Genomic DNA, 57,671 nt, shown 5'->3' with positions numbered 1-57,671 from the left:
GGTGGCCGGCAGCCACTCGCCCCGCGTGTATTCCTCGGCTGTTCCCCGGCCCGTATCTCCCAGCTCTCCCGGATCAGGCCTGGATGCTGTCCTTGCTGTCCGAGCCGTCGGCCCCGGCCTGCGCCTCGCGCTCCGCCTCCGCCTCGCGCTCCGCCTGCTTCTTGGAGGCGATCAGGCTGGTGATCGTGGTGACGATCAGAACACCGCAGATGACCGCCAGCGAGACCGGAATGGAGATCTCGGGGACATGCACCCCGGTCTCGTGCAGCGCGTGCAGCACCAGCTTCACCCCGATGAAGCCCAGGATGACCGAGAGACCGTAGCTGAGGTGCACCAGCTTCTTGAGCAGTCCGCCGATGAGGAAGTAGAGCTGCCGCAGCCCCATCAGGGCGAAGGCGTTGGCGGTGAAGACGATGTACGGGTCCTGGGTCAGACCGAAGATCGCGGGGATGGAGTCCAGCGCGAACAGCACATCGGTGGTGCCGATGGCCAGCATGACGACCATCAGCGGGGTCAGCACCCGCTTGCCGTTGTTCCTGATGAAGAGCTTCGTGCCGTGGTACCTGTCGGCGACCCCGAACCGCTTCTCGATCGACTTGAGCAGGCGGTTCTCCTCGAACTCCTCTTCCTCCTCGTCGGAGCGCGCCTCCTGGACGAGCTTCCACGCGGTGTAGATCAGGAACGCGCCGAAGATGAAGAAGACCCACGAGAAGCTCGCGATGATCGCGGCGCCGGCCGCGATGAAGACCGCGCGCAGGACCAGGGCGATCAGCACACCGATCAGCAGCACCCGCTGCTGGAGATGTGTCGGCACCGAGAACTTCGCCATGATCAGGACGAAGACGAAGAGATTGTCGACACTGAGCGACTTCTCGGTGATGAAGCCCGCGAAGAACTCGCCGGACGCCTGGCCCGTGCCGAAGACCATCAGGCCGAGGCCGAAGAGCGCGGCGAGGGCGATCCAGACGACCGTCCAGATACCGGCTTCCTTGATCGACACGTCATGGGGCTTGCGCCCGATGAGGAAGTCCACCGCGATCAGGGCTGACAGACCGAGAATGGTCAGCACCCACAGGTTGACTGAAACGTCCACTACGCCTCCGGCTTCGTACGGCAACTGATCAGCGTCGTCGCTGCCGGAGGTCTCCTCCACCCGGGCGGCACCCGCCGGTCCCGGGCCGACGCCCCGGGACCGATTGCGGTCCGTATTGACGGGAACGTCGCGAGGTGGGAGTACTCCCCTCCGTTCCAAAGAACAGTACAGGAAAGCCCAAGGAAAGGTAAAGAAAGAGGTAAAGGCGCCGAATGTGTGCTGGTCAGCGGCGCCAGGAGCGACGGGCCGCGGCCACCTGTTCCAGCACCTGGAACAGCACCCGGCTGCCCGGCGGCACCAGGGGCGGCTGGTACGTCCACGCGTGGCCGACCCAGGGATCGGCGAGATGGTCGTCGGGGACCGGCGTGATCCGGAGCAGGGACCGCCAGAGGGGGTCCAGCACCGGTCCGTACGCGCCGGCGTCCTCGCGGTCCGCGACCATCAGCAGATGCACACCGACCGCCGGGCCCTCGTCGGCGAGATAGCGGAGCTGGGTCACCCCGCGGTCGTCGAAGCCGTGCGGGAAGTCATTGACGATCAGAAGCTGCTCGGCGGTGTCCAGACCGGGCGGCAGCGACTCGGCGGCGCCGCCGCGCACCGCCATCTGCACCAGATCCACCCGCTCGGTGAGCTTCGCGAGGACCGCGGCCACCCCCGCGGCACCGGCGGCGGGCGGGCCGTCGAGCACCCCGGAGGCGGTCAGCGGGGCCAGCGAACGGGCCGCGGAACCGGCCGGGTCGATGACATGCACCGTGAACTCGCCGGGCGGATAGACGGCGAGCAGCCGCCCGGCGAGCGCGACGGCGGTGTCCATGGCGAGACCGCGGAGCTGCGCCTCGTCCATCATCAGGGCGGCCTCGGAGCCCGACCGGCCGCTGTCGACCCACAGCCCGCGCTCCAGCGGCAGCCTCACCAGCATCGGGATCCGCAGCTCGGGGCGCTCCGGCAGATGCACATCGCCCAGGCGCAGCGCCATCGGGATCTCCATCGGTACGCGGTAGGCGTGCCAGACGGGGTTGTCCCAGCGGGCGTAGGGGGCGGGCAGGGCCGGTTCGACGACCTCGCACTCGGCGACGAGCTGGGCGAGATCGCGGTCGAGGACCTCACGGGCCTGGGCGGCGAGCTGGTCGTGCTTGGCACGGGCGGCCTCCCGGGCGGCGTCGCCCGCCCCGCCGATGCGGTGGCGTGGATCGGACAGGACGCGGTCCAGCTCCTGGTCCATCCGGGACTCGGCGAAGTCCATCGCGCTGCGGTACGCGGCGACCGTGCGGGCCAGGTCCTCGAACATGCCCCAGACCTGGTTGTAGAGCCGCTCGTCCATGGACCAGCCCGTGGCGTCGCCCGCGACGGGGCGGGGCGGCTCACCCGGCCGGGCGGGCGGCGCGGCCGGGGGCGGTGTCGGGGGCGCGGAGGTGCGGCGGCCGGGATGCGTGTAGTTGACCGCGCCCGCGGTGGCTCCCGCACCGCCCGCAGCGCCGGAGGCCGCGCCACCGGGACCTGCCGTGCCGCCCGTGCCGGGCTGCGGGACGGTGGCGCCGCCCTGGGCGGCCGGTCCGGGCTGAGTCGCGGGTCCGGGCTGGGCGGCCGCTCCCTGCGTGGTGGACGCGGCCGCTCCCGGTGTGGTGGGCGACGGCAGACCGTCGGGCCTGACCCGTACACCGTCCTGCGCGCCGGGCAGCGGGACCTGGACGGTACTGGCGAGATGGCGGGCGACCGTCTCCTGGACACCCGTGGCGAAGGCGTGGGCCTGCGGCACGCCGTGGTCGCCGAACAGCTCGGCCAGCCCTCCCGCGTACCCCTGGCCGACGGCTCGGACCTTCCAGGCGCCCTGGCGCCGGTACAGCTCCAGGGCCACGACGGCGGACTCGGCGTCCAGACCGGTCAGGGTGAAGCTGGCGACCTCGGTGCCGTCGGTGGAGGTGACGGCGGCGAAGGGGGCCACGGTGGCGCCGAAGCGGTCCGGTCCGCCGACCCCCTCGGGCAGGGCGAGCAGCACACGCACGAGATGCGCCCGCTCGGGCACGGCCTCCAGATCGATGTGGAAGCGCAGCCCCGCGGCGGCCTGGCGGGACACCTCGATGCCCGGGAGTGTGGGCGAGCCGGGATGGGCGATCCAGTCGGTGCCGGGCACCGTGCCCTGTGCGTCACCGAGCGTGGCGCAGGCCATGACCGGCGCGCCGGCCGTCACCCGGATCTCCAGGCGGGTGTGGGGCAAGGGGTGGTTCTGCCCCCGGACCAGCTCGGCCGTCATCGCCTCTGTCCCCTCGTCGGTCACGCGTCGTCGTTCGGCTGTGGATGGTCGGGTGGTGCTCACGGAGCTTGTGCGGGCTGTACGGAGCTTGTGCGGAGCCGTACGGATGGTCCCGCGCGGACGGGTCCGTACGGGTGTCCGGCAGCCGCGCAGCTCCCGGCGACCTGACGTCCGGGAGCTGCGCGTGCCGGCGAGGCGCCGGGTCGTACGGGTGCGTGCCTGGTGGTGCTGGAGTGCCGCCGAGGTGACGCCGGGCCGGTGCCGGACCAGGCGTCCTGGGCGGCCTCCTTGCCGGCGTCCTGGGCGGCGTTCTAGAGGTGCGGCAGGATCGCCGGCATCAGGTCCTGGAACGTACGGCCGTTGGCCGGGTTGCCCAGGGCCGTCATCTGCCAGCCCGCACCCGCGCGGCTCACCTTCGCCATGATCTGCGCGGTGTACTGGCCACCGCCGTCCAGCGTGTAGCGCGCCAGCTCCTCGCCGTTGGTCTCGTCGACGATGCGGCAGAAGGCGTTCTGCACCTCCTGGAACGTCTGGCCGGTGAACGAGTTCACCGTGAAGACGATCTGGTCGATATGGACCGGGATCCGCTGAAGGTCGACCAGGATCGCCTCGTCGTCACCGCCCTGGCCCGCGCCGCCGACCAGATTGTCACCGGTGTGCCGCACCGAGCCGTCGTCGCTGACGAGATGGCGGAAGAAGACCACGTCGACCGGCTGCTTGTCGGCGAACAGCACCGCCGACGCGTCCAGGTCGATCTCACGGGTGCGGGAGCCGAACAGGCCCCGGCGCGGCGCGGCCTGCCAGCCGAGCCCCATCCGCACCGCGGTCAGCGTGCCGCCGCCCTTCTTCTCCAGGCTGATGGCCTGTCCCTTGGTCAGATTGACGCCAGGGCCCCCGGGCGCACTGCCCTTGGATACGTCCACCACGCGCTGTCCCCTCTCGAATGGTTCCCCCGCAACCGTCCGTATGCGGTTGCGCAGCACCCTACGCAGTCGCGCGTGCGGTGCAGGAGGCTTGGACCGTTTTTGTGTCGGTCTTGCAACACACCTGGTGTTCCGGGGTGTCAGGCAAGCCCCGCCTCCCTCATCTGGCGCAATTCCTTCTTCAGTTCACTCACTTCGTCACGCAGCCGCGCGGCCACCTCGAACTGGAGCTCGGCCGCGGCGGCCCGCATACGGTCGGTCATCTCCTCGATGATTCCGGCCAGTTCCGCGGCGGGCCGGTCGCTGAGCACCGCGGTCTTCGCGCGCCCGGCGCCCTTGGCGGCCTTCACGCCGAGCGTGGGCACCGGGGCCTTGGCCGGCCTGCCGTCCTTCGTCTGCCGGTAGCCCGTGCCGAGCAGCGCCTCGGTGTCGATCTCCTCGCGGGCGATGGTCGCGACGATGTCGTTGATCTTCTTGCGGAGCGGCTGGGGGTCGATACCGCGCTCGGTGTTGTACGCGATCTGCTTCTCCCGGCGGCGGTTGGTCTCGTCGATGGCCTTCTCCATCGCCGGGGTGATCTTGTCCGCGTACATATGGACCTGGCCGGAGACATTGCGCGCGGCCCGGCCGATGGTCTGGATCAGCGAGGTGCCCGAGCGCAGGAAGCCTTCCTTGTCGGCGTCGAGGATCGCCACCAGCGAGACCTCGGGGAGGTCGAGGCCCTCCCGGAGCAGGTTGATGCCGACGAGGACGTCGTACTCCCCCGAGCGCAGCTCACGCAGCAGCTCGACCCGGCGCAGGGTGTCCACGTCGCTGTGCAGATAACGCACCTGGATGCCCAGCTCCAGGAAGTAGTCCGTGAGGTCCTCGGCCATCTTCTTGGTGAGGGTGGTCACCAGGACCCGCTCGTCCTTCGCGGTCCGCTCGCGGATCTCGTGGACCAGGTCGTCGATCTGGCCCTCGGTGGGCTTGACGACGACCTCCGGGTCGATCAGGCCGGTCGGGCGGATGATCTGCTCCACGGCCCCGTCGGAGCGGGACAGCTCGTAGGTGCCGGGGGTGGCGGAGAGATAGACGGTCTGGCCGATCCGCTGCTGGAACTCCTCCCACTTCAGCGGACGGTTGTCGAGCGCGGACGGCAGCCGGAAACCGTGGTCGACCAGGGTCCGCTTGCGGGACGCGTCGCCCTCGTACATCGCGCCGATCTGCGGCACGGTGACATGCGACTCGTCGATGACCAGCAGGAAGTCCTCGGGGAAGTAGTCGAGGAGGGTGTTGGGCGCGGTGCCGGGCAGGCGGTCGTCGAAGTGCATCGAGTAGTTCTCGATCCCGGAGCAGGAACCGATCTGGCGCATCATCTCGATGTCGTACGTCGTGCGCATCCGCAGCCGCTGGGACTCCAGGAGCTTGCCCTGCTTGTCCAGCTCGGCCAGGCGCTCCTCCAGCTCCCGTTCGATGCCGTTGACCGCCTTCTCCATGCGCTCGGGGCCGGCGACATAGTGGCTCGCGGGGAAGATGTACAGCTCGCGGTCGTCGCTGATCACCTCACCGGTGAGCGGGTGCAGCGTGGAGAGTGCCTCGATCTCGTCGCCGAACATCTCGATACGGACGGCCAGCTCCTCGTAGACCGGGAAGATCTCGATGGTGTCGCCCCGGACCCGGAACGTGCCGCGCGCGAACGCCATGTCGTTGCGTGCGTACTGGATGTCCACGAAGCGGCGCAGGAGCTGGTCGCGGTCGATCTCGGCGCCGACCTTCAGCGGCACCATCCGGTCCACGTACTCCTGGGGCGTGCCGAGACCGTAGATGCAGGAGACCGAGGCGACCACGATCACATCACGGCGGGTCAGCAGGGAGTTCGTCGCGGAGTGGCGCAGCCGCTCGACCTCCTCGTTGATGGAGGAGTCCTTCTCGATATAGGTGTCCGACTGCGGGACGTACGCCTCGGGCTGGTAGTAGTCGTAGTACGAGACGAAGTACTCGACGGCGTTGTTGGGCAGCAGCTCCCGGAACTCGTTCGCGAGCTGGGCCGCGAGCGTCTTGTTCGGTGCCATCACCAGGGTGGGGCGCTGGAGCTTCTCGATCATCCAGGCGGTCGTCGCCGACTTTCCCGTGCCGGTCGCGCCGAGCAGGACGACATCCTTCTCACCCGCGCGGACACGCCGCTCGAGGTCGGCGATGGCCGTCGGCTGGTCACCGCTGGGCTGGTAGGGACTGACGACCTCGAAAGGCGCCACCGTACGTTCGATGTGGGAAACGGGCCGCATGCAACCACGGTACGACCACCCACTGACAGTCGGGGGCAGCCGGACGGCGGGCGACACCGGATCACCGGGCGGCCACCGCGCGTCACCGTCCGCCCGGCGGTCCGGCAGGCGGTCCGGCAGGCGGTCCGGCAGCCCGGCGTCCGGTGCCCCCGGCGGCCCGTCCGGCGGCCGGACGCCGTCCTGGTGACCGGCCGGTCACCAGCCGGCCGGTCACCAGTCGTGCAGATCCTGGGGTCCGCTGCGCGGCGCCCTGGCGGCCGTACGTTCGGCGGCCGCACGACGGGCCGCACGCGGCCGTGTCCGCTGCGCCGGCACCCCGCCCGGCCTCCTGGACGCGCACAGCCCGCGCGTGGGCCCCGCGGACGGGCCGGGGCGGGAACGAGGCCCGCCGGGGTCCCGGTCACGGTCCTCGCGCCCCCGGCCGCGTCCGCCCGCGACCAGCAGCGGGTCGAAGAACAGCGCGCCCCCGGCCAGCAGCAGGAAGACCGCGGGGCCGACCAGCATCGGCACGAGCAGCTCGGCGGCCGGGGCGCCGCCGGGGTCGGTGGCGGCCACCCTGTCGAGATGGACCCGGACCCCCGCCATCGCGGTGAAGTGCATCCCGGTCGACGCGACGCCCAGCACCAGACTGGCGGCGAGACTGGCCGGAAAGCCCCGGTACGTGACGATCACCCAGAGCCCGGCCGTGGACGCGGCGACAGCGATCAGGACGGAGAGCGCGACCGACCCGGTGTGGTACGCGACCTGTCCGTGCAGCCGGAGGCCCGCCATGCCGAGATAGTGCATGGTGGCGATGCCGAGACCGGTGACGGTACCGCCGGTGACCAGGGCCATCGGGGTCGAGGCGCGGTGTCCCACGATGAAGATCCCGATCCCGGCCATCACGATCCCGACGACGAGACTGGCGAACGTCGTGAGCGCGTCGTAGCCGATGGGCACCTCGGTCACGGCGAAGCCCATCATGCCGATGAAGTGCATCGTCCAGACGCCGGAGCCGATCGAGGCCGCGCCGAGCGCCAGGCCGCCGGGCCTCCAGCGGCCCCGGCTGCGCAGGGATCTCGCGGTGCAGCGCAGGCCGAGCGCCGCCCCGAGACAGGCCATGAGAAAGGCCGCCACGGGCGTGACGAGGCCGTAGCTGAATCCTTCGGTGGTGCCCTGCATAGCGGTGTGCCCTTCGCCCCCCGGCTCCGTGTACGGAAGCGCCGGTCCGGGGCGAGAGTAGGACGGCCGGGCCGGTAATCAAACAGGCACCGGATGATTTGTCGATATGAAGCCAATATGAAGCCGACATGCGGCGACACGGAGCGCCACACCCCCACGGTCCGGTATGCGTGTCTCGTGGTGTGGCTTCATGTGATGGCCGGCCTCCGCCCGTTCCCCGTTGGCCGGAGACTGCCACCCTCGGGGCCGACCGTCATCCCACGACGCGAGGAGTCCACCGTGTACACGTGCACCTCGGCGACAACGGCCGGCGCCCTGCTGGGAGTCGCCGCGTTCATGATGCCGGGCGCCGCCGCTGCGCCCGCCGGTCAGGCCGGAGCCGTCGCCCCCACCACGGCCACCGCGACCGCCACCGCGACCGCCGCGGCCCCCGGGGACGGTGGTCCGCTGGTCATCGCGCACCGCGGCGCCTCGGCGTACGCGCCGGAGAACACCCTCGCCGCCGTCGACCGGGCCGGTGAACTGGGCATCGAGTGGGTGGAGAACGACGTACAGCGCACCAAGGACGGCGCGCTGGTGGTGCTGCACGACGACACCCTCGCGCGGACCACCGATGTGGAGCGGCTCTTCCCGGACCGGTCGCCGTGGAAGGTGAAGGACTTCACCGCCGCCGAGATCGCCCGGCTCGACGCGGGAAGCTGGTTCGGCGAGCGGTGGGCGGGCGAGCGCGTGCCGACGCTGAAGCAGTTCCTGAACACCGTCGACGCCCATGACCAGAAGCTGCTCCTGGAGATCAAGAACCCCGAGCAGTACCCGGGCATCGAGAGCGACATCCTGCGGGTGCTCCGCCAGGAGGGCTGGCTGGACCGCGCCCATGTCGGGGGGAAGCTGGTCATCCAGAGCTTCGGCGCGGACAGCGTCCGCACGGTGCACCAGCGGGGGCCCGGGATCACGACGGGCTTCCTCGGGGCGCCGGCGGTGGCCGACCTGCCCGCGTACGCGGCCTTCACGGACCAGATCAATCCCTCGTACACCTCGCTGACCGCCGGCTATGTGGCCGCGGTGCACCGGCTGAAGGGCCCGCACGGCAAGCCGCTCACGGTCAGCACATGGACGGTGAACGACGCGGCGGGCGCGGTCCGGGTCAGGGACCTCGGCGTGGACGGGATCATCACCAACAACCCGGACCTGGTGCGCGACGCGGTGAGCCGGCCGCCCGGCGCGTGACCCGGTGGGCCGGGAGCCGTTGTCAGTGGCGGCCCCTACCGTGGTCCCCATGAACACGTACGGACAGTCGTCGCCGGAGTGGGCGGTCATGGGCACCGGCATCGGGCCGCTGCTCCTGGCGGCGACGCGTCAGGGGCTGGTGAGCGTGGCCTTCCATGCCCACGGGCCGGTGCGGGAGAAGGCGCTCCAGCAGCTCAGGGACCGGCTCGGCGCCGAGCCGGTCGAATCCGCGTCGGGTCTGCTGGCCGAGCCGATACGTGAGCTGTCGGCGTACTTCGCGGGCGAGCTGCGGGAGTTCGGGCTGCCGCTGGACTGGTCGCTCTCCGGGGGCTTCAACCGGCAGGTGCTGCGCGAGCTGGCGACGGGTGTGCCCTACGGGACGGTGGTGGGGTACGGCGAGCTGGCGCGCCGCGCGGGCCGGCCGGGCGCCGCGCAGGCGGTCGGCGCGGCGATGGGCTCCAATCCACTGCCGGTGGTGGTGCCGTGCCACCGGGTGGTGGAGAGCGACGGAGGGCTCGGCGGTTTCGGCGGCGGGCTGGAGACGAAGCGACGGCTGCTGGCCCTGGAGGGCGTGCTCCCGGCGCCGCTGTTCTGACATCCGCGGACACCCTCTGACATCCGCAGACACCCTCCGAAATCCGCTGACACCCGCTGACACCCGGGCGATTACCCCGTGGCACTGGCTCTCACAGCAGCGCATTGCCCTTTTTACCGTCACTTGTCCGCTTTCAATGCCGGGCTTAGGCTGATTTGTGGAGAACCACCGCGCGTACAGCCCGGCGGAAACCGTGCGAGGCGCAGAAGAACCGGCCCCGCCGACCGGGCGGCTTTCCGTGTCCGCACCCCTGGGGTGGGCGGACCGCCCGAGCGGAACCGGACTCCATGACCCGCGCACAGGCCGAGTCATCCGCTGGACGAGCAGAACCGAAGGGACGGCGAGTCAGCATGAGCGGAGGAAACAAGGCGGTTGCCTACATCAAGCCGGGTGAGGTGGAAGTCAGGGAGACCGAGTACCCCGTGCTCGAACTTCGCGACGGGCCGGGCGTGGCCCCCGCCAATGTCGGTCGCAAGTGCCGGCACGGGGTCATCCTCAAGGTCCTCGCCACCAACATATGCGGCAGCGACCAGCACATGGTACGTGGGCGTACGACAGCCCCCGAAGGTCTGGTCCTCGGCCATGAGATCACGGGCGAGGTCATCGAGAAGGGGCCCGACGTCGAGTTCCTCGACGTCGGCGATGTCGTGTCGGTGCCGTTCAACATCGCCTGCGGGCGCTGCCGCAACTGCAAGGAGCGCAAGACCGGCATCTGTCTGAACGTCAATCCGGCCCGTCCCGGCGGGGCGTACGGCTATGTCGACATGGGCGGCTGGGTCGGTGGCCAGGCGGAGTACGTCATGGTGCCGTACGCGGACTTCAATCTGCTCAAGTTCCCCGACCGGGACGCGGCGATGGAGAAGCTCCTCGATCTGACGATGCTCTCGGACATCTTCCCGACCGGTTTCCACGGCGCCGTGACGGCTGGTACGGAGGTCGGCTCCACGGTGTACATCGCCGGTGCGGGTCCCGTCGGCCTCGCGGCGGCGGCAGCGGCGCAGCTCCTCGGCGCGTCGGTCGTCATCGTCGGCGACCTCAACAGCCAGCGGCTGGACCAGGCTCGCAGCTTCGGCTGTGAGACCGTCGATCTGACGCTGGGTTCGCTGGAGGACCACATAGCCCAGATCCTGGGTGTGCCTGAGGTGGACGCGGCGGTCGACGCGGTCGGCTTCGAGGCGCGCGCCTATGGCAAGGACACCGACGAGGCACCGGCGACCGTCCTCAACTCCCTGATGAACGTGGTCAGGGCGGGCGGCAAGCTCGGTATCCCGGGGCTGTATGTCACCGACGACCCGCGCGGTGTCGACCGGGACGCCAAGTCCGGCACGCTGAAGGTCCGGCTGGGCCTCGGCTGGGCGAAGAGCCATGAGTTCACCACGGGACAGTGCCCGGTGATGAAGTACCACCGGGGCCTCTCGGAGGCGATCCTGCACGACAAGGTGCAGATCGCGAAGGCGGTGAACGCCACGGTGATCTCGCTGGACGAGGCGCCGCGCGGCTACGCGGAGTTCGACCAGGGAGCGAGCCGGAAGTATGTGCTCAACCCGCACGGAGCGCTGGACGGAGCGAAGGCCGCCTGATCCAGGCCGGATCCGGCCGACCCACGCGGATCCGTCCCGCCGACCGGCGTTCCCCGCCGGTCGGCGGTTCCGTGCCTAGGGCAGGTGATTCCGTGTCCACACGGGCGGTCCCTGCCCACGGCGCAGGCGGTTCCCTGCCCACGGCACGCGGTTCGGCGCCCGGCCGACCTGGCGGATTTACGCCGGGACGGGCGTTCCGCACGGGGCCGGGCGCCGTGCGCGGCGCGCACACCCGCGCGTGCGCGGGCCGGGCGACGTTTGCGCGGGGCCAGGTTGTGCCATGGATGGGGACATGCCAGACATCACATCGCAGCAGTCCCCCGAGGTGCGGGAGGCGCTCGCCACGGGCCGTCCCGTGGTCGCCCTGGAGTCGACGATCATCGCGCACGGACTGCCGCGTCCGCGCAATCTGGCGGTCGCCGAGGAACTGGAGGAGTTGGTGCGGGCCGGCGGCGCCGTGCCCGCGACCGTGGCCGTACTGGACGGCCGGCCCCATGTGGGCCTGGTCAAGGACCAGTTGGAGCGGATCGCCCAGGACGACTCCGTACGGAAACTGGGCCACCGCGATCTCGCGCCCGCCGTCGCGGCGGGCGCGAGCGGTGCGACGACCGTGTCCGCCACGGCGTTCCTGGCCGCGAGGGCCGGGATCCGGGTCTTCGCGACCGGCGGGCTGGGCGGGGTCCACCGCGGCTGGACCGAGACCCAGGACGAGTCCGCCGATCTGGCTCTGCTGGCCAGGACGCGGATCACGGTCGTCTGCGCGGGGGTCAAATCGATCCTGGACGTCCCGGCGACGCTCCAGCGCCTCGAAACGCTGGGCGTGGGCATCCTGGGATACGGGACGGAACGTTTCCCCGGCTTCTATCTGGCCTCCTCAGGAGAGCCGGTCGACTGGACGGTCCGTACGCCCGAGGAGGTCGCGGCCGTGATGCGCGCACAGGACGCGCTGGGCGGTCCCGAATCGGCGCTCCTCGTCGCCCACCCCGTACCGGAGGCGGAACAGCTCGATCCCGCGCTGCACGACCGGGTGCTCGCGGAGGCCCTCACCGAGTGCCAGGAGCGCGGGATCGTCGGCCAGGCCGTCACCCCGTTCCTGCTGGACCATCTCATGCGGCGGACGGGGGGCGCCTCGCTGGAGGCCAATCTGGCGGCGGTACGCGGCAATGTACGGCTCGCGGCGCGGATCGCCGCGGCCCGCGCCGCCGCGGCCCGGTGACCCGAGGCGGCGCACGCGGCGGCGAGACTCCGGGTGGCGCGGCTCCGGGCGGCGAGGAGGCAGGCGGCAAGGAGGCAGGCGGCAGGGCGTCGGGGGGCGAGGCGTCGGGGGGCGAGTCTCCAGGGGGCGAGTCTTCGGGCAGGGGGGCGCTGCTGGTGGTCGGTGATGTGGTGACCGATGTGGTGGCGCGGTACCGCACGTCCCTCGCACACGGCACGGACACGGCCGCCGAGATCCGTACGCTGCCCGGCGGCGCCGGGGCCAACGCCGCCTGCTGGGCCGCCCACAGCGGATGCGCCGATGTACGGCTGCTGGCCCGGGTGGGCGCGGACGCCCACGACTGGCACGCGGAGCGGCTGCGGCGGGCAGGGGTACGCGCACGTCTGGTGATCGACGACAAGGTGCCGACCGCCACGGTGATATGCCTGGTCGACGCCTCCGCCGAACGCACGCTGCTCACGGACAGCGGCGCGACGCTCCGGCTGTCCGCCGCCGACTGGTCGCCGTCCCTGCTCGACGGGGTGGAGCGGCTGCATCTCTCCGGCTATCTCTTCTTCACCGAGGTGAGCCGGGAACTGGCCGCCGTGGCGATGGGGTCGGCGCTGGAGCGGGGTGTCCCGGTGAGCGTGGATCCCGCCTCGGCGGGCTTCATCGGGGAGCTGGGCGCGGACCGTTTCCTGACGGCGGTGGAGGGCGTGGAGACACTCCTCCCCAACGTCGACGAGGCCAGGCTCCTCACCGGGCTGACGGATCCGGCCGAGGCCGCCGCCGAGCTGAGCCGGCGGGTGCCGGTGGCGGTGGTCACCCTCGGCGGGGACGGCGCCCTGGTGGCGGAGGCGGGCGCCGTGAGCGCCCGCGTGGCGCCGGTGCCCGCCCGCGCCCTGGACTCGACGGGGGCGGGCGACGCCTTCACCGGCGCGTTCCTGGCGGCGCGGCTGACGGGCGCGGACCCCGTGCGGGCCGCCGCCGCGGGCAGCCGGGCGGGAGCGCGCGCGGTGGTGACGGTGGGCGGGCGGCCACCGGAGGAGACAGGCCCGCCGTAGCAGAGATGCGCGCCCGCTCAGCCCCGGTCCAGCCCGCCCCAGGCCGGATGCCGGGGATCGTCGGCCCGTACGACCACATCGGCGACCGCCACCGGGTCCACCTCGTCCTCGTACCGCTCGAAGGCGGGCAGCGTCCAGAGTTCGGCGGGGTCGGTACGGCGCCGGAGCGCGCCCGGCGACAGCCGCAGATGCACCGTGAGGTCGAACGGGAACCAGTGGCCCAGCAGCAGCGGTCCGTGGAGCACCAGCACACCGCCGGGCGCGAGCCGACGGTGCGGGCTGCGGGTCGCCCGGTCGGTGGCCGGATCCCAGAGGTCGGGCAGGACCAGTCCGTTGCCGTCCGGTTCCAGGGGGCCGAACACCTCACGCCAGAGGGCGCCGGTGTCGAACCAGCCGCTGTAGTACGTATCGGGGTCCTCGCGCCCGTACTCGTACCGCAGCGAGGCCGGGCGCAGGAAACCGCCGGTGCCGACGACCAGCACCGACCGGCCCCGTACGCGCAGGGCCTCGGCGAGCGCCTCGGCCCGCTCGGCCGTTCCGGCGGCAGGCGCCCCGTCGAACGCGACGCGCGGCCAGGGCCCGCCGTCCGTCGCACCGGTCTCCAGGACCCGCTCCGCGAGGGCCTCGGTCAGCCGGTCCCAGGTGATCGCTTCGAGTCGCACCCGTTCATCATCGTTCAGCGGGGAACGGCGCACGCCGCCGAGGCCGACTCAAGGGTCACGGACCACGCACGGGCCACGCACGGGCCACGCACGGGCCACTGACAGGCCACTCACAGGCTCATGACCGGAAGCGTCTGCTCCGCCCAGATGGTCTTTCCGCCGGCGCCCTGGCGCGTGCCCCAGCTCTGGGTGAGCTGGGCCACGAGCAGCAGACCGCGGCCCCCTTCGTCGAACACCCTGGCCCGGCGCAGATGCGGCGCGGTGTTGCTGCCGTCGGAGACCTCGCAGATCAGGCTGCGGTCATGGATCAGCCGGAGCTGGATGGGTGCCTGGGCATAGCGGATGGCATTGGTGACGAGTTCACTGACCACCAGTTCCGTGGTGAAGACGGCCTCGTCGAGACCCCAGTCGGTGAGCTGGGCGGAGACATCGCCGCGTGCCCGCCCCACGACGGCGGGATCGCAGGACAGCTCCCAGGTGACCACCTGGCTCGCGTCGAGCGCGTGGGTACGGGCGAGGAGCAGGGCGACATCGTCCTCGGGATGGGGCGGAAGCAGCGCCTTGAGCACATCGTCGGAGATGTCCTCCAGGGGCGCGGTGGGCTGGGACAGAGCCTGGCGCAGCGCGGACAGTGTCTCGTCGATGCCGTGGTCGCGTGTCTCGATCAGACCGTTCGTGTAGAGGGCGAGCGTGCTGCCCTCGGCCAGTTGCACCTCGACGCTCTCGAAGGGCAGATTGCCCAGCCCGAGCGGCGGCCCCGCCGGCAGGTCGAGGAAATCGACGGCCCCCTCGGGACTGACCACGGCGGGCTGGGGATGCCCGGCGCGGGCCAGCGAGCAGCGCCGGCTGACCGGGTCGTAGACCGCGTACAGACAAGTGGCTCCGACGTCCCCGGAGGATTCCGCCGTGGCGGCCGCGTTCTGGCTGCTCGCCGCCTCGGCGGCGAGATGGTTGACGAGGTCGTCGAGGTGGGTGAGCAGTTCGTCGGGCGGCAGATCGACATCGGCCAGGGTGCGTACCGCCGTCCGCAGCCGGCCCATCGTGGCCGACGCCTGAAGGCCGTGGCCGACGACATCGCCGACGACCAGGGCGACCCGCGAGCTGGACAGCGGGATCACATCGAACCAGTCGCCTCCCACCCCGGCCCTCGTGTCGGCGGGGAGATAGCGGAAGGCGACCTCGGCCGCCGCGTTCTCGGGCAGCTTCCTGGGCAGCAGGCTGCGCTGGAGGGTCAGCGCGGTCTCCCGTTCCTGGGTGAAGCGGCGGGCGTTGTCGATACAGACGGCGGCCCTGGCCGTGATCTCCTCGGCGAGGAGCAGATCCTCCTGTTCGAAGGATTCGGGGCGCCGGTGCCGTGAGAAGGTCGCCACGCCGAGGGTGGTGCCGCGAGCGCGCAGAGGGACGGCGATGGTCGAGTGGAAGCCGAACTCACGCATCTTCGAGGCCCGTTCGGGGGCCCCGACCTTCCAGCGGTTCGCGTCGGGGTCGTTCACCTTGCTGAGGACCCCCCGCGCGGTGATGAGGCTCTCGCCGGCGGGTGAGTAGTCGGAGTAGACGGCTGTCTCGCCCACGGGAACCACGGCCTCGGGGGCACCCTCGAAGATCGAGCGGCACGCGACGCGGCGCAGCATGACCCGGCCGGACAGCGGTCCCGGCGGGGGCTCGCCGCCCTCGCTGACGACGGGGAGCAGATCGACCGTCACATAGTCGGCGAGGACCGGTACGGACACGTCGGCCAGTTCCTGCGCGGTGCGCTGGATGTCGAGGGTGCTGCCGATCCGGATACTGGCCTCGTTGACCAGAAGCAGCCGCTGCCGGGCCGTATGCTGCGCCGTCACGTCATGTGTTGCCACCATCACACCCCGCACCTCGTCGTCGTGGTCCCAGAGCGGCGAGATGGTGAGCGACCAGGCGAGTTCGTGTTCATGGCCGACCATCCACAGGGAGAACGCGAGTTGCCGGGGCTCACCGGTCTCCAGCACCAGCCGCATATAGCGTTCGGTGTTCTCGGTCTCCGGGCCGGGCAGGATCTCCGACAGCCGCAGCCCGCGTATGTCGTCCTCCGCCAGGCCCAGCAGATGTTCCATGTCGTCGTTCGCACACCGCATCCGCAGATGGGTGTCGTAGATCGCCATCTTGCACGGGGACTGGGCGAAGGACCGCTCGACCAGCTCCTCGTCCTCCGCGCACGGTTCGGGGCGGTGGAGGGGGGAGACGAGCAGCCACTCGACATCGGCCCGGCCTCCGGCGCCGGGGCACGGCGGGCCCTGGGGGGACGAGTCAGGAACGGAAGGGGCCGGGGCGGTCTCGGGGGCGGAAGCGTCCTGAGCATCCGCAGCGTCCACCCGCCCGTCCTCCGCCCGCCCGTCCTCCGCCGGCACGTCCTCGGCCGGCTCCTCGTCCACCGCCAGGGCGTCCGCGCCCACCGCGTCAGCCACACTCACCGGGTCCGTCGCAGCCGTATCGGCTTCCGTCCCCGGGTGCTCGGCTCCCGTCCCGGGGTGCTCGGCTCCCGTCCCCGGGTGCTCGGTTTCCGTCCCGGGGTGCGTGGTCCGGAGGTGTGCCAGCAGCGCTACGTCCACCCGGCTACCGTCCCGGTGCAGCAGCGCGACCGTCCCACTCCATCTGCACAGCTTCCTCGGACTCCGCCTCGCCTCCGCCACCGCCCGCGCGGCCGATTCCGCCGTCGCCGTGTCGGCGAGCAGCTCGGCCGCCGGCCGCCCCACGACCGCCGAGGCGGCATGCCCCAGCAGTCGCCGCGCGCCTTCGCTCCATCCCGTCACCGTGCCCCGGGCATCGACGGTGACCCTGGCCGTGGACGACCCGTCCGCAAAGACATCCAACCGGACGGACCGGCCTTCATCGGCTGCGTCCGGCCGCCTCATGGCCACTTATCTCACCCTCGAACCAGCAGGGGACACTGACACCACCAAGTATGACATCGGGTGATGAATAAGCTCATTGAACCCGATTATCTCTTAAGGCATTAAGAGGAACATTAAGAACACGTCAAAGGTGGTGCGCATGAGGTTTCGTACCGCGAGCGAGAGATGGACACCTGGCACCTCGCGTCACTCCCCGCGCAGGACCTTCGCGAGCGCCCCCTCTCCCGTCAGCTCTATGCGCCCCGCACGCACGCCGTCCCCGACCGTCAGCTCGCCTCCGCTCAGCGCGCGGCAGGTGTCGGCGTCGAGGACGAGGCGGGCGTCGGGGCTCTCCGCCGGACCGTCGCCGTACACCGGATCCCCCGCGCCGAGCCGGACATGGAACGCCCCTTCGTCCAGCCGGACTTCCACCACGCCCTCCTGTCCGCACCCGCCCTCGCCGTCCGGACCCGCGAGGCCGTCGAGCACCGGCAGCAGCGGCACGGCGAACCAGTGCGCCCGTACGGCGTCGGTGGGCCTGCGCTCCTCCAGCGCCGGGGCGCCCCACTCGGCGAGGGCCGTGAGGACCGGCAGCAACCCCCGCCCCCGCTCGGTGAGTTCATACACGTACGCCGCGGCCGGCGGAGGCAGCCTGCGGCGCGTGGCCAGCGCGTCGCGCTCCATGTCCTTGAGCCGGGAGGCGAGCACATCCGTACTGACGCCGGGCAGATCGGCGTGCAGATCGGTGTAACGGCGGGGCCCCGCGAGCAGTTCGCGGACGATCAGCAGGGTCCAGCGGTCGCCCACGGCGTCGAGTGCACGGGCGGTGGCGCAGTACTGGTCGTAACTTCGGCGACGTGACATGTGGCGCAGTCTAGACATGTTGTTGGACTTTCCAAGCTCGCACTTGGTAAAACCAAGTATCGCAACAAGGTCTGGGAGGCCACCGCATGGAATTCCGGCAGTCGAGCAAGCTGAGCGAGGTCTGCTACGAGATCCGCGGCCCGGTGATCGAGCACGCCGACGCACTGGAGGAGGCGGGCCACAGCGTCCTGCGCCTCAACACCGGCAATCCCGCGCTGTTCGGGTTCGAGGCACCGGAGGAGATCCTCCAGGACATGATCCGGATGCTTCCCCAGGCCCATGGGTACACGGACTCGCGCGGCATCCTCTCCGCGCGCCGCGCCGTCGCCCAGCGGTACCAGACCCTGGGTCTGCCCGATGTCACCGTCGATGACATCTTCCTGGGCAACGGCGTCTCGGAGCTGGTCTCGATGGCCGTCCAGGCACTGCTGGAGGACGGCGACGAAGTCCTGATCCCCGCCCCCGACTTCCCCCTCTGGACCGCCGTGACGACTCTGGCCGGCGGCCGTCCCGTGCACTATCTCTGCGACGAGTCCGCGGACTGGTATCCGGACCTCGACGATCTGGCCGCGAAGATCACCGACCGCACCAAGGCCGTCGTGATCATCAATCCCAACAACCCCACGGGCGCGGTCTATCCACGGGAGATCGTCGAAGGGATGCTGGATCTGGCCCGCCGCCATCAGCTCATGGTGTTCGCGGACGAGATCTACGACCAGATCGTCTACGACGACGCGGTCCACCACACCGCCGCGGCCCTCGCCCCCGATCTGGTCGTGCTGACCTTCAGCGGACTCTCGAAGACGTACCGGGTGGCGGGTTTCCGTTCCGGCTGGCTCGTCGTCACCGGGCCCAAGCAGCACGCGCGCAGCTATCTGGAGGGGCTCACGATGCTCGCGTCGATGCGGCTGTGCCCCAACGCGCCCGCGCAGTACGCCATCCAGGCCGCGCTGGGCGGCCGTCAGTCCATCCGGGAGCTGACGGCTCCGGGCGGCAGACTGTACGAGCAGCGCAATCGCGCCTGGGAGAAGCTGAACGAGATTCCGGGGGTCTCCTGCGTCAAGCCGAAGGGCGCGCTGTACGCGTTCCCGCGACTGGACCCGAAGGTGCACAAGATCCACGACGACGAGCGGTTCGTGCTGGATCTGCTGCTCCGCGAGAAGATCCAGGTCGTCCAGGGAACGGGCTTCAACTGGCCGCGTACGGACCACTTCAGGATTCTCACGTTGCCGTACGCGGACGACCTCGACGCGGCGATCAGCCGTATCGGCCGCTTTCTGAGCGGGTACCGCCAGTGACGGCGGGGGGAGCCCCGGGCCGGAACCGGGAGGGGCACGGGCGGGAGCGGACCCGGGCACGGCCGGAAGGGATTCCGGGGCCGGGAACGGGAGCGGACCCGGGGGCGTAGCCGGCCCCCGAGCCCTGTGATGCCACCCATGTCGCACGCCGGCACACTTGAGGACCCAGGTCAGTCGTCATGTCGCCGCGTCCTGCCATTGGACCACCGCGCATCGAGCTGCACGGGCCGGACTTGAACCGGCATTTCGACGCCCCAGGGCCTGGGCCCGGTCGATCCGGCGATCGGCGGCGAATGCTGAGTCTGGAGCAATAGTCTGAGATTGATCGCGGTCTGCCTCTGCCGGTTGGGCTACCGCGGCCCGTTCATCCGCTGTACGGATGTGCCGCGGGGAGGACTCGAACCTCCACTGGAACCGCGCAGTCACGACAAGCTTCAGTTTCAGCTTGCGCTCCTCGCGCACCCCGGCCGCACAAGCGGGCAGCCGGGGAGTCTTCGAGGCTACCCGAACAGGTAGCCGAACACCGCGTCACCTACCCGCTGATCGGTGACATCCGTGCCGTTCGCCTCCTCACGGGCGAACTTCACGGCCTGCTGGAGCTTCTCGACCCGGTCGAGCAGCTCGTTCACCCGGCGGGCGGGCAGCGCGCCGCTGAATTTCACGGTGGTCCAGTAACCGACCGGTATGTCCTCGTAGTACACCTCGACCTGCGCCGGGTGCTTCTCGGTCGCCTCGGCCTTCACATGGTTGCGCGGGACCTTCTTCGTACGGACGGTCCGTACCGCCTCGGTCTTCCACGCGTCCGTCGAGGGGTCCTGGCTCCAGGACTCGGAGGCGTCCAGCACCGGCAGCTTGCGCACAAAGGTGTTGAGGTCGGTGAGCTGCTTCTCCAGGAAGAGCAGATACGACACCGGCGCCTCGCTCACCAGCACCCGTCCGTCGACGGTGATGTCGGCGCGCGCCACGCAGTTCGCCCAGTCCTTGGTGGCGGTCACATCGAACAGCCTCGTCAGTGTCTTCGCGGTCTCGCGCAGTGCGTCCTCGGCCTTGACCTGCACGCGGGTGGACTCGGGCGGAAGCTGCTCGCCCTCCTCGTCCTTCGGCTGGTACGTACGGGAGATACCGGCGAGCAGGGCCGGCTTCTGGAGGCCGTGATGAGCCGCCGTCAGGTCCTGATGCGCCTTGGACTTGACGCCTTTCTCCACCGCGATGATCTGATTGAGTTTCGTCGCCACGCCCAGGACGCTAGCAGGGCGGCTCAGACATGATCGAACGAATAAACGACGTTCCCGCGGGGCCGTACGGCGACGGACAAGCGGACCGACTTGTTCATTGGCATGGACCTGACCATGATCCTCGGCTACGCTCCCGCTGGCACCCTCTGAGAGCGCTCTCAGACGGCACTGTTCCACCCCCACGAAGCTGGAACAACCAGAAGGGCCAATCCCTTGAGACGCACGACAGTGATACGTACCGGCCTGTCCGCACTCCTCATCCTCGGAACCTGGGCCACCGCGGGCCTCGTTCCGGCGGCGGCGGCCCCCTCCGCCCCCTCCTCCCCCCGCTCGGAAGCACCGGCCTCCGCCGGTCTGCTCTCCGCGATGCAGAAGGACCTGGGTCTGACGAAGAGCCAGGCCGAGGCTCGTCTCGCGGCGGAGAAGACCGCCACGGCCGTGGACGGCAAGGCGCGGCGCGCGGCGGGATCGTCGTACGGCGGCTCCTGGTTCGACGCGGACAGCGGCACGCTCACCGTGGCCGTCAGCAGCGCCGGAAAGGCCGAGGCCGTACGGGCGACCGGTGCGACCGTCCGTCTGGTGCAGCACAGCGCGCGCCAGCTCGACGCGGCGAAGGCGAGGATCGACGCGCTCTCCGCGCCGGCCGGTGTCGCGAGCTGGCACGTCGACCCCAAGGCCAACACGGTCGTCGTGAACGTCGTCGCCGCGCAGAAGAGCGACAACGATGTCCGGAGCTTCCTCACCCGCGCCCGGCAGGCCGGTCCCGTCACGGTCGAGGAGACCGCCGCGGCCCCGCGGACCTTCGCCGCGGGCACCGTCGGCGGCGACCCGTACTACACGGGCAACGTCCGCTGTTCCATCGGCTTCTCCGTCCACGGCGGCTTCGTCACGGCCGGCCACTGCGGCCGGGCCGGCGCCGGGGTGAGCGGCTGGGACGGCTCGTACATCGGCAACTTCCAGGGATCGTCCTTCCCCGACAACGACTACGCGTGGGTCAACGTCGGCAGCGGCTGGTGGACCGCCCCCGTGGTCCTCGGCTGGGGCAGCGTCTCCGACCAGCTCGTCCGCGGCTCCAACGAGGCCCCCATCGGCGCCTCGATCTGCCGCTCCGGCTCCACGACCCACTGGCGCTGCGGCAACCTCCTGGCCAAGAACGAGACGGTCAACTACAGCCAGGGCGCCGTCCACCAGATGACCAAGACCAGCGTCTGCGCCGAGGGCGGCGACTCGGGCGGCTCCTTCATCAGCGGCGACCAGGCCCAGGGCGTCACCTCCGGCGGCTGGGGCAACTGCAGCAGCGGCGGCGAGACCTGGTACCAGCCGGTCAACGAGATCCTGAGCCGCTACGGCCTCACCCTCCACACGGCCTGACCTGATCTCCGCGGTTCCGAGACAGAGCCTGTCGCGGTACGGGGCGCCCTTCCGGGGTCGTTCTGCTGCCGCGACAGGCGTCGGGACATGCGCGAACCGTTGGCCATCGATCCACCGGACCCCGTAATCTCTGGCCGTGCCGTCTCACCGACGCGGGGGCCCTTACCGGCCTGGGAGAGAGACCCGCTCCGAAGCTCCGCGCGAAGCGGTGTGAAGGGCCGTCAAGGGACCCGCGGGCAGCGGGGCGGGCGGACCGTTCTGTATGCCGTACGGTCCGCCACCGCGTTGAACCGTCTGCTCGACACCCTTCCCGTCTTCGCCGGGGACCCCCGTGTGCGGCCCGTCTTCACCCTCGTCCCCGGGTCCGATTTCAGTACGGAGGCGCTCGCGGCGCTCGACGGTGCCGGGGCCCGGACCGTTCCCTGGGCGGAGGCGGTGCGCGGCGGGCATGATCTGGTGGTGGCGGCCAGTCCCAACGGTCCGCTGCACGAGCTGCCAGGGCCGCTCGTACTGCTGCCGCACGGCGCCGGGTTCAACAAGCGGCTCCCCCATCCGTCCGCGGACGACTCCGCCTCCGGACTGCATCCCCGCCAGCTCCTGCGCGATGGATCGCCACTGGCCTCGCTGCACGCTCTCGCGCATCCCGCCCAGTTGGCACGGCTCGCCCAGCAGTCGGCGGAGGTGGCCGGGCGGGCCGCCGTCGTGGGGGATCCGACGCTGGACCGGATGCTGGCGTCCCGTACGCGCCGGGAACGGTACCGGGACGCCCTGGGCACGGGCGGGCGGCGGCTGGTGGCCGTGGTCTCCACCTGGGGGCCCGAGTCACTGCTCGCACGCCTGCCGGAACTGCCCCGGCGGCTGACCGCCGAGCTGCCGTACGACGCGTATCAGGTCGCCCTCGTACTGCATCCCAATATCCACAGCCGGCTCGGCGAGTTCACCCTGCGGCAGCAGCTCGCGCCCGCCCTCGCCGCCGGTCTGCTGCTGGCGCGGCCGTACGAGGAGTGGGCCGCCCTCCTCGTCGCCGCCGACTGCGCGCTGACCGACCATGGATCGGCCGCGCTCTATCCCGCGGCCCTGGACCGGCCCCTGATCGGCTGTTACGAGGGCGGTTCGGAGCTTCTTCCGGCCAGCCCCATGGCCGGACTGCTGGCGCGTGCACCGCGTCTGTCGGCCGACCGGCCGCTCGCCGCGCAGATCGACGCCGCCGTCGCCGCGCACCGTACGGGCGACACCAGCGGCCTCGCCGCCACCGCCTTCGCCGAGCAGGGCCGCTCACTGGAGCTGCTGCGGACGCGCTGCTACCGGCTCCTCGGGCTCGAACCGTCGGACGGGCCGGTCCCGGCCCGGCCCCTGCCGGTTCCCAGGATCGGCCGGCAGCGGCCGACGGCGTTCACGGCACGCGTCGAGGTCTCCGGGAACACGGTGTCCGTGACCCGGTATCCGCTGGACAGCGGTCCGCACGGAGGGCATGTCAGCGCCGAGGACGGTGTCTCGACCACGCGGGAGACGGAGAACGCCGGGCTCATCCACCGCCGCGCGCGCACGGCGGCCCTCCGGGAGGCGTACGCGTCCGACGCGGTGTGGACCGCGGGCGGATGGACCGCGCACACGCTGGAGAACTACCGGGGCTGCCGGACGGCGGCGGCCGTCCTCGCGCACGACCGCTGCGTGCTGCGGCGCGACGGCCTGCCGCTCCTCGCGGCGACCATCAGGCCCGACGCGTCGCGGGGCGAGCCGCTGGTCCGGCCCGATCCCGCGGCCGTACTCTCCGCCGTGCACGGCTGGCTCGACGCCCGCCCGAGCCCCGCCCTCCCCACGGCCCTCGACTGCGCGGTGGGCGGCCGGCGGGTGCGGGTCCTGCTGACGTCCGCCACGGACGAGGACACCCGCGCCGAACTGTGAGCCGAACGCTGAGGCATAGAGCCCAACGCCAAGGCAACGAGCCGAACGCCGAGACACCGTACGGCGCCCCCGTACCCCGAACCGCCGAACCGCCGAACCGCCTGCACGGTGGGACCGAACGGTGACGCCCAACCGGCCCTCAGTCCTCCAGCTCCACGCCCGCCTCACCCCGCAGCTCCCCGGCGCGGGCACGATGCCGCCCGGCCGCCTCCGTGTCGCCCGCCTCCTCCATCAGCGCGGCGAGTTCGTCGTGCAGCGCGATCTGGTCGTGGACGGACCCCCGCGCCCGCTCATGGGCCAGCGCCTCCTCGTAGGCGGCGACGGCCCGCTCCGTCCGGCCGAGCGCGCGGTGGACCCGGGCCAGTTCGGCCGTCGCCCGGCCGATCACACGGACCCGGTCCTGCTCCACGGCCAGCCGGCGCGCGGTCTCCAGCTCCGCCTCGGCCTCGGCCGGCCGGCCCGCGGCACGCAGCGTACGGCCGAGCAGAAAGCCCTGGAGCAGCACACCGTAGGGGTTCCCGATCGCGAGATGGATGTCGCGCGAGCGCCGGAAGTGGGTGACGGCCTGATCCGGCTGTCCGCGCCACGCCAGGTACTTGCCCCGGAACTCCAGGGCCGAGGCATGCAGTCTGGTGCCGGGGACGACCGTCTCCGCCGAGAGCACCGCCTGCCGTGTCTCCCTCTCCGCGTCCGCCGCCCGCCCGGCCTTCCAGAGCGGCTGGGCGAGCTGGCAGCGCATCCGGATCAACGCCTCGGCCGCGCCGTCGCGCTGCGCGCACTCCCGGCCGGTCTCGAACGCGCGAAGGGCGTCCTCGTGGTTGTCGTGGTCCTCGTAGTGCTTCCACAGCGGCTCGCAGAGGGACCAGGCGTGCGTGTCCTCCCCCAAGTCGCTCGCGATCCTCACCCATCCGTAGAGCGCCTTGCGTTCGGCGTCGAGCCAGGCACCGGCCTCCGCCGCGCTCGCGAACGGCACATCGGACGCGTACGGAAGCTCCTCCACCGGTTCTGCCACGCGCATCCGGTGCGGAGCGATCGCCCGGTCGGCGCGCTCGGCCTGTCTGCGGTACCAGACGAGCAGCCGACGCAGCCCCTCCTCGGTCTCGGACGGATCGTCGTGCCGGCCGGCGCAGCGCAGGGCGTGGGCGCGAAGCAGGCCGTGCATCCGTCTGCGGCCCGCGCGCGGGGACAGGGCCAGCAGTCCCGCGTTCGTCAGCGCGTCGAACCCGTCCTCCCCGTCGTCGGGCCCCGTCCCGAGCAGGGCCGTGGCGGCGTCGAGGGAGATGTCGTAACCGGGGTGGTGCGGCATCAGCCGGTAGAGCCGGGCCGCGGGCGGGACCAGCGTGGTGTAGGCCGCGTTCCACACCGCTTCCACCACGGGCAGGCCCTTCGCGTAGAGATCCTCGGTGAGGTCGTCCACGATCCGCTCCATCCGTCTGCTCGGATGCGTGCAGAGCAGCTTGCCCGCGGTGTGCAGGGCGATGGGAAAGCCCGCGCAGAGCCGCGCGAGCCGGGCCAGCGCCTGCGCGGACGCGTCGGGGCGCGCACGGGTGACGATCTGCCGGAGCACCTCGGAGGCGTGCTCCGGCGACAGCGGCTCCAGCGCGAGCCCGAGCGCGCCCCGCGACTCCAGCGCGGACAACCGCTCCTGACTCGCGACCAGCACCACCGACTCGGCCGACACCGGCAGCAGTGTGGTGATCTCGTCGGCGGACCACACATTGTCGAGGACGAGGGCCAGCCGCGCGTCCCGGGTCCTCGCCCGGTACCGGTCCTCCAGCGCCCGGCGCTCCCGTGGCAGCTCGCTCCCCGCCGGTGTCAGCCAGCCGAGCAGATGCCTCAGTACGGCGGGGAGGTCGACCGCCCCGGCCGTGCGCCACTCGTCCAGATCGACGTAGAACGGCAGAAGGCCGTGCTCCTCCAGATCATGGGCGAGCCGGACGGCCAGCGCGGTTTTGCCGATCCCGCTCACCCCGCTGAGCACGACCGTCAGCGGACGTACGGAACGGGCCGACCGCACGTGCTCCGCGAGTTCCCGGCCGACCTGCTGCCGCTCCGGGGCGCGGTTCTCGAACGGCTGCTCCTCCACCGGCAGTTGACGCTCCGGAGCCTGAGCCGGAGCCGGTACGGCGGCCGGGAAGGCGGAGGACGCGCCGGGGACCTGGGTCCCGGCGCCGATATGGACATGCTGGGTGAAGCTGCCGATCCGGCCGGCCTGGACGACCGACTCGGCGCTGGCGTTCCCGCCGAACGTGTTTCCCCCGTCGGTCATCTCCTCAGTCCTGTCCGCCGATACGCAGTTCCCCGATCGTGCCGGACTGGACGGCCGCGCCGACGACCCGGGCATTCCCGCTGATCGTGTTGTGCACATCACGGACCTGCTGGGCGGGGAGCGTCTTCGGCGGGCTCAACTCGTCCACGAGCGCGCGCAGTTCGGCGGCGGCCTCGGGGTCGGCGCGCAGGGTGCGGCGCAGGCGGTTGCGCCATTCCGCGCGCAGGTCCTCGGCCGTCTCCTCGTCGCCGTCCCGCTGCGCCGTGGTCAGTTCGGCGCGGGTGGTCTCCAGGTCGGCTTCGATCCCCTCCGGGGACGCCGGGCCCCGGTCGGCGAAGAACGCCACCACCCGGTCCCGTACCCGGACCCAGCCGTCCGTCGCCATCTGCTGGACGAGCGCCGTCGCCCCTGCTGTCGCCAGTGCCACCAACTCGGCTTCCACCGGACCCCCTTCGGCCGCCGATCGATCTGGACGACCGAGCCTACCGGTCACCTGCCGAGCAGGGCGGTGAGCGCGCCGACCGGATCCGTGTCGGGGGTGCCGCGCGGCCACCAGTCCTCGCGGTCGCGGTCCGACTCGTAGCCGTACCAGAGGCCGTCACGGCCGTAGCGGAGCTGGAGGGAGGACGTGGAGAGCTGATTGCGCCAGGGGCGGAAGTGCGGGAGGTCGGCGGCGGCGAGAGCGGGGCGCGCCCGGTCGAAGGGGCCCGCGGGCGGGTCCCAGGGCTCTTCCAGTACGGCGAGTCCCGCGAGGCCGCCCTGACGCCAGGCGGCGACGGCACGGGCCAGTTCGGTGGGGGTGCGGTCCAGCGCGGCGGCCAGATCGCGGTAGAGGGCACGGGTGGAGGCGGTGAGTCCGGAACCGGGATGGGCGGCGGCCAGACGCACCGCGTCCTGCCAGGCGGTGAGGGCCCCGACCGGATCGAGACCCGTGGTCAGGAACGTGTGCGCGCGGGCCGCCGCCTCGGTGGCGAGGAGATCGAGCGCGAGGGGATCGGGGGCGCCCGGCACCTGCGGATAGACCGGTGGGCGGCCGGGCACCGCGGGCACCGGGAACGGCGGCGGCAGCGCCGGGAGTGAGCGGGGCCGGAGGGCGGCGTCGGCCGGGACCATGGGCATGGGCGGTGCGGCCGAGGTCCGTTCCGCGGCGGAGCGGGTGGCGTTGCGGCGGGTCAGATCGGCGAGGATCTCGCTCTCGCCACGACCGCGCGTCAGGAACAGGACGAAGGGGTCCTGGTCGAGGAGCCGTGCCGTCTGGTAGCAGAGCGCGGCGGCGTGCTTGCACGGATAACCGTCGTCCGGGCACGAGCAGTCGGGGGTGAGATCGCCCGCCGCCGGCAGCAGATCGGCCGACGCGGCGAGGGCGTGCGGCATGTCCTTGTCCAGCAGGGCCGCGATGTGGTCGGGGCGGGCCGCCGCGGCGTCGAGAAGGTCCTCCCAGTCGCCGTCGTCGAGCACGCGGAGACGGATCTCCGTACGGTACGGCCGGGGCCTGGTCCCGTGCACATAGGCCGTCACCCGTCCCGGCGTGACGGTGATCGCGTCGACGAGGCCCCGGCCCGCGTAGGCACGGCCGCGCTGGAGACGGGCGGGGTCCAGGGCGGTGTCCTCCATCGACTCCACCCAGGCGTTGCCCCACCAGGTCCCGGCGAACTCCCCCGAGGCGCCGGGCCTGGGCGGCAGGGCGGGGAATGTGCGCCGACGGTCGTCGGGCCGTGGGGCACGGGCCGCCGCACGGGCGCCGCGACCGGCCCGCCCGCCGCGTGCGGCCCTGGACGGACGGGAGGTGCCGGACGCGTGCGGGGCGTCCGGGGAGCCGGGCATGTCCGGGGAGCCGGGCGTGTCCGGGAGGCCGGGCGTGTCCGGGAGACCGGGCGTGTCCGGGAGACCGGTGAGGCCCGGGAGGCCTGGGGTTCCCGGGGGGACCCGCGGGGTGCCGGAGGCGTGCGGAGCCGTCATGACAGCCTCCGCAGTGAGACCAGATCGGCCAGTTCATGGTCGGTCAGCTCCGTCAGGGCCGCCTCGCCCGAGCCGAGGACCGCGTCGGCCAGCGCCCGCTTCGATCTGAGCATCTCGGCGATCCTGTCCTCCACCGTGCCCTCCGCGATCAGCCGGTGGACCTGGACGGGCTGGGTCTGGCCGATGCGGTACGCGCGGTCCGTCGCCTGCTCCTCCACGGCCGGGTTCCACCAGCGGTCGAAGTGGACGACATGACCGGCCCGGGTGAGATTGAGTCCGGTGCCCGCGGCCTTGAGGGAGAGAAGGAAGACCGGGACCTCGCCGGACTGGAACCGGTCCACCATTTGCTCGCGCTCCGCCACGGGCGTACCGCCGTGGAGGAGCTGGGACGGGACGGCGCGGGAGGCGAGGTGGGCGGAGAGCAGCCGCGCCATCGAGACGTACTGCGTGAAGACCAGGACCGAGCCGTCCTCCGCGAGGATCGTGTCCAGCAGCTCGTCGAGCAGGGCGAGCTTGCCGGAGCGGCCGGTCAGCCGGGCCGCGTCCTCCTTCAGATACTGCGCGGGGTGGTTGCAGATCTGCTTGAGCGCGGTGAGCAGCTTCATCACCAGACCGCGGCGTGCGATGCCCTCCGCCTCCTCGATGGCCGCCATCGTCTCGCGGACGACCGCCTCGTAGAGCGAGGCCTGTTCACGGGTGAGGGCGACGGGGTGATCGCTCTCCGTCTTGGGCGGCAGCTCGGGCACGATACCGGGGTCGGACTTCTTCCTGCGCAGCAGGAAGGGCCGTACGAGCCGGGCCAGGCGCTCCACCGCCTCCGCGTTCTCCACGTCCCTGACACCGGCGCTCTTCGCGTTCTCCGCGTTCTCCACGATCCGGGCGTGACGCGACCGGAACGCCTTGAGCGGACCGAGCAGACCGGGGGTGGTCCAGTCGAGCAGCGCCCACAGCTCGGAGAGGTTGTTCTCGACGGGGGTGCCGGTCAGCGCGACCCTGGCGGGAGACGGGATCGTGCGGAGCGCCTTGGCGGTGGACGAGAAGGGGTTCTTGACGTGCTGGGCCTCGTCGGCGACGACCATCCCCCAGGTGTGCGCGGCCAGGGCGTCGGCGCTGCCGCGCATCGTGCCGTAGGTGGTGAGCACGAAGCCGCCCGCGACATCGTCCAGGGTGCGCCCCGCGCCATGGAAGCGGTGCACCGGGACCCCGGGCGCGAAACGGGTGATCTCCCGCTGCCAGTTGCCGAGGAGGGAGGCGGGGCAGACGACCAGCGTGGGGGCCGTACGGGCGCGGTGGAGATGCAGGGCGATGACCGTGACCGTCTTGCCGAGGCCCATGTCGTCCGCCAGGCAGCCGCCGAGCCCGAGCGAGGTCATCAGGTCCAGCCAGGCGAGACCGCGCAGCTGGTAGTCGCGGAGCGTGGCGGCGAGCGCCGGTGGCTGGGGGACGGTGCCGTGGTCTCCGGTGAGCCGGTCGCGCAGGGCCGCCAGCGCGCCCGTCGGGACCGCCTCGACCGTCTCGCCGTCCACCTCGGCGGTGCCGGTGAGGGCGACCGCCAGCGCGTCGACCGGCTCCAGCAGTCCCAGTTCGCGTTTGCGCGCCTTGCGGACGAGTGCGGGATCCACGACCACCCACTGGTCGCGCAACCGCACGATCGGGCGGTGGGACTCGGCGAGCGCGTCCATCTCCGCCTCGCTGAGCGGATCGCCGTCCAGCGCCAACTGCCAGTTGAACTTGAGCAGTTCCTCGCTGTCGAAGAACGGCGTGCCGTCCGTGGCCGAACCCGGCGCGGGCCGCACCACCGCGGCGGCCGTGAGCGTACGGGCCAGCTCCCTGGGCCAGTGGACGGCGACGCCCGCCGCCGCGAGGCGGGCCGCCCCGGGCCCGAGCAGGTCGTACAGCTCGTCCTCGGAGAGCGCCAGCGCGTCGGGGACATCACGCTCCAGCAGACCCGCCAGCGGGGTCCAGACGCGCGCCGCGCGGCGGAGGGCGAGCATGGCGTCGATACGGGCGCGCGGCCCGAAGCCCTCCTCACCGGCGCCCGCCCAGAGCCCGGCCGCGTCGATCACCAGGGTGGGGTCGGCCAGGCTGTGGATCTGGACGAGAGCGGTCCCGGCCCGCCGTACGACGCCGTCCTCCTCCGCATCGGCCTGGGCGTCGACCTCGCCGCCCGCCTGGTCGAACAGGGCGAAGGCGGAGAGATCCAGACGCAGCGAGACCCGCACCCCCGCGTCCATACCGGCCGCCGCCTCCAGCGCCCAGGTCCGCGCGCCCGGCAGATGCTGTGCCGCTCGGGCGGCGAACGGCGCCCCGGCGGCGAACGCGGCGGCCGGAGTGCGCGGCAGGGAGTCGGCCACCGCGTCGAGGAACGCCCTCACCAGAGCTTCCGGATCGGGCAGTCGCAGCGGGGCCTGGCCCGGGAGCGGTACGGCGTGTGCCTCGGGAGGCATGGCCGCCGCGATGGCCCTCAGCTGCGCGATGTCGTCGGCGTCGAGCGGGCCCGCCCGCCAGGCGTCGTGGTCGGACGCGGTGAGACCCGGCAGCAGTCTGCCGCGCGCCGCGAGCTGGAGCGCGTGGAGCGCCGCGGCGCCCCAGCAGGCCGCCGCGGGATGCGCAGCCTTGTCACGCCGGGCGCGGACGAGCAGCGGAACGGCCTCGACGACGGGCAGCAGCACGGCGGGGACCGTGGTCGCACGGACTCCGTCGCCATGGCTCCGTACGACGGTCAGCTCTGCGGGGCCGCAGCCGCCCGGCCCGGTGGCGTCGGTGCCCGCGCCGCTCGCCGTGAACACCTCCCCCGTCCCCTCGGCTGTCCTCTCCGCCGCGCCGTCCGCCGTGCCGTCCGCTGTGCCGAGGGGCAGCCCGCCCTCCGGGGCCCAGAAGGCGATCCGCCCCTCGCGCGGCAGCCCGGCGGGCAGGAAGACGGCCGCACACCGGGTGAGCCCGGCGGTCACGGACGCGGTCCCCGCGGCGCTCGCGGAAGCGGGCGTGGGCCGACCGGCCGCCGCGACACGCGCGGCGGGTTCCGTCAAGGTATGCACGAATTGCTCCACGGCCGCCGACTCCTTTCCCGCGCAAGATCCGTTTACCTCTGCGAGTCTAGGCGGGAGGTCTGACAGCCGGTCCCTGAGCCGCGTTTTCGCAGATCAGCATGGGTGGAGACCCGGGACCGACAGGAAACCGACCGGGGAACGGCCGGGCAACGGCTCGGGCAACGACCGGTGCCCGAGCCGAAGACCGGGCGGGAAGACATTGATCAGAGGACGGGCGGGAGACGGGCGGCGGGAGACGGGCGGGAGAGCGAGGCCACGGGACGTCGGGTCACCGCACCTCGGACTCCTGCGGCGAGTCGGGTGCCTCGGACTGGATCCGCGGTTCCGTCCGGGCTCCTCCCGAAGCGGACGGAACCGCGGAGGACCTCGCGGGCCCGGACGCCCTCGGCATCCCGTCCGAAGCCGTCGCCCCGCCCGAAGCCGTCGCCCCGACCTGAGCCGGAGCCGTGGCCTGAGCCGGAGCCGTGGCCTGAGCCGGTGCGCCGACCGGAGCCGGACCCGTGGCCTGGGTCGCCGGAGCCGGAGCGGTGGCCGTCGTCGGAGCCGGAGCCGTGGCGGGTGGGCCGGCCGGTGCGGCCGTAGGGACAGCGTCGGCCGGTGCGACGGCCGGTTCCGCGGCGGTCGGTGCGGCTGCCCCCACCGCGCCCGAGACGGTCTTCACGGCCTGCGCCGCCTCGGCCGGCGTGGCCCGCTCGAGAAAACGGAGCAGCTCGACCGGGAAGGGCAGTACCAGGGTCGAGTTCTTCTCGGCGGCGACCGCCACCACGGTCTGGAGCAACCGCAACTGAAGCGCGGCGGGCTGCTCGGACATCTGCTTGGCCGCTTCCGCGAGCTTCTTCGACGCCTGGAGTTCCGCGTCCGCGTTGATCACGCGCGCGCGACGCTCACGGTCCGCCTCCGCCTGGCGCGCCATCGACCGCTTCATCGTCTCCGGCAGGGACACGTCCTTGATCTCGACCCGGTCGATCTGTACGCCCCAGCCGATCGCCGGGCTGTCGATCATCAGTTCCAGGCCCTGGTTCAGCTGCTCGCGGTTCGACAGCAGATCGTCCAGATCGCTCTTCCCGATGATCGACCTCAGCGACGTCTGCGCCATCTGCGAGACCGCGAACCGGTAGTCCTCGACCCGGATCACCGCCTCCGCCGCGTCGACGACCTTGAAGTAGATCACCGCGTCCACGCGGACGGTGACGTTGTCCCGCGTGATGCCGTCCTGCGCGGGCACGGGCATCGTCACGATCTGCATATTGACCTTGTGCAGCCTGTCCACAAACGGGACGATCATGGTGAATCCGGGCCCTCGGACACCCGTACGGAGCTGACCCAGCCGGAGGACCACACCTCGCTCGTACTGCTTGATGACCCGCGCGGCGGCCATCCCGTACAGCCCCAGGGCGCAGAGCGCCGCTATGACCGCTGTGACCAGTTCCTGGACCATGATGGGCCCCCTGACGCCGGAGCGAGGTACTGATAACCACGGTATGCCCTGTATGACCGGGCGGTCGAGAAGCGGGATCGGGATACGAGACCGGGATACGGGATAAGGGATCGGGGATATACGAACCATTGGCCGCCAAGGGCCGTGCCGGGGGTCCGGCGGGTACCCCGGCCGGCCGCACATCACGTGCCACGGCGCCCCGTATCCGGCAGTGTGACCAGCACGGGCTTCCCCGGGCCCGGCCACCCGCACCGCCACGCCCCCGGCAGACATCCCGCTCGGACGTCCCGCTCGGACATCCCGTTCAGGACGTCGCTCGGATCCCGCGCTGACAGAGGACCGCCCATGTCCGTGACCGATCACCGGCGTCTCGGCATCGCCGCCGGAACGGTGTTCCTGTCCCTCTTCCTCGCGGGCTGCTCCGGCCTCGGCCAGAACGCGAGGGGCACCATCGCCTACAGGACGGAGGAGCGCCACGAGGTACAGGTCTCCAACCCCTTGGTACGTGGCTGCCACCGGCTCACGTCCCCCGGGGCCGTCGAGCTCACGAACCGTACGCTCGTCGATCTCATGATGTACCGGTCGGGGGACTGCACCGGCGACCACACGACGTATATCGCCACCACGCTCTCCGACGTGATCGCTCCCGGCACCGGTCCCTGGCGCAGCTACACCATCGTCCACTGAGCCCCGGCCCGGTCGACGGCGCCCATGGTCCGTCATCCGTCGCCGGTCCCCCGGTTTCGACTCGACGGTCTCGACCCACCGGTCTTGACATCGCTCGCCCTCGGGCCGGGTCGGGGGTCATGTCCACGGGTACACAAGGGGTGGGGCACACAGATGGTGGGAGGTGCGAGAGCCATGCGCACCGGAAGTGAACCGGTCACCGCGCGCAGTCCACTGCGTCTGCGCTTCTGGCTGGGTCTCTGGGGTCTGGTCTGGACCGCCCTCGGTACCAGCCTCTTCGCGCTCGCGGAGCGGACAGGGTGGGCCGTCACCTGCGGGGTGCTCTTTCTGATCGTCGCGACGGACCTCGTCCTGGTGATACGGCATATCCGCCAAGGGCCGCACTACCAGCCGGGCCGGAACATCCCCCCGTACGAACCCGATCACGGACCCGGGCCGTCTGACGGACCCGGCGAAGGTCCCGGACGCGGAGGCCCCGGCCCCAAAGGTCATGACGACCGTCCCCGGCACCGGGTACCCGACAAGGGCTGGGACGGCGGCGGCCGGGGCGACGGCCCGGGGCGCGGCACGCACAGACCATGAGCCCACCGGCTCACCGGTCCCACGGCCCACCGTTCCACGGCCCACCGGCCCACCGACCGGTCAACGGCGGCCCGCCCGACCGGTCAACGGCGGCCCGCCCGGGGTGCCTGCCTCCCGGGATGCCTGCCTGGGGATGGCGGACGGCCCGAGGGTCAGCCGCCCGTCGGCGCGTCGCCGTCGTCACCGCCACGGGTGTCGGAATCGAACTGCGCGGCCTTCACATACTCCGGCTTGGGATCGAGCGCCGCCGCCAGCCGGAAGTGTCGTTTCGCCAGCTCGGGCCGGCCCGAGCGCTGAAACGTACGGGCCAGGGCGAAGTGCGCGAACGCGTTGTCCGGCTCGCGCTCCAGCACCAGCTCGAATTCGAGTTCGGCGGGGCGCAACTGGGCCGCCGCGAAGAACGCCCGCGCTCTCAGCAGACGGGCCGCCGTGTTCTCCGGGTGGGCGCCGATCACCGAGTCGAGCAGCTTGACGGCCCCCCGGGGATCACGCGCGGCCAGCAGATGCTCGGCCGCGCGAAAGTCGATGATGTGGGTCTCCGGGCTCTCGGGCACGGTCGCATCCTTCCCTGGCTGCGCGCTGTCAACGCCAGCGCGTCGGTCACTGTTCGACACCCTGCATCTCACACCGGCACGCGCGTCACATCGGGCACGTGCCCGCGCGGCCGGGCCCCTCGGTCAGCGGCCGGCCGCCGCGCGCTCGGTCAGTTCCTTCCACACCTCACGGACCTGCGGTTCCAGCCGTTCCAGCGGACCGTCGTTGTCGATCACGACATCCGCGACCGCCCGGCGCTGCTCCCGGCTCGCCTGCGCGGCCATCCGGTCACGCGCCTCCGACTCCGCCATCCCCCGCTGCCGTACGAGCCGGTCGAGCTGTGTCTCCGGCGAGGCGTCGACCACGACCACCAGGTCGAAGAGTCCCGCCATGCCGTTCTCGACGAGCAGGGGCACATCGTGCACCACGATCGCGTCACGGCCGGCCCCGCTCTCCAGCTCCGCGGAGCGGGCGCGGACCAGCGGATGCACGATCGCGTTCAGCGCGCGGAGACGCTCCTGGTCGGCGAAGACGATCCCGCCGAGCCTGGGCCGGTCCAGCCGGCCGTCCCCGGTGAGCACCTCAGGACCGAACTCGGCGACCACCGCCGCCAGACCCGGCGTCCCCGGCTCCACCACCTCGCGTGCGATCCGGTCGGAGTCGATCAGCACCGCTCCGTAACCGGCCAGCAGACGGGAGACCTCGCTCTTGCCCGCGCCGATCCCACCCGTGAGTCCCAGTCTCAGCATGCGCCCAGCCTAGGGCCTCTCGTTTGGATCTCGCCGGGCTCACGTGCCTGGCCGACGACGCCCGGCACCGCGCCTCGCCGCAGCCGCCCCCAGCCGGGCCGGGACAGCGAACGGCCGCACGGTTCCAGCGGGCTGCTGGGTACCGTACGGCCGGGAACGCTCAGGAGCGGAAACACCTTGAACGTGCGGAAACACTCCGCGTACCGGAAGCCGGGGCGGGGGTCACGCCCCGCCCTCGCCCTCCCGCTCCGCGAGGAACTTCTCGAATTCCCGGCCGATCTCGTCGGCGGACGGCAGCTCCGCCGGCTCGGCCACCAGATTGCCACGCGTCTCGGCGCCCGCGATGGCGTCGTACTGGTGCTCGAGCCCCTGCACCATCGACACGAGTTCCTCGTCGCCCTCGCCGAGCTGGCGCTCGATCTCGGTCTGGGTGCGCTGGGCCTCGGTGCGAAGGGAGTGCGCGATGCTCGGAAGGACCAGCCCGGTCGCGGCCGTGATCGCCTCCAGCGCGGTCAGCGCCGCGTCGGGGTACGAGGACCTGGCCACATAGTGCGGTACGTGCGCCGCGACACCGAGGACATCGTGGTCCGACTCCATCAGCCGGTACTCCACGAGCGACTCGGCGCTGCCGGGCACCTGCGCCTCGTCGAAGGCGTTGCGATGGCCCGGCATCAGGTCGGTGCGGTTGCCGTGCGGGGTGATGCCGACGGGGCGCGTGTGCGGAACGCCCATCGGAATACCGTGGAAGTTGACGGACAGACGCACACCGAGACGGTCCACGATCTGCTGTACGGCGAGCGCGAAACGCTCCCACTCCACATCCGGCTCGGGGCCGGACAGCAGCAGGAACGGCGCGCCGGTCGCGTCCTGTACGAGCCGTACGTCGAGCGTCGGCGTCTCAAAGGCCGTCCAGCGGTCGCGGCGGAAGGTCAGCAGCGGACGCCGGGCGCGGTAGTCGACCAGCCTGTCGTGGTCGAATCGGGCCACCACCTGGTGCGGCAGCGACTCCAGCAGGTTCTCGACGATCTGATCGCCGGTCTCACCCGCGTCGATATAGCCGTCGAAGTGGTACAGCATGACCAGGCCCGCCGACTCCTGTGCCAGCGCCATGTCGACGACGGCCAGGCCCTTGGGCTCCCATTCGTACAAACCCTGCGGATCAAGCACGATTACCGCTCCTCCTCGTGTTCGTAGGAAGAACACGCCATGGGGCGCAGGCATTCCCCGCGCTCCATGCCACAAACTCACACGTGCCACAAACCGGCGCGTCCGGGCCATCCGTACACGCCCCGGCGACCGCCAGCGCGCCGTACGCGCCCCCGGAAGCCGCCAGCCGACCTCGGGCGGCAGGCAGCCCCAGACGGCAGGCGGCCCCAGACGGCAGGCGGCAGGCAGCAGGCAGCCCCGGGCGGCAGACGGCAGGCGGCCCCGGCCGGGAGCCGGCCTCAGGCGAGGACCCGGCAATGCAGGGCGGTGACCACCTTGCGCGCCGAGGTGAAAGCCCCGTGCTGCCAGGCGTCGGCGTACGAGAGGTAGTCACCGGCGAAGTAGACATGCCCGGTCGGCTTGTTGAGGGCGTCGAAGACGGGCGCGTCGGGTCCCCCGGACAGGGAGTGCCAGGCGGCCTCCAGATAGGGCGTCTGCCGCCAGTGGTGGGAGAAGGACGAGATCAGTTCGCTCCGGTACTTCTCGCCGTGGATCTTCACGCCCTGCGCCACGGCGCGCGCCTCGCGCTCGCGCGGCGGGAGCTGGGCGTACGAGTCGGCCGACGCGCCCGTGTTGTAGTACCCGACGATCACACCGCGGCGGCCGTGATGACCGTGGGACGGGTACCAGACATGGGCCAGATCGAGATCGGTCTCCGTGATGCCGCCGTAGATCCGGTGATCACTCTCCCACCAGCGGCTGCGGTACTCGAGCCCGATCTTGCCGGCCGACGAGGGACGGCAGGCCTCCAGCGCCGTCTGTACGGCGGGCCCGAGATTGTGCGCGGTCCTGGCGAGGATATTGGGCGGCAGCGTGGCGATGCAGAAGTCCGCGTCGAGGGTGCGTACGCGGCCGTCCCCGCGGTAGGTGACCGTCACCCCGTGCGCCGTGTCGGTGATCTTCTCGACGACCGCGCCCGTCTTGATCCGGTGCCCGCCCACGGCCCGCGTGAGCGCGGCCGCTATCCGGTCCATCCCGCCGACGGGCTGGAACATCAGCATCGCCTGGTCGTAGCCGAATTCGAACGAGAAGTACCGGCCGATCCCGCTGGAGAAGACCTCGGACGCCGAGGGCACCGGCCCCAGTTGGACGCCCGGAGTGCCGGCCGCCGCAGGATCCACGCGGTAGCCACGGCGCTTGCTGCCGGTGTAGGTGAGCGTGGAGCCGATGTCCCCGAAGCCCCGCAGGAATTCGAGCAGCCGCTGCTGGTCCTCGGCGGTGATCTCGCCGTCCAGCGCGCCCTTTCCCGCGGCCTTCGCGAGCAGTTCGGAGACATAGCCGTACACATCGGCCTTGGCGGTGCGGTAGCGCACCGGAGCGGTCATCCCCGCCTTCTCGTTGTAGAGGTACGCGCTGGCGTTGGCATTGGTGAACACCTCGACGGGAACGTCCAGTTCACGGCAGTAGTCCATGGTGACCATCCACTGCGGGATACGGGCGGGGCCCGCGTTCAGATACTGGCCGTCACCGAACCGCGCCGTCTGGCGGTTGCCGTACAGATCGACGTTCGAATCCCCGCCGCGCACGGTGAAGTTGCGCCCGCCGGTGCGGTCCCGGGCCTCCAGGACCGTACACTCGTACCCCGCTTTGCCGAGTTCGTACGCGGCGGTCAGACCGGCTGTACCGCCGCCTATGATGACGACTCTGGCCGCTCCCCGGCCCGTGAGGGTGAAGTCGCCCTTCCGGGGCGCGCGGAAGACGGGCTCGCGGCTCGCGGCCTCGGCGGTGGGGGCGAGACCCAGGGCCCCCATGGTGGCGAGCATCGCCCCCGCTCCCCCGGAGATGCCCACCTGCCGCAGAAAGCCGCGGCGGCTGGTGCCTGTGCCCGTGGTGGTGTTCGGCGCGTGACTCATGTCCGTTACCCCTTCCGGTATGCCCGGTATGCAGATGTGCCGGGATCCTGGCAACGGCTTGTTACGGCCCGTCAGATACGTGTGTGTCCCACGCGTTGCCCTCCCCTCACCACCGCCGCCGGCGCACCCTCACGACACCCCCGGCACCTCTCCAGCACGGCCCGGCACTCCCGACTCCGCTGGCACTTCCCGGTACAGCCCGACACGGGCACGGCCCGACACGCCCCACGCCCCACGCCCCCGGCGATACCACGCCCCTCAGCGCCGCCGGCACTTCCGCGCACAGTTCGATTGGCCTATACCTTGACACGCATGGACCGTGTCCCTACCGTCACGGAACAGCACGCGTTCATGAATCCGGCCAGCGTTCATATGCGAAGACGACTATGCGCCTGGCCAGCCGCCTCGGCATCACTCGGACCCACGGGAAGGCACCCCCCATGCGCACCCGAACCCTTCTCCCCGCCCTGCTCGCCGGACTGCTCGCCACCGGCGGACTGTCCCTGCTCGCCCCGCCCGCAGGAGCCGCCGGAGCCGCGGCGGTCATCCAGGTGACCACGGCCGCCGAACTCAAGGCGGCTCTCACCGCCGCCCGCCCCGGCGACACGATCCAGCTCGCCAACGGCACCTACAAGGGCAACTTCAAGGCGACCACGCCCGGCACCGCCGGGTCGCGGATCACGCTGACCGGTTCGTCCGCCGCGGTCCTCACCACCACCACCGGCGGGGGGAACGCCCTCCACCTCAACGGGGCCGCGTACTGGACCGTCAAGGGCATCACCCTCACCGACGCCCAGAAGGGCATCGTCGCGGACGCGGCCAACGGCGTCGTGATCGACTCCGTCACCGTGCACAACCTGGACATGGAGGGCGTGCACTTCCGTCAGTCCAGCAGCGACGGGATCCTCAGGAACTCGCGGATCTACGACACCGGCAACGACGGCCGGGGCATGGGTGAGGGGGTGTACGTCGGCACCGCCAACTCGCTCTCCGACCGCAGTGACAACGTACAGATCCTCAACAACACCATCGGCCCGGACATCGGCGGCGAGAACGTCGACATCAAGGAAGGCACCACCGGCGCGCGCGTCATCGGCAACACCTTCGACGGCAACGGCCTCACCGGCGCCAACTTCGACGACTCCTGGGTCGACGTCAAGGGCAACAACGTCCTCGTCGAGGGCAACACCGGCAAGAACACCACGAACAACGGCTACGAGACCCACACCCAGCAGAGCGGCTGGGGCTGCGGCACCGTGTTCCGCTCCAACACGTCGGACCTCAGGGGCTCGACGGGCGCCCAGCAGCTCGCCGTCAATGTCACCAACAGCGGTTCGGGCTGCCGCACCACCGTCCACAGCAGCAACACCGTGACCGGCGGCAAGGGCCTGACCAATATCGCCGTCACCCCCTGACCCGGGCCCGCCGACTCCGCCCCCGCATCCACCTCCGCCTCCGCCTCCGGACACGCGTAAGGCCCGCTCCCCCTGAAGGGAGCGGGCCTTACCGACATTCCTACTGGCTACCGGCGGCTACCCGCCGGACAGGAGACCGGAGCGTCAGCTCTGGCCGCCCGCCAGCTTCTCGCGCAGGGCGGCCAGGGCCTCGTCCGACGCCAGGGCGCCGGAGTTGTCCGCGGACTCCGAGGAGTACGAGCCACCCGAGGCGGCCGGCGCACTGCCACCACCGGCGGGAGCGGCAGCACCCTCGGCAGCGGCGGCCTCGTCGGCCTCGCGGGACTTGATGACCTGGGCCTGGTGCTGCTCGAAGCGCTGCTGCGCCTCGGCGTACTGGCCCTCCCACGCCTCGCGCTGGGTCTCGAAGCCCTCGAGCCAGTCGTTGGTCTCGGGGTCGAAGCCCTCGGGGTAGATGTAGTTGCCCTGGTCGTCGTAGGACGCGGCCATGCCGTAGAGCGTCGGGTCGAACTCGACCGAGGCCGGGTCGCTGCCGAAGGACTCGTTGGCCTGCTTCAGCGAGAGGCTGATGCGGCGGCGCTCCAGGTCGATGTCGATGACCTTGACGAAGATCTCGTCGTTGACCTGGACGACCTGCTCCGGGATCTCCACGTGGCGCTCGGCCAGCTCGGAGATGTGCACCAGACCCTCGATGCCCTCGTCGACGCGGACGAACGCACCGAACGGAACGAGCTTGGTGACCTTGCCGGGGACGACCTGGCCGATCTGGTGGGTCCGGGCGAACTGCTGCCACGGGTCTTCCTGCGTCGCCTTGAGCGAGAGGGAGACACGCTCGCGGTCCATGTCCACGTCGAGAACCTCGACGGTGACTTCCTGACCGACCTCGACGACCTCGGAGGGGTGGTCGATGTGCTTCCAGGACAGCTCGGAGACGTGCACCAGACCGTCGACCCCGCCGAGGTCCACGAACGCACCGAAGTTGACGATCGAGGAGACGACGCCGGAGCGGACCTGGCCCTTCTGCAACGTCGTGAGGAAGGTCTGACGGACCTCGCTCTGGGTCTGCTCCAGCCAGGCACGGCGGGACAGGACCACGTTGTTGCGGTTCTTGTCCAGCTCGATGATCTTGGCTTCGAGCTCCTTGCCCACGTAGGGCTGGAGGTCGCGGACACGGCGCATCTCGACGAGGGAGGCCGGCAGGAAGCCACGGAGGCCGATGTCGAGGATGAGACCACCCTTGACCACCTCGATGACCGTACCGGTGACGATGCCGTCCTCTTCCTTGATCTTCTCGATCGTGCCCCAGGCGCGCTCGTACTGCGCGCGCTTCTTGGACAGGATGAGACGGCCTTCCTTGTCCTCCTTCTGGAGAACCAGGGCCTCGATCTCATCGCCCACGGCGACGACCTCGTTGGGGTCGACGTCGTGCTTGATCGAAAGTTCGCGGGAGGGAATGACGCCTTCGGTCTTGTAACCGATGTCGAGCAGGACCTCGTCCCGGTCGACCTTCACGATGACGCCGTCGACGATGTCGCCGTCGTTGAAGTACTTGATCGTCTCGTCGATCGCGGCGAGGAAGGCTTCCTCGTTACCGATGTCGTTGACCGCAACCTGCGGGGTGGTGGCGGTGGTCTCGGTGCTGCTCGTCATGTGGGAAAGGGCTCCGGTACGGACATTGAGTCGTAGGTAATGCCACGCCGGGAACCCGTATCGCCCCTGTACAAGCCGGACAGCCAAGGAAGCGCCGCCCCCGGATTCGGGGAAAGCGCCTCGACAACCGAGGAGACTTTCATACAGATGCGAGCGCGGCTGCTACGTCTGAGGCGCGCAGGCCCGCAGCGCAACCTTTAGCATACGGGGGCAGCCGGGCACGGTCAATGCGCGAAGGCGCACACCCGGGGCGGAACCTCACATTCCCGGCACAACTCACGTTTGATGAGGCCAGAACACCCGTGCGACGCTGCCCCTCACCGCCACTGCCAGCACACTACGACGACGGACACGATGATCCAAGAGCACGAGCCGGAAGCGACGCGGGAACCCCAGGCGACCCGCCGCGACAGCGGCTCCACGGAGAGCAGCCGGGCCAACCGCGGCTGGTGGGACCGGAACGCGGACGAGTACCAGACCGAGCACGGCACCTTCCTCGGTGACGACCGCTTCGTCTGGGGTCCGGAGGGCCTCGACGAGGTGGAGGCCGGCCTGCTGGGCCCGCCGGAGTCGCTGCGGGGCCGGGACGTCCTGGAGATCGGCGCGGGCGCGGCCCAGTGTTCGCGCTGGCTGGCGGCGCAGGGCGCGCGCCCGGTGGCGCTGGACCTGTCGCACCGCCAGCTCCAGCACGCGCTGCGTATCGCGGACGGCCGCTCCCTGACGTTCCCGCTGGTGGAGGCGGACGCGGGCGCGCTCCCCTTCCGTGACGGCTCCTTCGACCTGGCCTGCTCCGCCTACGGCGCGGTGCCCTTCGTCGCCGATCCGGTGCGGGTGTTCCGTGAGGTACGGCGGGTCCTGCGGCCGGGCGGGCGCTGGGTCTTCTCCGTCACGCACCCGGTCCGCTGGGCGTTCCCCGACGAGCCGGGGCCCGAGGGCCTGTCGGTCTCCGCGTCGTACTTCGACCGCACGCCCTACGTCGAGCAGGACGAGCGGGGGCAGGCGGTCTATGTCGAGCACCACCGCACGGTCGGCGACCGGGTGCGGGACGTGGTGGCGGGCGGCTTCCGGCTGGTCGATCTGGTGGAGCCGGAGTGGCCGGAGTGGAACACCCAGGAGTGGGGCGGCTGGTCGCCGCTGCGGGGGAGTCTGATCCCGGGGACGGCGATCTTCGTCTGCGAACGGGACTGAGGCGCGGGACGATCCGTACGACACTGGGCGGGTGATCCGCGACGACATCCTCGGCAGCCTGCCCGTCCGTACCGCCGTCCCCTCGCTGGAGAGGGCCCTCGACGAGCACGGCTGCGCGGTGCTGTGCGCACCTCCGGGGACGGGCAAGACGACGCTGGTGCCCCTGGCGCTGGCCGGGCTGCTCGGGGGCGCGCGGCTCGGGGACGGGCTGCTCGGGGGCGGGCCCGCGGGTCCCGTTCCGGGTGACGCTCCCGTACGGCGGGTGATCGTCGCGGAGCCTCGGCGGATCGCGGCGCGCGCGGCGGCCCGCCGGATGGCCTGGCTGCTCGGGGAGCGGACCGGGGAGCGCGTGGGATTCACCGTGCGCGGGGAGCGTGTGGTGGGGCGCGCCACGGTGGTGGAAGTGGTGACCACCGGGGTGCTGCTCCAGCGTCTCCAGCGGGACCCGGAGCTGGCCGGGGTGGATGTGGTGATCCTCGACGAGTGCCATGAACGTCATCTCGACGCGGACACGGTGGCGGCGTTCCTGCTGGACGTACGGGCCACGCTCCGGCCCGAACTGCGGCTGGTGGCGGCCTCGGCGACGACGGACGCGGCCGGGTGGGCCCGGCTGCTGGGCGACGCGCCGCTGGTGACGGCGCGGGACGTCGCGTATCCGGTGGAGGTGGTGTGGGCGCCGCCGGGGTCGCCGGTACGGCCGCCGCACGGGATGCGGGTCGATCCGGCGCTGCTGACGCATGTGGCGTCGGTGGTGCGGCGGGCGCTGGCCGAACGGGACGGCGATCTGCTCTGTTTCCTGCCGGGGGTGGGGGAGATCGGCCGGGTGGCGGGGCAGTTGGGGGATGTCGACGCCGAGGTGCTCCAGGTGCACGGGCGGGCACCGGCGGCGGTACAGGACGCGGTCCTGGCCGGTTCCGGTGGCGCCGGCGGTTCCGCGGGCGCCACCGGTCCGGCGGGCGCCGCCGCTTCGGTGGGCGCTGCGGGCGCTGCGGATGCGCGTCCCTTGGGCCGCCGCCGGGTCGTCCTGGCCACGGCCGTCGCCGAGTCGAGCCTGACGGTGCCCGGGGTACGGATCGTCGTGGACGCGGGGCTGGCCCGCGAGCCCCGTACCGACCACGCGCGGGGGCTGGGCGCGCTCACCACCGTACGGGTGTCCCAGGCGGGCGCCGCGCAGCGGGCCGGACGGGCCGGACGCGAGGCGCCCGGGACGGTCTACCGCTGCTGGACGGAGGCCGAGGACACCCGTCTCACCCGCTTCCCCTCCCCCGAGATCAAGGTGGCGGATCTGACGGCCTTCGCGCTCCAGGCGGCGTGCTGGGGCGATCCCTCGGCGGACGGTCTCGCGTTGCTGGACCCGCCCCCGGCCGGGGCGATGGCCGCCGCGCGGTCCGTGCTCACCGCGATCGGCGCGGTGGACGAGGCCGGGCGCGCCACCGACCGGGGCGTACGGATGTCCCGTCTCGGGCTGCATCCCCGGCTGGCCCGCGCGCTGCTGGACGGCGCGGCCGAGGTGGGCGCGCGGCGTGCCGCCGAGGTGGTGGCGCTGCTGAGCGAGGAGCCGCCCCGGGAGTACGGGGACGATCTGACGGCGGCGTGGCGCACGGCCCGCCGGGGCGGGGACGGATACGCGACGCGCTGGCGCCAGGAGGTGCGCCGGCTGGCAGCGGCGGCGGAGACCGGGCGGCCCGACGCCCAGCGGGACCCCGACGCCCAGCCGGCCCCCGACACGCGCCGGAACCCGCCGTCGGCGCCGGCCGGGGATGGTTCCGGGTTCGACGACGCCGTCGCCGGGCTGGTCACCGCGTTCGCCTTTCCCGAGCGGGTGGCGCGGGCGCGTGGGGAGGGCGCGTTCCTCATGGTCTCCGGGACCGGCGCCGAGCCGGGGCAGGGATCCGGGCTGCGCGGCGCGCGGTGGCTGGCGGTGGCGGTCGCGGACCGGCCCGCGCACTCCGCGTCCGCGCGGGTCCGGCTCGCCGCCGTCATCGACGAGGACACCGCGCGGGCCGCCGCCGGGCATCTGCGGGTGGCGGGCGAGGAGGTGCGCTGGGAGGACGGCGAGGTGGTGGCCCGGCGGGTCGAACGGCTCGGGGCCGTGGATCTGGCCGTACGGCCGCTGAAGCGGCCCGACCCCGCTCTGGTACGGGGCGCTCTGCTGGACGGCCTCGGTCGCCATGGGCTCGGACTGCTGCGCTGGACCAGGGACGCGCGGGGGCTGCGGGAGCGGCTGGCCTTTCTGCACCGGGAGGTCGGCGGCCCCTGGCCCGATGTCTCGGACGCCGCGCTCCTGTCCCGTACGGACGACTGGCTGGAGCCCGAGCTGTCCCGTGCCCGGCGCCGCTCCGATCTGGAGCGGATCGACGCCGGCCAGGCGCTGCGGCGGCTGATGCCCTGGGCGACCGGTGACGCGGCGCGGCTGGACGAACTGGCTCCGGAACGGCTCGAAGTGCCCAGCGGATCACGGATACGGGTGGAGTACGGCGGGCCGCAGCCCGTACTGGCCGTGAAGCTCCAGGAGTTGTTCGGCCTGGCCGAGACCCCGAGGGTCGCGGGTGTGCCGGTGCTGGTCCATCTGCTCTCCCCGGCGGGCCGGCCCGCGGCGGTCACGGCGGACCTGGCGTCCTTCTGGCGTGACGGCTACCGCTCGGTGCGGGCGGAACTCCGGGGCCGCTACCCCCGCCACCCCTGGCCGGAGGACCCCACGGCGGCGGTGGCGACGCGCCGTACGAACAACCGGCGCTGAGGGCGCGGCGCCCGTCCCCCGCCGCGCCGCCCTCCGCCCGGGACCCCGGGCCCACCGCCCGCCGTTCATGCCGCCGCCCTCCGTCCGGGCGGACGGAGGGCGGCGGGTGAGAGGGAACGCGGGGCGGCGGCCCCGGTGTCAGGCGACCGTGAGGGTGATGACGAGTGTCACGCCGTTCTCGGTCTGGAGGCGGAGCAGGAACGTGCCCGTGGTGTCGTCCGCGTAGATCTTCGGGAGCTGGAGGACACCGTCGGCGTCGGTCGTCAGGTCCTTCAGACCGCGCAGCGGCTCACCGGCCGCGTCCTTGAAGTAGGGACCGGCGGTGGGGGTGGTGGCGTCCTCGGCCGAGGTGATCATGGCGGCGGTCACCCCGACACCCCCCACGGCGATGCCTCCGGACGTGGCCTTGACCTCGACCGTGTCGGCGAACTCCGTGCCGGGCGCGGCCGTCAGCGCCTGCTCGGTGGTCCTGACGAGGGCGTCCGTCAGCCGGGCCGTGACACTGGCGGTGTACTCGGCGGCCGCGACACCCGGGACGGCGACCGTGGCCCGGACCGTGAACTCACCGGTCCGCTCGCCCGCCTGGAGCGCCGGGGCGGTGGCCGTGCCGTCCGCGCCGGTGGTGACGGTCACCGTGGAGGCGCCGCCGCCGAAGCGGGCGTCGGTGGTGCCGGTGATCTCGAACCGGACGGGCACCTCGGCGACGGGCTTGCCCGCCGCGTCCCGCGCCCGTACCCCCACGCGTTCGGTGAACGCGCCGCCGGCCACGGCGGTGAGCGGGCCCGTGACCGTCTTCTCCAGCTCGTCGACGACGGGCTTCGGGGGCGGGGTGGTCGGGTCCCCGTCGCCCGGCTTGGGCGGCTTCGGGGTGGCGGGGGGCACGGACGGCGGGGTCGACGGGCCGGAGCCCGGCTTCGAAGGACCCGGGCTGGGGCTCGGCTTCGGCCCCGGCGTCGTGCTGGGGCCGGGGCTCGGGCTCGGCGAGGAGCCGGGGGCGGCGGGACCGGTGCCGACGGGCAGCACACCGGTGCCGTCCGGGACCTCGTGCGTACCGTTCTTGTAGTACTCGAACCAGGTCAGGACCGTGTTCAGATACTCCTGCGAGTGGTTGTAGCCCAGGATCGCCTCACGCAGATCGGCGTCGACCGAGAGATCGCGGTTCCCGGCGCACAGATACTGCCCGGCGGCCAGCGCCGCGTCGTAGATGTTGTTGGGGTCCTTGCGTCCGTCGCCGTTGGCGTCCCGGCCCCAGGTGGCCCAGGTGGACGGGATGAACTGCATCGGGCCGACCGCGCGGTCGTGCGTCGTGTCGCCGTCGTACGCGCCGTTGTCGGTGTCGCTGATATTGGCGAAGCCCACACCGTTGAGGACCGGGCCGAGGATCGGGGAGGTCGTCGTGCCCCCGGCGTCGACCCGGCCGCCGCGTGCCTGGCCCGACTCCACCTTGCCGATGGCGGCGAGCAGTTGCCACGGCAGGTTGCAGCCGGGCCTGCTCTCCGCGAGGGCCTGCTCCGCCTGCCGGTACGCGGCCAGCACCGTGGCCGGAATGCCCGCTTCCGCCGGACCCGTGGCCGGCAGATCTATCGACGCGGCCGGTTTGTCCGGTGTGGTCAGCGGCGGAAGCTCCGTGTAGTACGGGGAGTTGCCGCTGACCGGGGTGCCGGGGGGCGGGGTCGCGTCGGCCGCCTGGGCGTTACCGCCGGTGTCCGCGTTCGTGGGGATCGCGCCGGGTGCCTGGGAAGCGGAGAGAGCGGCGATCGCCGCCGCGGCCACCGCCGTGGTAGTGGCTCCTCTGCGCAGTCGTCGGCCGAATAGCGCTGCCATACGTCTGGTCCCTCCCGGTGGACGGCTGTTCGCGCTCCCCGCGCGTGGACTCAGGCGACACTACGTCAACTCCAGGCCCCAGCACACCGGTGCGTGACCGGTATTCACCAGTTCGCCACCTCCGGGTCCCCAAGTGCCCCGGGACCCCTACGAAGGATCCTCTCCGGCCGCCCCCTTGGCCAGGCGTCCGGCCGCACTCGGGAAAGTCCGGCGCGGTCAGGGCCGGAAAGACCGGTGCCGTGAGGGCCGGAAAGTACCGGTGCGGTCCCGGGCCGGGCAGGACCGGTGCGGTCCCGGGCCGCCCGGAAGGCGCACCCCGGGACCGCGGCCGTACGGTCAGTGCGCGGCCGACTCCCAGTCCGGGCCGACACCCACGGAGACATCCAGGGGCGCGCGCAGCTCGACCGCGCCGGGCATCTCGCGGCGCAGCAGCTCCTCCACGCGCTCCCGCTCGCCCGGGGCGATCTCCAGCACGATTTCGTCATGGACCTGGAGCAGCATCCGGGACTGGAGGGCGGCTTCCGTCAGCGCCCGGTCGACCTTGAGCATGGCGACCTTGACGATGTCCGCCGCGGTGCCCTGGATGGGGGCGTTGAGCGCCATCCGCTCGGCCATCTCACGGCGCTGGCGGTTGTCGCTGTTGAGGTCGGGCAGATAGCGGCGGCGGCCGAGCATCGTCTCCGTGTATCCCGTGGCCCTGGCCTCCACGACCGCGCGGTGCAGATAGTCCCGTACGCCTCCGAAGCGCTCGAAGAACGTGTCCATCAGCCCGCGTGCCTCGGCCGCCTCGATGCCGAGCTGCTGGGAGAGGCCGAACGCCGAGAGCCCGTAGGCCAGTCCGTAGGACATCGCCTTGATCTTGCGGCGCATCTCGGGGTCGACGGCGGACTTCTCCACGCCGAACACCTGGGAGGCGACGGTGGTGTGGAGGTCCTCGCCGGAGGTGAAGGCCTCGATCAGCCCGGCGTCCTCGGAGAGATGGGCCATGACCCGCAGCTCGATCTGGCTGTAGTCGGCCGTCATCAGCGACTCGTATCCCTCGCCGACGACGAAGCCGCGGCGGATGGCCCGGCCCTCGTCGGTGCGGACCGGGATGTTCTGGAGGTTGGGGTCGGTGGAGGAGAGCCGGCCGGTCGCCGCCACCGTCTGGTTGAAGGTGGTGTGGATACGGCCGTCCGCCGCGATCGCCTTGATCAGGCCTTCGACCGTGACCCGCAGCTTCGCCTGCTCGCGGTGGCGCAGCATGATCACCGGCAGCTCGTGCTCGGTCTGGGCGGCGAGCCAGGCCAGCGCGTCGGCGTCCGTGGTGTAGCCGGTCTTGGTCTTCTTCGTCCTGGGCAGGCCCAGCTCACCGAAGAGGACTTCCTGGAGCTGTTTGGGCGAGCCGAGGTTGAACTCATGGCCGACCGCGGCGTGCGCCTCCTTCACGGCCTGCTGCACCGCGCCCGCGAACTGCTGCTCCATGGACTCCAGATGCGCCCGGTCGGCGGCGATGCCATGCCGCTCCATCCGGGCCAGCAGCGCGGAGGTGGGCAGCTCCACCGCGTCGAGCAGTTCGGTCGCGCCGACCTCGCCGAGCCGCCGGCCGAACGCCTCGCCCAGGTCCAGAACGGCACGGGCCTGGGTCATCAGCGCGTCGGCCTCGGCCTGCTCGTCGTCGGCGCCGAAGGCGAGCTGCCCGTCCGCGGCGGCCGGGGCCAGCTCACGGCCCAGATACTCGATGGCGAGGGCGTCCAGCGCGAAGGAGCGGCGGCCCGGCTTGACCAGATAGGCGGCCAGGGCGGTGTCCATGGTGACACCGTCGACCCGCCAGCCGTGCTCGGGCGCGACCCGCATCGCGCCCTTCGCGTTGTGCATGATCTTGGGCGCTCCCGCGTCGCCGAGCCACCGCGCGAAGGCCTGCTCGTCGGCCTCGTCCAGCTCGGACGGCTCGAACCAGGCCGCCGTCCCGTCGGCCGCGGCGAGCGCGATCTCCGCGACGCTTCCCACGCCCAGGGCCCAGGTGTCGACCGTGGCGATCCCGAGCGGCCGCCCGCCGTGCTCGGCCAGCCAGGGCGCCAGCTCGCCCGAGCCCAGCACCGTGCCGTCCACCTCGACGCCGGCGGCGGGCGCCGGGGCCTCGTGCTCGGCGGCGCCCGGGTCCACCGCGAGCAGCCGCTCCCGCAGACTGGGGTTGCGGATCTCCAGCACATCGAGCACGCGCTTGACCGCCGCGCGGTCGTACGGCGCGCGCTCCAGCTCCTGGGGGCCCTTCGGCAGTCCGACGTCGCGCACCATCTCGGTGAGCCGGCGGTTGAGCCTGACCGACTCCAGATGGTCGCGGAAATTCTGCCCGGCCTTGCCCTTGACCTCGTCGGCGCGCGCGGCCAGCTCGTCGAAGGAACCGAACTGGTTGATCCACTTCGCGGCCGTCTTCTCGCCGACGCCCGGGATGCCGGGCAGATTGTCCGACGGGTCGCCGCGCAGGGCCGCGAAGTCCGGATACTGGGCGGGGGTGAGCCCGTACTTCTCCTGGACCTTCTCCGGGGTGAAGCGGGTCAGTTCGGAGACGCCCTTGGTCGGGTACAGCACCGTCGTGTGCTCGCTGATGAGCTGGAACGAGTCCCGGTCGCCGGTGACGATCAGCACCTCGAAGCCCGCGGCCTCGGCCTGGGTGGCGAGCGTCGCGATGACGTCGTCCGCCTCGAAGCCGTCGATCGCGAAGCGGTCCGCGCTCATGGCGTCCAGCAACTCCCCGATCAGCTCGACCTGGCCCTTGAACTCGTCGGGCGTCTTCGATCGGTTCGCCTTGTACTCCGGGAACTCCTCGGCACGCCAGGTCTTGCGGGAGACGTCGAAGGCGACGGCGAAATGCGTGGGCGCCTCGTCCCGCAGGGTGTTGGCCAGCATCGAGGCGAAGCCGTAGATCGCGTTGGTCGGCTGCCCCGTCGCGGTGGTGAAATTCTCCGCGGGCAGCGCGAAGAACGCCCGGTACGCCAGGGAGTGCCCGTCCATGAGGAGCAGGCGAGGACGGTTGCCCGCGGTCTCGTCCGCCGTCTTGTCCGCGGTGGTGCCCGCGCTCTTCTTCGATGCTGTCTCAGCCACGCACCCGATCCTGCCACGTCGCACTGACAACGCCGCCCCGCAATGAGCCCGATACGGGCCGGACGTACCGTTGCCACAGAGACGTGGGAGAATTGAATACTGTAGACAGTCGACACTCAGGGCTCAAGGAGAGCGTGATGGCCAGCAAGCCGCCAGTGGGTGATCCCGCACAGGACTCACCTCGGGTAACGGCCCCCAAACATGCCGCGGCGGGGATCCCCGCCGTCGCGCACTCGCTCCTCATCTCACACCAGCAGATGGGCTTGCGAAGGACCGCGCAGACGCTTCTCAAGGTCAACCAGAAGAACGGTTTCGACTGCCCCGGCTGCGCCTGGCCCGAGGGCGATCACCGGCACACGGCCGAGTTCTGCGAGAACGGCGCGAAGGCCGTAGCGGAGGAGGCCACGGTACGCCGGGTCACCCCCGGCTTCTTCGAGACGCATCCCCTGTCCGACCTCGCCGCCCGCAGCGGCTACTGGCTGGGCCAGCAGGGCCGGATCACCCAGCCGATGCTGCTGGACTCCGCCGAGGACCCGGACCACTACAGACCGGTGAGCTGGGAACGGGCCTTCGCGATCATCGCGGAGGAGCTGACCGCGCTCGGCTCCCCCGACGAGGCGCTCTTCTACACCTCGGGCCGCACCAGCAACGAGGCGGCCTTCCTGCTCCAGCTCTTCGCCCGCGAGTTCGGCACCAACAACCTGCCCGACTGCTCCAACATGTGCCACGAGTCCTCCGGCTCGGCGCTCGTGGAGACCATCGGCATCGGCAAGGGCAGCGTCTCCCTGGAAGACCTGCACCAGGCGGACCTGATCATCGTGGCGGGCCAGAACCCGGGCACCAACCACCCCCGGATGCTCTCCGCGCTGGAGAAGGCCAAGGCGTCGGGCGCGAAGATCATCTCCGTCAATCCGCTGCCCGAGGCCGGCCTGGAGCGGTTCAAGAACCCGCAGACCCCCCAGGGCATGGTCAAGGGCGCCGCGCTCACCGACCTCTTCCTCCAGATCAGGATCGGCGGCGACCAGGCGCTCTTCCGGCTGCTGAACAAGCTGGTCCTGGACACACCCGGCGCGGTCGACGAGGACTTCGTCCGCGAACACACCCACGGGTACGAGGAGTTCCGGGCCGCCGCCGACGCCGCCGACTGGGACGAGACCCTGACCGCCACCGGGCTGGAGCGCGCCGAGATCGAGGAGGCGCTCGCCCTGGTGCTCGCCTCGAAGCGCACCATCGTCTGCTGGGCGATGGGCCTGACCCAGCACAAGCACTCCGTGCCGACCATCCGCGAAGTCGTCAACTTCCTCCTGCTGCGCGGCAACATCGGCCGCCCCGGCGCGGGCGTCTGCCCCGTGCGCGGGCACTCCAACGTGCAGGGCGACCGCACGATGGGCATCTTCGAACGGCCCGCGGACGACTTCCTCGACGCCCTGGACCGCGAGTTCGGCATCACCTCGCCGCGCCATCACGGCTATGACGTCGTCCGGTCCATCGAGGCACTGCGCGACGGGAAGGCCTCGGTCTTCTTCGCGATGGGCGGCAACTTCGTCGCCGCGACCCCGGACACCGACGTCACCGAGGCCGCGATCCGCCGCGCCCGGCTGACCGTGCACGTGTCCACCAAGCTCAACCGCTCGCACGTGGTGACCGGCGCCCGCGCGCTGATCCTGCCCACCCTGGGCCGTACCGACAAGGACATCCAGGCGGGCGTCCGGCAGATCGTCACCGTCGAGGACTCCATGGGCATGGTGCACGCCTCCCGGGGCAACCTCCCGCCCGCGAGCCCCCATCTGCTCTCCGAGCCCGCCATCGTCGCGCGAATGGCGCGCGCCACCCTCGGTCCCGCGTCCCTCACCCCGTGGGAGGACTTCGAGAAGGACTACGGGCACATCCGTGACCGGATCGCCCGGGTGATCCCCGGCTTCGAGGACTTCAACGCGCGGGTCGCCCGTCCCGGCGGCTTCGCGCTCCCGCACGCCCCGCGCGACGAGCGCCGCTTCCCGACCGCCACCGGCAAGGCCAACTTCACGGCGGCCCCCGTGGAGTACCCGAAGCTCCCCGAAGGCCGGCTGCTGCTCCAGACCATGCGCTCGCACGACCAGTACAACACCACCATCTACGGCCTGGACGACCGCTACCGCGGCATCAAGGGCGGCCGCAGGATCGTGCTGGTCAACCCCGAGGACGCGGCGGCGCTCGGGCTCGACGACGGCTCGTACACCGATCTGGTGAGCGAGTGGAGGGACGGCGTGGAACGGCGCGCGCCGGGCTTCCGGGTGGTCCACTACCCGACCGCGCGCGGCTGCGCCGCCGCCTACTACCCGGAGACCAATGTGCTGGTGCCGCTGGGCTCCACGGCCGACACGAGCAACACCCCGGCGAGCAAGTCCGTGATCGTACGGTTCGAGCGGACGGGCTGAGACCGGCCGGGGCCCGGCAGCGGACGCCGGCGGCCCGGCGGCGGACGCCGGCGGCCCGGCGGCGGACGCCGGCGGCCCGGCGGCGGACGGCCCGGCAGCGGCCGTCCGCCGCCGGGCCGTCCCGCGCCCCTCCCCGCCGCGCCTCCCCGGGCCCCTTCTCGCCGCCTCTTCTGGCCGCCTCTTCCCGCCTCCGTACCCGCCCCGGGCCCGCGTCCCCGCGCGCCCTCCTGTGATGCCCGCCCTAAGCGTCCGCTCAGTCATCTGATAAGCAGGACCGTGCACACCGCGCACAGAAACGACCGCAGACGAGCCGATCGGAGCCGGGCCCATGGGTGAGCAGTCCACCGCGAAGCTGCCGCAGGACATCATCGACGAGTACTCCGCACTCGGTGTCGACCTGCCCGCGCTCTTCTCCGCCGGGCATCTCGGCACCCGGATGGGGGTGGAGATCGTCGAGGCGTCCGCCGAACGCGTCGTCGGCACCATGCCCGTCGAGGGCAACACCCAGCCGTACGGACTGCTGCACGGCGGGGCCTCGGCCGTGCTCGCCGAGACCCTCGGTTCGGTCGGCGCGATGCTGCACGGCCGCAGCTCCAGGATCGCCGTGGGGGTGGACCTCAACTGCACGCACCACCGCGGTGTCCGCAGCGGCACCGTCACCGGCGTCGCGACCGCCGTGCATCTCGGGCGCACCACCACGAGCTACGAGATCGTCATCACCGACGAACAGGACAAGCGGGTCTGCACGGCCCGGCTGACCTGTCTCCTGCGCGACGCGGCCCCGGGGATCTGATCCGGTCCCGGGCCCCTGCCCCGGTCCCGCGCCCGCCGGTACGGGAGCCCCCTGCCCGCCGGTACGGGAGCCCCTGGCCCGCCGGTACGGGTCCCCGGCCCGCCGGTACGGGACCACGCGGGACCACGCCTCCGGGGCGGCTTCCGGCCGCCCGCCCCGTACGGGCCCGGAAGCCGGGCGGCGGAGTCGGGCCCGCCCACGGCACGGCCGGTCCAGGTGCGGCGCACCGGCGGACGCCGCCGCGAGCACCGGAAGCGGGCGGTACCGGCCGCCGAGCCGGGCGCGAGAACCGGCCACCCGGGCACCGCGGGTCCCCAACCCGGGCATCGGGCAGCCCGCGTCCGCCGCGTGCCCCGCACCTCGTCACCTTCCGTAGCACCTCTCCCCCACGGTCCTGGGTGGCTCCGCGCCTCCGGGGCCGGCCTCAGGACAGGAACGGCGCCGGCCCGTCGAAGCAGGAAGAGACAGCGCGCCCCCGCCCCGTCCGCGCCGCCCCCCGCACCTCCCGCCGGCCGTCGCCGTACCACCGCGGCCCTCGCCGCTCTCGCCGCTCTCGGCGTCACCGCGCTCCGCTTCCCCGGGCCCACCGCGCCCCGGCCGCCCGCCGCCGCCGCGGCCCCCGCAGGTCATCGACTTCCGCCGCGCGGGGCCCGTCCCCACGCGCCCCGGCGACAGCGTCCTCGGCTTCGGCGCCGCCCTCGTCGCGGAAGGCCGCGGAAGACGGGGCGCCGGTGACCACCGAGGACATCACCCGGCCCCGGGCCGCGCCGCCGGTCACGGCCGGCCCCGCCCCCGCGCTTCACCGTAAAAGCCGGGTCAGCACAGAAAACGATCAATACGGCGCATGTCCGCGATTGCGGGAAAGTCCAGCGGAATGTCAGATTCCCTTTCCTGGATGTAACACTCCGTAATAAGCGCGCAATACAACAGCCGAGTTTCATACTCGGCTCCCAGCCATCCGGCCGATCTCGCCGCCGCCCTCCAACGGGCCTGTTCCAGCGGCAAGCCCTCGTCAGCGGGGGTCCGCGCCGTCCTGCTGGTTCTCAGCATCCGGACTGCCGAACGGTATTAAACCGCCCTTTCCACCCCGTGCGTCCGATCTTTGATTCACTCCCGTCATAACAAGACAGTCACAGCATGCCCTGGACCTCTCCACCATCCCCACCAGCGCGCTTAGAGTCACGGCCAGTCACCGCGCCACCGGATTACCTTCAGTTCGGTTCCAGCGCTCGACCCGGCGTTCCAGCAGGGACCGCCGCGCCAGGGGAAAGGACTGATCGTGCGTCACCGTTCCTTGTTGTTCATCACCACCGCGGTTACCGCAGGTGCCCTCACGCTGTCGGCCTGCGGCTCCCGCGACGACAGCTCCGGAGGCAGCGACGGTGGCGGGACGACCACCGTGGTCATCGGCCTCGACTCGCCGCTCACCGGCGACCTCTCCGCCCTCGGCCAGGGCATCAAGAACTCCGCGGACCTGGCGGTCAAGACCGCCAACAAGAACAAAGAAGTCCCCGGCATCACCTTCAAGCTGGAGGCCCTCGACGACGTCGCGCAGGCCGCCACCGGCCAGCAGAACGCCACCAAGCTCGTCGGCGACCCCCAGGTCATGGGCGTCGTCGGCCCCCTGAACTCCGACGTCGGCCAGTCCATGCAGAAGGTCTTCGCCGACGCCAACGTGGTCCAGGTCTCCCCCGCCAACACCAACCCCGAGCTGACACAGGGCAAGGACTGGCAGACCGGCACCAAGGTCCGCGGCTTCCAGACGTACTTCCGTACCTCGACGACGGACGCCATCCAGGGCCCGTTCGCCGCGCAGTACATGTACAACGAGAAGAAGCTCAAGAAGGTCTACGTCATCGACGACAAGAAGACCTACGGGGCCGGTCTCGCCGCCACCTTCTCCACCGAGTTCGAGAAGCTCGGCGGCCAGGTCGTCGGCACCGACCACATCAACCCCGACGACAAGGACTTCTCCGCCGTCGCGAGCAAGGTCGCCCAGGCCAAGCCCGACTTCGTCTACTACGGCGGTGAGTACCCCGCGGGCGCCCCGCTGGCCAGCCAGATCAAGAACGCCGGCGCCAAGGTCCCGACCATCGGCGGCGACGCGCTCTTCAGCGCCGAGTACATCAAGCTCGCCAAGCAGAACTCCGAAGGCGACTTCGCCAGCTCCGTCGGCGCCCCGCTGGAGACCCTCGACACCGCCAAGAAGTTCATAGCGGACTACGAGGCGGCCGGCTACAAGGACGCCTACGAGGCCTACGGCGGCTACTCCTACGACTCCGCCTGGGCGATCATCCAGGCCGTCAAGGCCGTCGTCGAGAGCAACGACGGCAAGCTCCCCGAGAGCGACGAGGCCCGCAAGCAGATCACCGAGGCCATGCAGGCCGTCTCCTTCGACGGTGTCTCAGGAAAGGTCGGCTTCGACGAGTTCGGTGACACCACCAACAAGCAGCTCTCCCTCTACGAGGTGAAGGGCGGCAAGCACGTCCCCGTCAAGAGCGGCGTGTTCGAAGGCTGACCCGGGCCCCGTCGGCCCCACCTGTACACCGACACCGCGCGGGGGCGCCAAGCGCCCCCGCGCGGCCGTATCTGACCACACCCACTCGGAGGCCCCGCGGTGAACGATCTGCCGCAGCAACTTGCCAACGGCCTGCTACTCGGCGCGCTGTACGGACTCATCGCAATCGGTTACACGATGGTCTATGGCATAGTCCAGCTCATCAACTTCGCCCATGGCGAGATATTCATGATCGGCGGCTTCGGCGCGCTGACCGCCTATCTGTGGCTGCCCGACGGCACCAGCCTGCTGCTCGCGCTCCCCCTTATGATCCTCATGGCCATGGCCTGCTCCGTGCTCGTCGCCATGGGAGCCGAACGCTTCGCCTACCGGCCGCTGCGCAGCGCCCCGCGCCTCGCCCCGCTCATCACCGCGATCGGCCTCTCCATCGCACTCCAGCAAGCCATCTGGGCCTTCTACCCGGACGCCACCAAGTCCCGCCCCTTCCCCGAGTTCGAGGGCGGCAGGCTCGACCTCGGCGCCTTCGCCATCGGCCGCGGCGACCTCTTCCTGCTCATCGCCGCCCCGCTCTGCATGATCGGCCTCGGCTTCTTCGTCTCCAAGACCCGCACCGGCCGGGCCATGCAGGCCACCTCGCAGGACCCCGACACGGCCAAGCTGATGGGCATCAACACCGACCGCATCATCGTCACGGCCTTCGCCATCGGTGCCGCCTTCGCCGCCATCGCGGCCGTCGCACACGGCCTCAAGTACGGCGAAGTCAACTTCAAGATGGGCTTCATCGCCGGCCTCAAGGCCTTCACCGCGGCCGTGCTCGGCGGCATCGGCAACATCTACGGCGCCATGATCGGCGGCCTCGTCCTCGGTCTCGCCGAGGCCATGGCCACCGCGTACATCGAGAACATCCCCGGCATGTCCCAGCTCGGCGGTGGCGCCTGGAAGGACGTGTGGGCCTTCGTCCTCCTCATTCTCGTCCTGCTGCTGAGGCCTCAGGGCCTCCTCGGCCAGCGCGTCGCGGATCGGGCGTGATACCCATGACCACCACCTCGCAGCAGACCGCGCCCGCCACGTCCCAGCAGCCCCCGGCGGTACTCCCCATACCCCCGGCGACCGCACGTGTCGTCGTCGCCGCCGGAGCCCTGCTCACCTTCGCGAGCACCTTCCTCGCCTGGACCTGGACCTCCGAGTTCCCCGGCGACCTCACCGTCACCGGCTACCCCGGCGGCCTCCAGCTCCTCACCCTCACCGGGGCCCTCCTCGTCCTCGTCTTCACCCTCGCGGGCAACGGCGTGCGAGGACTGCGCTGGCTCACCCCCGGCGGCAAGAACAGCCCCGTGCTGCTCCTCGCCCTCGGCACCCTCGCCACCACCTGGTACACGGTCATCGCCATCGCCGTCGAACTCGGCGGACTCGCGAACCTCGAACCCGGCGGCTGGGTCGCGCTCGTCACCTCACTCGTCACCCTCGTCGGCGCCCTCGGGCTTCCCGGCGACGTCCCCGTCGACAGCGCCGACGCGTCCGTATGGAAGCGGTTCGTCCACTCCTTCAAGGCCCCCGTGCCGGACAAGGCCGACCCGCTGCCCTCCTGGGCCGAGATCCTGATCATCGCGGTCTCCTTCGGCCTCGGCCTGTTCGTCTTCACCTACGGCATCGACACCGAGTACGCCGAACTCTTCATCGGGTTCCTGCTCCTCGTCTGTTTCGGCGCCACCGCCGTCTCCCGCGCCGGCCTCAACCGCCGGCTGTCGGCGCTCACCGCCACCCACAAGAACGTCACCGTGACCGCGGCCTTCGTCGCCGCCTTCGCGTTCCCGTTCACCCAGTCCAACGACGCCTACGCCACCATCGGCGCGAACATCCTCATCTTCGCGACCGTGGCACTCGGACTGAACGTCGTCGTCGGCCTCGCCGGACTCCTCGACCTCGGATACGTCGCGTTCCTCGGCGTCGGCGCCTACACCGCCGCGCTCCTGTCCGGGTCACCGTCCTCCACCATCGGCATCCAGCTCCCGTTCTGGGCCGCCGTACTCGCCGGCGCCGCCGCCTCGCTCATCTTCGGCGTCGTCATCGGAGCCCCCACCCTGCGCCTGCACGGGGACTACCTCGCCATCGTCACGCTCGGCTTCGGTGAGATCTTCCGCATCGCCATGCAGAACATGG

39 protein-coding genes (1 of these 39 only partly in view) are annotated in these 57,671 nt (G+C 71.6%); 18 read left to right on the top strand and 21 right to left on the bottom strand.

Annotated elements, in window-relative coordinates; genetic code table 11:
• Window positions 1-73: 73 nt before the first annotated feature.
• The 5 genes from ACFYYH_RS17465 to ACFYYH_RS17445 form a co-directional block, all read right to left on the bottom strand.
• Complete coding sequence (locus ACFYYH_RS17465) at window positions 74-1,093, bottom strand: TerC family protein (RefSeq protein WP_388551485.1); 1,020 nt, start codon at window positions 1,091-1,093, stop codon at window positions 74-76.
• A gap of 223 nt (window positions 1,094-1,316) precedes the next feature.
• Window positions 1,317-3,344: a TerD family protein gene (locus ACFYYH_RS17460; protein ID WP_388551703.1), complete on the bottom strand. Its 2,028-nt coding sequence runs from the start codon at window positions 3,342-3,344 to the stop codon at window positions 1,317-1,319.
• Window positions 3,345-3,655: 311 nt separating this feature from the next.
• A complete protein-coding gene (locus ACFYYH_RS17455; protein WP_388551484.1) occupies window positions 3,656-4,270 on the bottom strand; it encodes a TerD family protein in 615 nt (204 codons plus the stop codon).
• Between the two features lie 137 nt (window positions 4,271-4,407).
• Window positions 4,408-6,534, bottom strand: a complete 2,127-nt coding sequence (uvrB, locus tag ACFYYH_RS17450; RefSeq protein WP_388551482.1) for an excinuclease ABC subunit UvrB — start codon at window positions 6,532-6,534, stop codon at window positions 4,408-4,410.
• A 210-nt stretch (window positions 6,535-6,744) separates the two neighbouring features.
• Window positions 6,745-7,695, bottom strand: coding sequence for an MHYT domain-containing protein (locus ACFYYH_RS17445; RefSeq protein ID WP_388551481.1), 951 nt, complete (start codon window positions 7,693-7,695; stop codon window positions 6,745-6,747).
• A gap of 336 nt (window positions 7,696-8,031) precedes the next feature.
• On the opposite strand from ACFYYH_RS17445, the gene ACFYYH_RS17440 reads away from it, so the two are divergent.
• The 5 genes from ACFYYH_RS17440 to ACFYYH_RS17420 all read left to right on the top strand — a co-directional run bounded on the left by ACFYYH_RS17440 (window position 8,032) and on the right by ACFYYH_RS17420 (window position 13,356).
• Window positions 8,032-8,922, top strand: coding sequence for a glycerophosphodiester phosphodiesterase (locus tag ACFYYH_RS17440; RefSeq protein ID WP_388551701.1), 891 nt, complete (start codon window positions 8,032-8,034; stop codon window positions 8,920-8,922).
• Window positions 8,923-8,971: 49 nt separating this feature from the next.
• Window positions 8,972-9,517 (top strand): methylated-DNA--[protein]-cysteine S-methyltransferase, encoded by a 546-nt coding sequence (locus ACFYYH_RS17435; RefSeq protein ID WP_388551480.1) that lies wholly within the window; start codon window positions 8,972-8,974, stop codon window positions 9,515-9,517.
• A gap of 350 nt (window positions 9,518-9,867) precedes the next feature.
• The gene (fdhA, locus tag ACFYYH_RS17430) at window positions 9,868-11,097 is read left to right on the top strand and encodes a formaldehyde dehydrogenase, glutathione-independent (protein ID WP_388551478.1); all 1,230 of its coding nucleotides are present in this window, start codon (window positions 9,868-9,870) and stop codon (window positions 11,095-11,097) included.
• Between the two features lie 292 nt (window positions 11,098-11,389).
• Window positions 11,390-12,313 carry a pseudouridine-5'-phosphate glycosidase gene (locus tag ACFYYH_RS17425; protein WP_388551476.1) on the top strand — a complete coding sequence of 308 codons (924 nt, stop codon included), beginning with the start codon at window positions 11,390-11,392 and terminating at the stop codon, window positions 12,311-12,313.
• Window positions 12,314-12,468: 155 nt separating this feature from the next.
• Window positions 12,469-13,356 carry a carbohydrate kinase family protein gene (locus ACFYYH_RS17420; RefSeq protein ID WP_388551475.1) on the top strand — a complete coding sequence of 296 codons (888 nt, stop codon included), beginning with the start codon at window positions 12,469-12,471 and terminating at the stop codon, window positions 13,354-13,356.
• A 17-nt stretch (window positions 13,357-13,373) separates the two neighbouring features.
• On the opposite strand, the gene ACFYYH_RS17415 is transcribed toward ACFYYH_RS17420, so the two are convergent.
• From ACFYYH_RS17415 to ACFYYH_RS17405, 3 genes are all read right to left on the bottom strand, one after another.
• The gene (locus ACFYYH_RS17415; protein ID WP_388551474.1) at window positions 13,374-14,018 is read right to left on the bottom strand and encodes a uridine kinase; all 645 of its coding nucleotides are present in this window, start codon (window positions 14,016-14,018) and stop codon (window positions 13,374-13,376) included.
• A gap of 110 nt (window positions 14,019-14,128) precedes the next feature.
• On the bottom strand, window positions 14,129-16,861 hold the full coding sequence (locus tag ACFYYH_RS17410) for a SpoIIE family protein phosphatase (protein WP_388551473.1): 2,733 nt from the start codon (window positions 16,859-16,861) through the stop codon (window positions 14,129-14,131).
• Window positions 16,862-17,089: 228 nt separating this feature from the next.
• Entirely contained in the window at window positions 17,090-17,746 is a 657-nt protein-coding gene (locus ACFYYH_RS17405) for a winged helix-turn-helix transcriptional regulator (RefSeq protein WP_388551472.1), read from the bottom strand.
• A gap of 86 nt (window positions 17,747-17,832) precedes the next feature.
• On the opposite strand from ACFYYH_RS17405, the gene ACFYYH_RS17400 reads away from it, so the two are divergent.
• Window positions 17,833-19,044 (top strand): pyridoxal phosphate-dependent aminotransferase, encoded by a 1,212-nt coding sequence (locus tag ACFYYH_RS17400; RefSeq protein WP_388551470.1) that lies wholly within the window; start codon window positions 17,833-17,835, stop codon window positions 19,042-19,044.
• 500 nt (window positions 19,045-19,544) lie between these two features.
• On the opposite strand, the gene ACFYYH_RS17395 is transcribed toward ACFYYH_RS17400, so the two are convergent.
• On the bottom strand, window positions 19,545-20,279 hold the full coding sequence (locus tag ACFYYH_RS17395) for a hypothetical protein (protein WP_388551468.1): 735 nt from the start codon (window positions 20,277-20,279) through the stop codon (window positions 19,545-19,547).
• Window positions 20,280-20,507: 228 nt separating this feature from the next.
• Here ACFYYH_RS17395 and ACFYYH_RS17390 point away from each other — a divergent pair, with 228 nt between their 5' ends.
• Window positions 20,508-21,650, top strand: coding sequence for an alpha-lytic protease prodomain-containing protein (locus ACFYYH_RS17390; protein WP_388551699.1), 1,143 nt, complete (start codon window positions 20,508-20,510; stop codon window positions 21,648-21,650).
• A gap of 285 nt (window positions 21,651-21,935) precedes the next feature.
• The gene (locus ACFYYH_RS17385; protein WP_388551466.1) at window positions 21,936-23,555 is read left to right on the top strand and encodes a translation initiation factor 2; all 1,620 of its coding nucleotides are present in this window, start codon (window positions 21,936-21,938) and stop codon (window positions 23,553-23,555) included.
• Window positions 23,556-23,694: 139 nt separating this feature from the next.
• Here the strand turns inward: ACFYYH_RS17385 and ACFYYH_RS17380 are convergent, their stop codons facing one another.
• The 5 genes from ACFYYH_RS17380 to ACFYYH_RS17360 all read right to left on the bottom strand — a co-directional run bounded on the left by ACFYYH_RS17380 (window position 23,695) and on the right by ACFYYH_RS17360 (window position 32,271).
• A complete protein-coding gene (locus tag ACFYYH_RS17380) occupies window positions 23,695-25,824 on the bottom strand; it encodes an NB-ARC domain-containing protein (RefSeq protein ID WP_388551465.1) in 2,130 nt (709 codons plus the stop codon).
• Between the two features lie 4 nt (window positions 25,825-25,828).
• On the bottom strand, window positions 25,829-26,266 hold the full coding sequence (locus ACFYYH_RS17375; RefSeq protein WP_388551463.1) for a hypothetical protein: 438 nt from the start codon (window positions 26,264-26,266) through the stop codon (window positions 25,829-25,831).
• 47 nt (window positions 26,267-26,313) lie between these two features.
• A complete protein-coding gene (locus tag ACFYYH_RS17370; RefSeq protein ID WP_388551462.1) occupies window positions 26,314-27,648 on the bottom strand; it encodes an SWIM zinc finger family protein in 1,335 nt (444 codons plus the stop codon).
• A 131-nt stretch (window positions 27,649-27,779) separates the two neighbouring features.
• Window positions 27,780-30,734 carry an SNF2-related protein gene (locus tag ACFYYH_RS17365; protein WP_388551697.1) on the bottom strand — a complete coding sequence of 985 codons (2,955 nt, stop codon included), beginning with the start codon at window positions 30,732-30,734 and terminating at the stop codon, window positions 27,780-27,782.
• Between the two features lie 367 nt (window positions 30,735-31,101).
• Window positions 31,102-32,271, bottom strand: a complete 1,170-nt coding sequence (locus ACFYYH_RS17360; protein ID WP_388551460.1) for a slipin family protein — start codon at window positions 32,269-32,271, stop codon at window positions 31,102-31,104.
• Window positions 32,272-32,616: 345 nt separating this feature from the next.
• On the opposite strand from ACFYYH_RS17360, the gene ACFYYH_RS17355 reads away from it, so the two are divergent.
• Window positions 32,617-32,958, top strand: a complete 342-nt coding sequence (locus ACFYYH_RS17355) for a hypothetical protein (RefSeq protein ID WP_388551458.1) — start codon at window positions 32,617-32,619, stop codon at window positions 32,956-32,958.
• A 174-nt stretch (window positions 32,959-33,132) separates the two neighbouring features.
• Window positions 33,133-33,540: a DUF6343 family protein gene (locus ACFYYH_RS17350; protein ID WP_388551456.1), complete on the top strand. Its 408-nt coding sequence runs from the start codon at window positions 33,133-33,135 to the stop codon at window positions 33,538-33,540.
• A 152-nt stretch (window positions 33,541-33,692) separates the two neighbouring features.
• Here ACFYYH_RS17350 and ACFYYH_RS17345 read toward each other — a convergent pair whose 3' ends face one another.
• From ACFYYH_RS17345 to ACFYYH_RS17330, 4 genes are all read right to left on the bottom strand, one after another.
• Window positions 33,693-34,094 carry a tetratricopeptide repeat protein gene (locus ACFYYH_RS17345; RefSeq protein WP_388551454.1) on the bottom strand — a complete coding sequence of 134 codons (402 nt, stop codon included), beginning with the start codon at window positions 34,092-34,094 and terminating at the stop codon, window positions 33,693-33,695.
• A 123-nt stretch (window positions 34,095-34,217) separates the two neighbouring features.
• Window positions 34,218-34,823 carry a dephospho-CoA kinase gene (gene coaE / locus ACFYYH_RS17340; RefSeq protein ID WP_388551452.1) on the bottom strand — a complete coding sequence of 202 codons (606 nt, stop codon included), beginning with the start codon at window positions 34,821-34,823 and terminating at the stop codon, window positions 34,218-34,220.
• 222 nt (window positions 34,824-35,045) lie between these two features.
• Complete coding sequence (locus ACFYYH_RS17335; protein WP_388551450.1) at window positions 35,046-35,990, bottom strand: PAC2 family protein; 945 nt, start codon at window positions 35,988-35,990, stop codon at window positions 35,046-35,048.
• A gap of 278 nt (window positions 35,991-36,268) precedes the next feature.
• Window positions 36,269-37,792: a flavin monoamine oxidase family protein gene (locus ACFYYH_RS17330; protein WP_388551694.1), complete on the bottom strand. Its 1,524-nt coding sequence runs from the start codon at window positions 37,790-37,792 to the stop codon at window positions 36,269-36,271.
• Between the two features lie 530 nt (window positions 37,793-38,322).
• Between ACFYYH_RS17330 and ACFYYH_RS17325 the strand changes: the two genes are divergently transcribed.
• Entirely contained in the window at window positions 38,323-39,297 is a 975-nt protein-coding gene (locus tag ACFYYH_RS17325; protein ID WP_388551448.1) for a sheath polysaccharide-degrading enzyme, read from the top strand.
• 144 nt (window positions 39,298-39,441) lie between these two features.
• Here ACFYYH_RS17325 and rpsA read toward each other — a convergent pair whose 3' ends face one another.
• Complete coding sequence (rpsA, locus tag ACFYYH_RS17320) at window positions 39,442-40,947, bottom strand: 30S ribosomal protein S1 (RefSeq protein ID WP_093595272.1); 1,506 nt, start codon at window positions 40,945-40,947, stop codon at window positions 39,442-39,444.
• Between the two features lie 354 nt (window positions 40,948-41,301).
• On the opposite strand from rpsA, the gene ACFYYH_RS17315 reads away from it, so the two are divergent.
• Complete coding sequence (locus ACFYYH_RS17315; RefSeq protein WP_388551446.1) at window positions 41,302-42,135, top strand: class I SAM-dependent methyltransferase; 834 nt, start codon at window positions 41,302-41,304, stop codon at window positions 42,133-42,135.
• A gap of 31 nt (window positions 42,136-42,166) precedes the next feature.
• A complete protein-coding gene (locus ACFYYH_RS17310) occupies window positions 42,167-44,875 on the top strand; it encodes an ATP-dependent RNA helicase (protein ID WP_388551444.1) in 2,709 nt (902 codons plus the stop codon).
• A gap of 138 nt (window positions 44,876-45,013) precedes the next feature.
• Here ACFYYH_RS17310 and ACFYYH_RS17305 read toward each other — a convergent pair whose 3' ends face one another.
• Complete coding sequence (locus ACFYYH_RS17305) at window positions 45,014-46,699, bottom strand: lytic murein transglycosylase (protein ID WP_388551442.1); 1,686 nt, start codon at window positions 46,697-46,699, stop codon at window positions 45,014-45,016.
• Between the two features lie 336 nt (window positions 46,700-47,035).
• Window positions 47,036-49,783 (bottom strand): DNA polymerase I, encoded by a 2,748-nt coding sequence (gene polA / locus ACFYYH_RS17300; protein ID WP_388551440.1) that lies wholly within the window; start codon window positions 49,781-49,783, stop codon window positions 47,036-47,038.
• A gap of 137 nt (window positions 49,784-49,920) precedes the next feature.
• On the opposite strand from polA, the gene ACFYYH_RS17295 reads away from it, so the two are divergent.
• The 5 genes from ACFYYH_RS17295 to ACFYYH_RS17275 form a co-directional block, all read left to right on the top strand.
• Window positions 49,921-52,200 carry an FdhF/YdeP family oxidoreductase gene (locus tag ACFYYH_RS17295; protein WP_388551438.1) on the top strand — a complete coding sequence of 760 codons (2,280 nt, stop codon included), beginning with the start codon at window positions 49,921-49,923 and terminating at the stop codon, window positions 52,198-52,200.
• A gap of 328 nt (window positions 52,201-52,528) precedes the next feature.
• Window positions 52,529-52,993, top strand: a complete 465-nt coding sequence (locus tag ACFYYH_RS17290; RefSeq protein WP_388551436.1) for a hotdog fold thioesterase — start codon at window positions 52,529-52,531, stop codon at window positions 52,991-52,993.
• Between the two features lie 1,279 nt (window positions 52,994-54,272).
• Window positions 54,273-55,511, top strand: coding sequence for a branched-chain amino acid ABC transporter substrate-binding protein (locus tag ACFYYH_RS17285; RefSeq protein ID WP_388551434.1), 1,239 nt, complete (start codon window positions 54,273-54,275; stop codon window positions 55,509-55,511).
• Between the two features lie 99 nt (window positions 55,512-55,610).
• Window positions 55,611-56,540, top strand: a complete 930-nt coding sequence (locus ACFYYH_RS17280; RefSeq protein WP_388551432.1) for a branched-chain amino acid ABC transporter permease — start codon at window positions 55,611-55,613, stop codon at window positions 56,538-56,540.
• 5 nt (window positions 56,541-56,545) lie between these two features.
• A protein-coding gene (locus tag ACFYYH_RS17275) for a branched-chain amino acid ABC transporter permease (RefSeq protein ID WP_388551431.1) crosses the window boundary here: on the top strand, window positions 56,546-57,671 show its 5' portion. The gene runs 665 nt beyond the window's last position; the window shows 1,126 of its 1,791 coding nt (coding positions 1-1,126); its start codon is at window positions 56,546-56,548; its stop codon lies beyond the right edge, outside the window.

It is taken from the genome of Streptomyces sp. NPDC002018 (assembly GCF_042890865.1).
GTDB lineage: Bacteria > Actinomycetota > Actinomycetes > Streptomycetales > Streptomycetaceae > Streptomyces.
Note: the sequence above shows the minus strand (reverse complement) of the source record. Positions and strands in the feature narration are given on the sequence as shown.

Coding starts and splice junctions, on each gene's coding strand:
- ACFYYH_RS17460 (WP_388551703.1), bottom strand. CDS start 3,344: ATGACGGCCGAGCTGGTCCGGGGGCAGAACCACCCCTTGCCCCACACC.
- uvrB (WP_388551482.1), bottom strand. CDS start 6,534: ATGCGGCCCGTTTCCCACATCGAACGTACGGTGGCGCCTTTCGAGGTC.
- ACFYYH_RS17445 (WP_388551481.1), bottom strand. CDS start 7,695: ATGCAGGGCACCACCGAAGGATTCAGCTACGGCCTCGTCACGCCCGTG.
- ACFYYH_RS17440 (WP_388551701.1), top strand. CDS start 8,032: ATGATGCCGGGCGCCGCCGCTGCGCCCGCCGGTCAGGCCGGAGCCGTC.
- ACFYYH_RS17435 (WP_388551480.1), top strand. CDS start 8,972: ATGAACACGTACGGACAGTCGTCGCCGGAGTGGGCGGTCATGGGCACC.
- fdhA (WP_388551478.1), top strand. CDS start 9,868: ATGAGCGGAGGAAACAAGGCGGTTGCCTACATCAAGCCGGGTGAGGTG.
- ACFYYH_RS17425 (WP_388551476.1), top strand. CDS start 11,390: ATGCCAGACATCACATCGCAGCAGTCCCCCGAGGTGCGGGAGGCGCTC.
- ACFYYH_RS17405 (WP_388551472.1), bottom strand. CDS start 17,746: ATGTCACGTCGCCGAAGTTACGACCAGTACTGCGCCACCGCCCGTGCA.
- ACFYYH_RS17400 (WP_388551470.1), top strand. CDS start 17,833: ATGGAATTCCGGCAGTCGAGCAAGCTGAGCGAGGTCTGCTACGAGATC.
- ACFYYH_RS17380 (WP_388551465.1), bottom strand. CDS start 25,824: ATGACCGACGGGGGAAACACGTTCGGCGGGAACGCCAGCGCCGAGTCG.
- ACFYYH_RS17370 (WP_388551462.1), bottom strand. CDS start 27,648: ATGCCCGGCTCCCCGGACGCCCCGCACGCGTCCGGCACCTCCCGTCCG.
- ACFYYH_RS17360 (WP_388551460.1), bottom strand. CDS start 32,271: ATGGTCCAGGAACTGGTCACAGCGGTCATAGCGGCGCTCTGCGCCCTG.
- ACFYYH_RS17355 (WP_388551458.1), top strand. CDS start 32,617: ATGTCCGTGACCGATCACCGGCGTCTCGGCATCGCCGCCGGAACGGTG.
- ACFYYH_RS17350 (WP_388551456.1), top strand. CDS start 33,133: ATGCGCACCGGAAGTGAACCGGTCACCGCGCGCAGTCCACTGCGTCTG.
- coaE (WP_388551452.1), bottom strand. CDS start 34,823: ATGCTGAGACTGGGACTCACGGGTGGGATCGGCGCGGGCAAGAGCGAG.
- ACFYYH_RS17330 (WP_388551694.1), bottom strand. CDS start 37,792: ATGCTCGCCACCATGGGGGCCCTGGGTCTCGCCCCCACCGCCGAGGCC.
- ACFYYH_RS17325 (WP_388551448.1), top strand. CDS start 38,323: ATGCGCACCCGAACCCTTCTCCCCGCCCTGCTCGCCGGACTGCTCGCC.
- rpsA (WP_093595272.1), bottom strand. CDS start 40,947: ATGACGAGCAGCACCGAGACCACCGCCACCACCCCGCAGGTTGCGGTC.
- ACFYYH_RS17315 (WP_388551446.1), top strand. CDS start 41,302: ATGATCCAAGAGCACGAGCCGGAAGCGACGCGGGAACCCCAGGCGACC.
- ACFYYH_RS17305 (WP_388551442.1), bottom strand. CDS start 46,699: ATGGCAGCGCTATTCGGCCGACGACTGCGCAGAGGAGCCACTACCACG.
- ACFYYH_RS17295 (WP_388551438.1), top strand. CDS start 49,921: ATGGCCAGCAAGCCGCCAGTGGGTGATCCCGCACAGGACTCACCTCGG.
- ACFYYH_RS17290 (WP_388551436.1), top strand. CDS start 52,529: ATGGGTGAGCAGTCCACCGCGAAGCTGCCGCAGGACATCATCGACGAG.